Consider the following 56,795-nt stretch of genomic DNA (forward strand, 5'->3'; position numbering starts at 1 on the left):
GCTTGCGCGTAGTCTTCCCAGCACTGTGCTTTACGCAATCTGGCCAAGGGCGTCTTGGTCAGAACGGTGCTGGTGCGCAGACACAGTTTGCAACGGTAGCGGCGCAGCCCCCGACTCCATCCCCAAGGCGCCAGCTGGGTAACATCGGCCTGACAATGGGGGCAGCCACTGCATGCCGGTAACTGAGTATTGAGCGAGGTAATCGTGTGGGGTGCAGTGAGCTCCTGCTGAGCAACACGGCGCTGGCGCAGGGTTAACTGGGGAAAGAGAGACAGCAGGTGTTGAAAGGCTGGGGTATCCATGATGGTTGACCTCAAGGTGATGGCCTACTTCAAGATTAGCCTTTCAACACGTAATTGGGACAGAGCCAATAAAAAAGGCGGCCAGGCCGCCAAAGAGAGAGCTATTTAAGGACTTTCCGCAAGAACTCCCGGGTACGGGGATCCTTGGGATCGACCAATATCTGATCCGGCGGGCCCTGCTCGACGATCCGCCCCCCTTCCATGAAGATCACCCGATCGGCAACATCACGAGCAAATTCAATCTCATGGGTCACCACCACCATGGTCTGGTGCTGGCGGGCCAACTCTTTCATCAGTCCCAAAACCTCGTCGACCCACTCGGGATCGAGGGCCGAGGTGGGCTCGTCAAACAGGATCACCTTGGAGTGGGCCGCCATGGCGCGGCCAATGCCGACCCGCTGCTGCTGGCCGCCGGAAAGGGAGGCCGGATAGGCATCCTGCTTGTCGGCAAGACCAATGTCCTTGAGGATGCCGAGCGCTGTGGCGCGGGCCTCCGCTTTTGGCTGCTTCCAGACGGTGATCAGCCCTTCGGCGATGTTGTCGAGCGCTGTTTTGTTGGCAAAAAGGGCGTAGTTCTGGAACACGAAGGAGGCCCGCTTGCGCAGCTCGATCGCCTGCTGTTCACTAGCCTTGGCCAGATTGAGCTCGAGATCGTCGATGGCCAGGGTGCCCGCATCCGGGGTCTCCAGCAGGTTCAGGCAGCGCAACAGAGTCGACTTGCCGGTGCCGGAGGGGCCGATGATGACGACAATTTCCCCCTTTTTGACCTCCAGATCGATACCGTTGAGCACCTGATTGCCGTGATATGCCTTGGAGAGGCCGGTTAGCTTGATCATGAGAGCCCTCCTTTAATAGGCACGGTTGAGACGAATTTCCAGCAGATGCTGCAAGCGGGTAAAGAAGATCACCACTACCCAGTAGATCAGCGCCACCGCCATAAAGCTCTCGAAGAACTTGAAGGAGGAGGAGGCTTCCATTTGCGCCTTGCCCATGATCTCGGCCACTCCCAGCGTGAAGGCCAGCGAGGTGCTCTTGATCATGTCGATGAAGTAGTTCATCAGCGACGGGGTGGCGATACGGGCCGCCTGCGGCAGGATGATCCGCTGCATCGCCTGATAACGGCTCATGCCGATACTGAGCGCCGCTTCCATCTGGCTTTTGTGAATGCCGAGGATGGCTGCGCGGATCGACTCGGCCATGTAGGCGGCGAAGTGCAGGGTCAGACCGACGATGGCGGCGGTAAAGGCATCCATCCCCACGAAGATCGGGAACAGTTGCGGCAGTCCGTAGTAGAGCAGGAACAGCTGAACGAGTAGCGGTGTACCCCGAAAGAACGAGATATAGAGCATCGCCAGCCAGTGAATCGCAGGGACGCGAAACACCCGTACTATCGCCAGGGCCAGCGAGAGTACGAGTGCCAGCACGAATCCCCACAGGGCCATTTCCATCGTGGTGCCCAGGTATTTGAGCAGGATGGGAAACAGCCCCAGCGTGTATTCGAGGTCAAATTCCATCATTTATTTGTCGGTGATGTCGGAAGCGAACCATTTCTCGGAGATCTGACGCAGGGAGCCATCCTTGCGCATGGCGGTCAGGGCCTCGTCGACCTTCTTCAGCAGCGCCTGTTTCTCCGGGGTCTTCAGGAAGGGCAGAGCGTTCTCGATTGTCTCGAACGGTGCGCCAGCCTGTTGCAGCGGCAGCTTGGACTCTTTGATCAGCTGGGCGGTGGAGACGCGATCCATCACGAAGGCATCGATGCGACCCAGGGCGACATCCTGCTCGAAGGCGGAGTCATAGGTGCGGATATCGATCTTCTTGTTCGGGTCGTTCTTGCGCAGCAGCTCTTCGAAGTTGGAACCCAGGTTCACGGCCACCTTCTTGCCTTCCAGATCCTTGATACCGTGGATGGTGCTGTTGCCCTTGCGTACCACGATCTGGGCGCCGTCATAGACGTAAGGCTGGGAGAAGTCGTACTTCGCCTTGCGCTCGTCGGTGATGGTGATCTGGTTGGAGATGGTATCGATGCGGCCGGTTTCCAGCATGCCGAACAGGCCGGAGAAGCTGGCGGTCACGAATTCGACCTTGTAGCCGGTGCGCTCGCCGATCTGGTTCCACATATCCACTTCAAAGCCCTGCAGCTTGTCCTGCTTGACGAAAGTGAACGGGAAGTACTTGCCGGACATACCGACCTTGATGGTCTCCTGGGCGATGGCCTGACCGGACAGGGTGGCGAGCAGGATGGCTGCGCCGGAAATCAGTTTGATGGATGTTTTCATGGTGTTTCTCTCTCTCAATGTCTTGTATTTGTAGTTGTAATAGCTGGTTTGGCCCTGATGTTATTGGAATAAAATTTAAAAAATAAATGACATTTGGTTATATGAAATAACAGGAGAGAAGCACGGGATCGACCAATCCGGACGGTGGATCAAGCTGTGGGTAACTTTGGGGATGAAATCCGATCCAAAGGCGCTGGATCCTTGAAAGTCAAGGATCTTATTTGCTGGATCCACCGGGCGATGGCTGGAGATCCGGCGGCTAAAAACGTAGAATAGCCGGTCTTTAGTTAATCAATCGACAGGAGTTTAGAGTGACTGCTTCGCTATGGCAGCAGTGCCTTAACCGGCTGCAAGATGAGTTGCCCTCGGCAGAATTCAGCATGTGGATCCGGCCGCTTCAAGCGGAGTTGAGTGACAATACTCTGACCCTGTATGCACCGAATCGCTTTGTTCTGGACTGGGTACGAGACAAGTATCTCATCCGGGTTAACGGCATCATCAACGAACTCTGCGGGGTCGACGGCCCCGCCCTGCGTTTTGATATAGGCAATCGTCCCCATCCTGTTGCTGTCGCCAGAGCGCCGGTACAGGGTGCCACGCCTGTGAATAACTTGCAGAAGAGCTGGGAAAGCAAGGCTGAAGCCAAGCCCGAGCCGAACCACAAGAGCAACACCAACGTGAACTATACCTTCGAGAATTTCGTCGAGGGTAAGTCCAACCAGTTGGCGCGTGCGGCTGCCCGTCAGGTAGCGGACAATCCGGGTGGTGCTTACAACCCTCTGTTCCTCTATGGCGGCACCGGCCTGGGTAAAACCCACCTGCTGCACGCCGTTGGCAATGCCATCAAGGAGAGTAAAAAAGATGCCAAAGTCATCTATATGCACTCCGAGCGGTTTGTTCAGGACATGGTGAAAGCGCTGCAAAACAACGCCATTGAAGAGTTCAAGCGTTACTACCGCAGCGTCGATGCCCTGCTCATCGATGACATCCAGTTCTTCGCCAACAAGGAGCGCTCCCAGGAGGAGTTCTTCCATACCTTCAATGCCTTGCTGGAAGGTAATCAGCAGATCATCCTGACCTCGGATCGCTATCCGAAGGAGATCAACGGTGTCGAGGATCGCCTCAAGTCCCGCTTCGGCTGGGGCCTGACCGTGGCGATCGAACCGCCGGAGCTGGAGACCCGCGTCGCGATCCTGATGCGCAAGGCAGACGAGAACCAGATCCATCTGCCGGACGAAGTGGCCTTCTTCATTGCCAAACGTCTGCGATCCAACGTCCGTGAACTGGAAGGTGCCCTCAACCGGGTGATCGCCAACGCCAACTTCACCGGCCGTGCCATCAACATCGATTTCGTGCGCGAAGCGCTGCGCGACCTGTTGGCACTGCAAGAGAAGCTGGTCACCATCGACAACATCCAGAAGACGGTGGCGGAGTACTACAAGATCAAGCTGGCGGATCTGCTCTCCAAGCGTCGTTCCCGCTCTGTTGCCCGTCCGCGCCAGCTGGCGATGGCACTGGCCAAGGAGCTGACCAACCACAGTTTGCCGGAGATAGGTGATGCCTTTGGTGGCCGTGACCACACTACCGTTCTTCATGCCTGCCGCAAGATCGAGCAGCTGAAGGAGGAGAGTCACGACATCAAGGAGGACTATTCCAACCTGATCCGTACCCTTTCTTCCTGATAACGGAATCGAGTGGACAGATGCAGCGCGAATATTCCAACCTGATCCGAATCTTTTCCTCCTAATCACAACGGAGAGCACAGATGCAGCTCGAAATTAGCCGTGAGGCCCTGTTACGTCCTCTGCAACTGGTGTCCGGCGCCCTCGGCGGCCGACCGACCCTGCCGATCCTTGGCAACGTGCTGCTTGATGTCAGCAACGGTCTGCTGTCACTGACCGGTACCGATCTCGAAGTAGAGATGATCGGTCAGGTCTATCTGAACGGGGCCAGCGAAGATGGCCGCACCACAGTACCGGCGCGCAAGCTGCTGGATATCTGCCGTGGTCTGCCGGAAGGCGCCGAGATCCGTCTCAATACCGAAGGCGAGCGCCTGATCATCCGCTCCGGTCGCTCCCGCTTCAACCTCTCGACCCTGCCGGCGACCGAGTATCCGAACATCGAGGATTGGGAATCCGTGCTCGAGTTCGATATCAGCCAGCTGGAGCTGAAGAAGCTGATCGATGCGACCCAGTTCTCCATGGCCAGCCAGGACGTGCGTTACTACCTGAACGGCATGCTGTTCGAGAGTGAAGGTCACGGTCTGCGTACCGTGGCGACCGACGGTCACCGTCTGGCTACCTGCCGCCGCGAGGTAGTAGGGGAATCGCTGCCCGATCATCAGGTTATCCTGCCGCGCAAAGGGGTACTGGAGCTGGTGCGTCTGCTGGAGGCGGAAGACAAGCCGGTGCGGCTGCAGATCGGTCGCAGCAACCTGCGTGCTGCGCTGGACGGCTTCATTTTCACCTCCAAGCTGGTGGATGGCCGCTTCCCGGACTGGCGTCGCGTCATTCCGCGCAACAGCGACAAGGCGCTCATCGCCGGCCGTGAGGATCTGCGTCAGGCGTTTGCCCGCGCCGCCATCCTCTCCAACGAGAAATTCCGTGGGGTGCGTCTCAATCTGCAGGAAAACCTGCTGCGCATCACCGCCAACAACCCGGAACAGGAAGAAGCCGAAGAGCTGCTTGACGTACAATATGCCGCTGGCGAGATGGAGATCGGCTTTAACGTCTCTTATGTGCTCGACGTGCTGAATACGTTAAAATGTGACCAAATTCGGATTAGCCTGAGCGATTCCATCAGCAGTGCCATTATTGAGGATTTTGAACATCAGGATGCTCAGTACGTGGTGATGCCGATGCGGATCTAGTCGTGTCCCTGGTCAAACTCCAGCTCAGCGACTTTCGCAATATCCAGCAAGCCAGTCTCAAGCTGTCGCCCGGCCTCAACATTCTGGTCGGGTGCAATGGCAGCGGCAAGACCAGCGTGCTGGAAGCCATTCACTACCTTGGTCTGGGGCGCTCCTTTCGCACTCATTTGACCGGGCGGGTTATCCGCCAGGGGGAGAGGGCATTTACCCTGTTTGCCCAGTGCGAGCTGGAGGGGCGTCAGGTACCGATCGGTCTTGCCAAAGACAAGAGTGGCGAGACCCAGCTCAAGATTGCCGGGGCACAGGCCCAGCGGTTGGCCGATTTGGCGGAGCTGTTGCCGGTGCAGTTGATCCATCCCGATGGCTTCAACCTGCTGACGGGCGGGCCTCAGGCTCGCCGGGCCTGGCTCGATTGGGGCGTTTTCCATCAGGAGCCGACCTTCTTTGCCCTGTGGGGGCGAGTGCGGCGGCTGCTGAAACAGCGCAATGCGCTACTGCGCCAGAGCACCCAGTACCGCCAGCTGGCGTTTTGGGATCAGGAATTGGTGCGGCTGGGTGGTGAGCTGGCCGAGTTTCGCGCCAGTTATTGTCAGGCCATTACGCCCCTGATCAAGGAGATGACGGCGGATTTTCTGCCGGAATTCGATATCAGTCTCGGCTTTTACCGGGGCTGGGAGAAAGATACTCCCCTCGGCGATCTGCTGGAGGCGGGGTTTGAGCGGGATCGGGCGCTGGGCTATACCGGTGTCGGTCCACAAAAAGCCGATGTGCGTCTCAAGGCGAACGGGGTGCCCGCTCAGGATATTTTGTCCCGGGGTCAGCTGAAGTTGCTGGTCTGCGCCATGCGACTGGCCCAAGGGCTCTATTTGAATCAACATAGCAGCCGTGGCTGTATTTTTTTAATTGACGATTTTGCCTCTGAACTGGATGTCGACAAGCGCCGCTTGCTGGCCGCAAGGCTGAAGCAGTGTGCGTCCCAGGTGTTTATCACCGCCATCGACACCGGTCAGCTCGCAGACATGATGGATGCGAATGACTGTAAGTTGTTCCATGTGGAACAGGGTAAAATCTCCGAAACGTTAGAGAAGGCAGAGAGTAAGCTATGAGTGAAAATACTTACGACTCCTCGAATATCAAGGTGCTGAAGGGCCTGGATGCGGTCCGCAAGCGCCCGGGGATGTATATCGGCGATACGGATGATGGCTCGGGTCTGCACCACATGGTGTTCGAGGTCGTCGATAACTCCATTGACGAGGCGCTCGCTGGCTACTGCTCCGATATTCTGGTCAAGATCCATTCCGACGGTTCTGTCTCTGTGCGTGACAATGGCCGGGGTATCCCGGTAGACATGCACGAGGAGGAGGGCCGCTCCGCCGCAGAGGTCATCATGACCGTGCTGCACGCAGGCGGTAAGTTTGATGACAACTCCTACAAGGTATCCGGCGGTCTGCACGGCGTTGGCGTCTCGGTAGTTAACGCCCTCTCTGACAAGCTGCTGCTGACCATTCGTCGTAACGGCCACGTCTACGAGCAGACCTATCATCTGGGTGAGCCGCAAGCGCCGCTCAAGCAGATTGGCGACAGCACCGGCACCGGTACCGAAGTTCGCTTCTGGCCGAGCCCTGCCATTTTCAGCGATACCCTGTTCCACTACGAGATCCTGGCCAAGCGCCTGCGCGAGCTCTCCTTCCTCAACTCCGGTGTCTCCATCCGTCTGCAAGACGAGCGTGATGGCCGCGAGGCGCATTTCTGCTACGAGGGTGGCATCAAGGCATTCGTTGAGTACCTGAACCAGAACAAGACCCCGATCCACCCGAAGGTGTTCCATTTCACCACCGAGCAGGATGGTATTGGCGTTGAAGTGGCGATGCAGTGGAACGACGCCTATCAGGAAGGGGTCTACTGCTTCACCAACAACATCCCGCAGCGGGATGGTGGTACTCACCTCGTTGGCTTCCGTACCGCGCTGACCCGTACTCTGAACTCCTATATGGACAAAGAGGACTACAGCAAGAAGGCCAAGTCTGCCGCCAGTGGCGACGACGTACGTGAAGGTCTGATTGCCGTTATCTCCGTGAAGGTGCCGGATCCCAAGTTCTCCTCCCAGACCAAGGACAAGCTGGTCTCTTCCGAAGTGAAGACCGCCGTTGAACAGGCGATGGGTGAGAAGCTGGCCGACTTCCTGCTGGAAAACCCGGGCGATGCCAAGATCGTGGTCAACAAGATCATCGATGCGGCCCGTGCCCGTGAAGCGGCCCGCAAAGCCCGCGAACTGACCCGCCGCAAAGGCGCGCTGGATATCGCCGGTCTGCCCGGCAAGCTGGCTGACTGTCAGGAAAAAGACCCGGCTCTTTCCGAACTCTACATAGTGGAAGGGGACTCTGCTGGCGGTTCCGCCAAGCAGGGTCGCAACCGGAAGAACCAGGCCATCCTGCCGCTCAAGGGCAAGATCCTGAACGTAGAGAAGGCCCGTTTCGACAAGATGATCTCCTCGCAAGAGGTGGGTACCCTGATCACCGCACTGGGCTGCGGTATCGGTCGCGACGAGTACAACCCGGACAAGCTGCGTTATCACAACATCATCATCATGACCGATGCGGACGTCGATGGTGCGCACATCCGAACCCTGCTGCTGACCTTCTTCTATCGTCAGATGCCGGAAATCATCGAACGTGGCTACGTCTACATTGCCCAGCCGCCGCTCTACAAGGTTAAGAAGGGCAAGCAGGAGCAGTATCTGAAAGACGAAGATGCGCTGCTGCAGTACCAGACCGCCATGGCGCTGGATGGTGCTACCCTGCACGTTAACGAGTCTGCCCCGGCCATCGGTGGCGAGGCACTGGAGCGCCTGGTCAACCAGCACCGCTCGGTGACTCACCTGATCACCCGCATGTCTCGTCGTGCGCCGGAAGCCGTGCTGACCCAGCTGATCTATCAGCCGGAGTTGAACGAAGCGCTGCTGAACAGCGAGAGCGATCTGCTGGCCTGGTGTCAGGGGATGGAAGCCGTGCTCAACGAGAGCAACCACGGTATCCAGTACCAGATCCAGGTTCGTCGTGATGAAGAGCGTAGCCTGTACGTTCCGCACGCCGTGGTTCGTCAGCACGGTGTTGACCGCGAATATCCGCTCAGCTACGACTTCCTGCAGTCCGGTGAGTACCGTCAACTGGTCTCGCTGGGCAAGGAGATCGCCAACCTGATTGAGGAAGGTGGTTTCATCAAGCGTGGCGAGAAGGTCAAACCGGTTGCCAACTTCGTGGAAGCCGTCGAGTGGCTGATGGGCGAAGGCAAGCGCGGCATCTACATCCAGCGCTATAAAGGGCTGGGTGAGATGAACCCGGACCAGCTGTGGGAAACCACCATGGATCCGGAAGCCCGCCGCATGCTGCGCGTCACCATCGACGACGCCGTCGGTGCTGACCAGCTCTTCTCCACCCTGATGGGTGATGCCGTTGAGCCGCGTCGTGACTTTATCGAGACCAACGCCCTGCGCGTAGCCAACCTCGACGTCTAATCGACGCTGTCAGCTCGATATAAAAAAGCCGCTCCCTGTGAGCGGCTTTTTGCTTTTCTGGCGGAGGATGTTGCTCGTTCCACGTGGAACATTGAACCGGATTACCCCAGCAGCTCAGGTGCCGGCCAGTAGAGGCGCAGACGATGGCCATCCGGATCGAGGGCCATGCAGGTGTAGCCAAACTCCATCTTGGTCGGCGCCTGGATCAGGGTGAGCCCGCGTGCCAGCCATTCGGCAGACAGGCGATCGACGGCATCATCATCGGGGAGGGCGAAGGCCAGCTCCATCGCTCCGGCCGTTTGGGTCACGGCAGGTTCAACAGTGGCGCTGGACCAGAGTGCCAGTCTGGCGCCTGACTCGAACACGAACATGGCAAAGGTAGGTGACTCCTCCACCGGTTCACGCCCGAACAGCTCGCGGTAGAAGAGCGCGCTGCGGGCCGGGTTGGTAACGTAGAGGATGGTGAACTGGGGGACTAACATGGTGATGCTCCTTGCTGATGAGATGGCGCATTGGCGCCGACCCCGTCAGCATGGTGCTACCTGCTGTCAGTTTCTGTCAGCAATGAATTTCGGCTGCGGGATCTGCTGGGTGGTGCGCCACTCCTTCAGCAGGCTCTCTCTGCTTTTTGGATAGCGGCAATCTTGCGGTTGCATCCGGGTGATGCGATCGACCCGAAAGTGGCGAAAGCCCTGACGCAGTTCGCACCAGGCCACCAGTACCCGTACCTGTTCGAAGTAGCCGAGGGCAAAGGGCCAGACGGTGCGCTCAGAGGCCTCATCCTTGAGATCGCGATAGAGCAGGGTCACCTTGCGTTGCTGGCGGATGGCGCTGCGCAGCGGGGCTTCATCGGTGAGGCTGTCGCTGCGGGAGGTGCCGATCAGCAGGGCATTGCTCTGGAGCTGCTGGCGATAGTCGGCGGGCAGCACGGCTTCTATTTTGGCCAGCGCACTGCTGGCCGATGCACTCAAGGATCCGTCACCATGGGCGACTACCCAGCGTGACCCCAGCACCAGCGCATCCAGCTCCTCTTCACTGAACATCAATGGCGGCAGCATGAAGCCGGGACGCAGCACATAGCCGATCCCCGGTTCGCCCTCGATATGGGCACCTTGCGCCTGCAGGGTGGCGATATCCCGATAGAGGGTGCGCAGGCTGATGCCAAGCTGGCTGGCCAGTTCCGCGCCTGTGATGGCGTAGCGGTGGCCGCGTAGCAGCTGGAGCAGGGCCAATAGGCGTTCGGAACGGGACATGGAATGACTCCTCGGGATCTCTGGTTAGCCTGCCATAGCGAGGTGAGCAGGTACAGCGGGCATCATCAGGAGTTCTGGCCACGAAAAGATCGTCGCCACTCGCTGGGGGAGATGGCAAAGCGGGCACGGAAGTGATTGCGCAGGGAGGTGGCACTCTTGAAGCCAACCAGCTCGGCGATGCGATCGATGGAATGGCCGCTTACCTCCAGCAGCTCCTGACTGCGCCTGAGCCGTTCCGCCAGCAGCCATTCCCCCACCGAGAGGCCGGTTGCCTGATAAAAACGGCGGGTAAAGGTGCGCCGACTCATCAGGGTGTGGGCTGCCAGAGAGTCCAGGGTGTGAGGCTCGGCCAGATGGGCACGCAGGTGGTCGAGCAACTGGTTCATCCGGACATCGCGGGTGGAGGTGGGCACCGGCTGCTCGATAAACTGGGCCTGACCCCCTTCCCGGTGGGGCGGGATCACCAGCCGCCGCGCCACCTTGTTGGCGATGGCCGAGCCGTGGTACTGGCGCACCAGATAGAGGCAGCAGTCCAGCCCGGCAGCGGTGCCTGCCGAGGTGACCAGCCCATCGTCATCCACATAGAGGGCGTTGGTATCTAGCTGCACGCAGGGAAAGCGGCGGCAGAAATCCTGTTCGTACTCCCAGTGGGTCGATGCCTTGCGACCATTAAGCAGTCCGGCGTAGGCGAGCACATAGGTGCCGAGGCATAGACCGACCAGTCGGGCACCTCTGGCTCTGGCGGCAATCAGGGCATCGAGCAGCGGTGCGGGTGGTCGTGCGGCCGGGTCGTGCCAGAAGGGAATAATGATGATCTTCGCCTCGGCCAGCTCCTCCAGCCCATGGGGCGCCTGAATGGTGAAGCCTTGTGCCGAGTGTGCGTGGCGGTTGCCATCGCCGCAGCAGATCTTGAGCTCGAACAGTGGCTGGCCCGGCAGGATGTCGCCGAAGATGAGGCAGGGGACGGCGCAGTGAAAAGGGCTGAAGTGATCGAAGGTCACCACGGCAACGATCGGGGTGGTCATGGTGTAGGCTCCTCTCTGTGCGCAGACCACTCATCATAAACGTCAGGCTGTGAAAGCCGAAGGGCCATGTCTGGCATGGCCCTCCTGCGGATCACAGCGATATCGCCTCGCCATCTTCCGGCACCCGTACCCGATCCGTCATGCCCCGTACCGCCAGATAGTCGCGCAGCTCCTGGCGTGACAGCACGGCGTGGTTGACCGCCTCCATATGGCTGGCGATCAGCGTGGCTTGCGGTGCGGCCTGATAAACGGCGGCGACATCCTCCTTGCCCATGATGATGGAACCGAGCCCGGGCACCTGTGCATCGCCGCAGTTGAGGATAATGACCTCGGGTTTATGCTGTTGCAGGGCTTGCTTGACCCGGGGATGCCAGATGGTATCACCGGCCAGATAGAGGCACTGTTCATCGGGGTGGGAGAAGACCACGCCGCACACTTCTCCCATCCGCTCGCCCAGTACCGCCATCAACTGGTCGCTGCCGTGCTGGCCACCGGTCTGCTGCAGGCGAATGCCGGCAAACTCGGGCTGGTCGCTCAGCAGGCGCACATCCTCAAAGCCACTGGCACGAATGGCATCAGCATCTTTCTGATGTTGTACCAAGAGCGGCAGATGTTTGGGGATCAGGGCTCTGGCGGCATCATCCCAGTGGTCGGGATGGTCGTGGGTGACGATAACGGCGTCCACATCGACCAGCTCATCGATCGGTAGCGGCAGCTCGACCAGCGGATTGCGCAGCTGGCTGTTGGCGGTGCCCTCAAAGCCGGGGAAGGCCCCCTTGGCCGAGAGCATGGGGTCGATCAGAAAGCGGGTGCCCGCATAGTCGAGCAGCAAGGTGGCGTTGCGAACCTGGGTAATCTTCATGGGATGGCTCCATGTTGGCTGGTGGATATGCAACCCATTATGGGGGGCGGAGCGAGTTGCCATCAGTGGCCCACGGGTCGATTATCATCACTATTGGGCCAACAGGTTGATGTGCCAAAGGTCGGCGCGGCCATTTAAAAAATTTGAAAAAATCCCCTTGAAAGGAAAAAGTGAGCCCCTATATAGGTAACAAGGCCGGAACGCTCGACAGAGGTTTCGACCAGGCGCCCGTCCATAAGGAGGGCAAACAATCCGTTATCGCTCATAAGAGGGTAATACTATGCGTTCTATCGACTTTTCTCCGCTCTATCGTTCTGCCATCGGTTTCGATCGTCTGGCCAATCTCATCGAATCTGCGGCCAGCAATGGCAATGCCGGTTATCCCCCCTACAACATCGAGCAGCTGGGTGACAACGACTACCGCATCAGCATGGCGGTGGCGGGCTTTACTCAGGAAGAGCTGGAGCTGAGCTTCCAGGAAAATCTGCTGACGGTGAAAGGCAACAAGCAGGCCGACACCGGGCGCAATTATCTCTATCAGGGAATCGCCGAACGTGGTTTCGAGCGCCGCTTCCAGCTGGCCGACTATGTGCGGGTGAAAGGGGCCGACCTGAAAAACGGCTTGCTGCACATCGAACTGGTGCGTGAAGTGCCCGAGGCGATGAAGCCGCGCAAGATAGAGATCAACGGCTGATAGCTCGAATTCACTGAAATTTTAAAATTTCCCGGGTGCCGATGACGGGCCTGTGGAGAGTTGAACCTGTTGCTTATTAGAAGGATAGGATTATGCGTAACCTCGATTTCTCTCATCTCTATTCCAACGCCGTCGGCTTCGAGCGGATGGCCCGTGAGCTGGAAGGTCTGTTCGAGCAGAAGACAGCCGCTTACCCCCCGTACAACATTGAAAAGCGCGATCAGGATGGCTATCGCATCACGGTCGCCGTGGCTGGCTTCGAGCGCGAAGAGCTGGAGCTGGAGACCGAAAACGGCACCCTCAAGGTGAAGGGGCGCAAAGGGGCTGCGGCCGGTGAGCGTCAGTTCCTCCATCAGGGGATTGCCGAGCGTGACTTCGAGCTCGCCTTCAAGCTGAGCCAGCACGTGGAAGTGCAGGGCGCCAAGCTGGAGCATGGTCTGCTGACCATCGATCTGGCACGCGAACTGCCGGAGGCACTCAAGCCCCGCGCCATCCCTATCGGCAAACCCGAGCAGCTGGCGCTGCCCGGCTAAGTAAACCGGATCGCGATAAACAACAAAGGCCTGCATCTGCAGGCCTTTCTGTTTTGTATCGCTGGATTGGATTAACCAGCGTAGAGGGCGTTGATTTCGTCGGCCAGAATGGCGATGCCGCGGCGCACCAGCTCCTCGCTCTGGGAGTAGTTGAGGCGGATGCACTCCTGGCTGTGGCGCCACTCTGGGTCGTCGATGCCGGGGAAGAAGTAGTGACCCGGCACGATCAGCAGGTTCTTCGCCTTCAGTCGCTCATAGAGTTCCTGACAGTGGATCGGCAAGCCTTCAAACCAGAGCCAGAGGAAGAGGGCGCCTTCCGGCTTGTGGATATGGAAGCGCGGGTTGGGGATCGCTTCGCGCAGCAGCTGCACCGCCAGCTCCGCCTTCTGCTGATAGAAGGGCTTCACCACCTGTTCGCTGAGGGCGATGATCTCGCCGCTCTCGATCATCGGGATGGTGATGGCGGGTCCCAGACTGCCCGGCGCCAGATTGATGATGCCGCTCAGGTTGGTGATGGCCTGAATGATCTTCTCGTCGGCGATGACTATGCCGCAACGGGTGCCCGGCAAACCCAGCTTGGAGAGGCTCATGCAGAGAATGGTGTTGGCGTTCCAGAACGGCTTGGCTTCGCTGAAGATAATGCCCGGGAAGGGGACGCCGTAGGCGTTGTCGATCAGCAGCGGGATTCCCTTGTCGCGGGCGATCTGATCGAGGTGTTCGATCTCTTCGTTGGTCAGCACGTTGCCGGTGGGATTGGTCGGGCGGGAGACGCAGATCACCCCGATATCGTCACCCACCTGCAGGCTCTCGAAATCCACGTGGTACTTGAACTGACCATCGGCCAGCTTCTCTATGGTGGGCTTGTAGGCCACGAAGTAGTCGTCGGCCAGCGCCGAGTCGGCATAGCCGATGTACTCGGGGGCGAGCGGGAACAGCACCTTCTTCTTGCGGCCATCGGCAAATTCACCGGCTAGCAGGTTGAACAGGTAGAAGAAGGCATTCTGGCTGCCGTTGGTCAGGGCGATATTGCGGGCCGAGATATCCCAGCCCAGCTCCTTTCTGAGCAGTCCGGCTAGCGCCCTGGTGAACCTGTCTTTGCCTTGCGGGCCATCGTAGTTGGCCATCGCCTTCACCAGTTCGCCGTTGTCGAGCAGGGTTTTGGCCTCGGCCTGAAAGCGCTCCAGCATGGCGGGGATCGGGGCCGGATTGCCGCCACCCAGCATGATGGCGTCCGGATTGGTCAGCCCCTGATTGAGGTCATCCATGAGTTGGGTAATGCCGGCGTGGCGAGTGAACTTCTCGCCGAACAAGGAAAATTCCATTCAGTGACAGATCCAGATTTGAGTTACGGGGATGTAGCACCATAGCTCAGTTTAAAAGCGGGTGTCGATCAAAAAGATGGGACGTTCCACGTGGAACATGGTGCAAAAATCAAGCGTGGTTAAAAGCACCAACTGTTGGTTTAAAAATGACCGAGTGGGATGCATTTTGCGACTCAATTTGGTATCGATATATAGTTAATTTAAACAAAATCATAATGTTATGAATTGCGTGAGGATTGGCACAACTATTGGAATAGCTATCTGGTCATCTCAACCATACCGGAGCAAACCAGATGAAAAGCCTGATCGCTACCCTGATTGTGAGTGCCCTGAGCCTGAACGTGATGGCCAACGAAAACCCGCGGCCCGAGCTGGAGAGTGCCCAACTGGAGCAAGATGTGCAGAGCGAGTTGCAACAGGCATCTCATGCCGTGGTGCAGGATGCGTTGCACAATCTCAAGCCGCTGGCGCTGGATACCCTGGTGGTGGAGGCGAGTCAGGCTGTGGCGACTCACCCCGAGAGTTGAGGTAGCGCAGGGGGGTCTGTCCCGTATGTTGTTTGAAGAAGCTGATGAAGGCGCTGTCGCTGGAGAACTCCAGCGCAGCGGCAATCCGGCTGATGGGTTCGCTTTCGGCCAGCAGCTCCATGGCGCGCAACAGCCGCCACTGCTGACGCCACGCCTGATAGCTCATGCCGGTCTCCCGCATGAAGATGCGGCCAATGGTCTTGTCACTGGCACCCACCCGTTCGGCCAGCCGGTTGAGCCGATCGGGCAGGGCATTCCCCCGTTTCAACTGCTGTAGCCAGTCGCCCAGTCTGGGATCGGTCGGCAGCGGCAACTGCCACGACTCCCGTGGCGCCTGCCCCAACTCCTCCATAAACAGTGCCACCGTTCGTTGCTGCTGCTCTTGCGGTTTGTCCCACGGCCAGAGCGCCATCCGTTCGATCAGTTCGTGCAGCAGCGGATTGACCGCCAGCACTTCGACCGTGCCGGGCAACTCGGGGTGCGGCTGGAAGTAGAGGGATCGGTAGGCCACCACACCGCGCATCAGTACCCGGTGGGCGGTGCCCGCTGGCAGCCAGGCGGCGCGGGTGGGTGGCAGCAGGCAGACCCGTCCTTCCAGCTCCATGGTCATGCAGCCGGATTGGGCGAACAGCAGCTGATGGCGTTGATGTTGATGCAGACCCGAGTCGTGCCAACCGAGGGCGGAGGCGATGCCGATCACGCTGCCCGTCAGCTGGTCGGGGTCAAAAGGGTGATCGGGAAGAATAAAGGCCATATGTCCGATTTTTGATATTTATAGTCCTGATTATTGTAATCAGACAATCGGCATCTCTCTAGAATGGCGACCTCTTGTGAAGGAGGTTTGTCATGAACAACAAGTTGCCACCGCTCTGGCTGGTGGTGGGATTGATGATGTTTCCCCAAATTGTGGAGACTATCTACAGCCCGGTCCTGACCCATATCGCCAGCCAGTTTCGGGTGAGCGAAGGGCAGGCATCCCAGACCTTGTCGGTCTATTTTCTGGCGTTTGCGGTGGGCGTGGTCTGCTGGGGACGGCTCTGCGATCTGATTGGGCGGCGCCCCGCCATGCTGGCGGGTCTGCTCACCTATGGCGTCGGCACCTTGCTGGCGCTGCTGGCCAACCAGTTTGAAACCCTGCTGTTGGCCCGGGTCATCTCGGCCTTTGGCGCAGCCGTGGGATCCGTGGTGACCCAGACCATGCTGCGCGACAGCTATCAGGGCAGCGATCTGGCACGGGTCTTCTCGGTGATGGGCATAGCGCTTTCCTTGAGCCCGGTGCTGGGGTTTCTCAGTGGCGGTCAGCTGGCGAGCGGGTTCGGCTATCTCGGGGTGTTCAGCGGTCTGCTGGTACTGGCGGTAGGCTTGCTGCTGGTGACCTGCTGGCAACTGCCGGAAACCCGTCCGGCCACCACCCGGCAAGTCGAACTCTGGCCGCTGGCGCGCCGGATGATGAAGGATGGCGGACTCTGGCGCAGTGCCATGCTGGTCGCCCTGTTCAACACCATGCTGTTTGGCTACTACAGTCTGGCCCCATTCCTGTTTGCCGGATTGGGATTGAGCTCCGGCGAGTTTGGCTATTCGGGGATCTTGCTGGCGCTGGCGACTCTGCTCGGCAGCCTGCTCAACAAGCATCTGCTGGGGAGGGGGTGGTTGCCATCCTCTCTGATCAGACTGGCTTGCGCTCTGGCGCTGGTTGCCGGGCTGCTGGTATGGGCGAGTCAGGCCAGCCTCTGGTTCCTGTTGCCCATGATGGGTGTCGTCGTCGCTTTCGGGCTGGCTATTCCCAATGTGCTGAGTCAGGCGCTGCTGGCCTATCGCGAGGTGGCAGGCAGTGCTGGCGCCCTGTTCGGGCTTGGCTACTACCTGCTGCTCAGTTTGGGGTTGGCGGTGGCGGCCGGATTGCAGGATCTCGGCCTGTTGCTGAGTGGCTGCGGTCTATTGGCGCTGATTTGCAGTGGGCGTCGTTCCACGTGAAACATCAGTTGCCGATAAAGCGGTAGCCGATACCTGATTCGGTCTCGATAAGCGTCGGTTGCTGGGGGTTATCCCCCAGCTTTTTGCGCAGACTGGCGATGACGATGCGCAGGTAGTGGGTGTCCTCCTTGTGGCTCGGCCCCCAGATGTCATTGAGCAGCTGGGTCTGCATCACCAGCTTGCCGGGGTGGCACACCAGCGCCTGCAGCAGGGCGAACTCCTTGCGGGAGAGGGGGATCTCCTCGTCTTTCATGGTTACCTTGTGGCTGCTGATATCGAGCGTCAGGCCGCATTGGGGGAAGTGGCGCCGCTCGCCGCTGCTGACGCCAGCCCGCTGGCGCAAGAGCACACGGATGCGGGCCATCATCTCGCCGATGCCGAACGGCTTGCTCATGTAGTCGTTGGCACCGGCATCCAGCAGCCGCACCTTCTCCTGCTCTGAATCGCGGGCCGACAACACCAGCACCGGATTGGGGTGGTGCTCGCGAATTGCCTGCAACACCTGAATGCCATCGCCATCCGGCAGACCAAGATCGAGGATCACCAGATCGGGGTTGAGGTGGCGGTATTGCTCCAGCCCTTCATTGACCCCCACCGCCTCACTCACCTGATGCCCTTCGGCAATCAGGCTGATCCGCAGAAAGCGACGGATCGCCGCTTCATCATCTATGACCAGAATGTGCGCCATCGAACCTCCAGAGGCGAATGGTGGGAGGGGCTGAGTGACCCGATCTGGCGGTCAACTATCAGACCTCCGGTGAATTGAGAGCAAGCGGCAGGGAGATGCGCATGCAGGTGCCGTTGCCATTGGGGCCGGAGAAGGCCCAAATCTTGCCGCCGTGGGCCTCTATCATAGCGCGGGAAATGGCGAGGCCAAGTCCGGTGCCACGGCTGCCGCAATCGCCAACCGGCTGGGTGTAGAAGAGGTTGAAGATCTTCTCCCGATCCGACTCGGCGATACCGACCCCGATATCGATGATGTCGATGATGAGGTCGGGTTCGGCCACCATCACCTTGAACTCGATGGGGGTGCCTGCCGGCGAGTAGCGGGAGGCGTTGTCGAGGATGTTGACCAGCACCTGCTCGATCAGGGCGCCATGGACATAGAGCTGGGGCACATGCTGATCGAAATGGACCCGCAGCTTGTGCTGGCGCCAGGAGGATTCGAGCCGCTTGCGGGCGCTCTCCACCAGATCTGCCAGATCGACCCAGTCCCGTTTCAGCTGGAAGTCGGGGGAGCCGATGCGGGTCATATCCAGCAGATTCTGCACATAGCTGTGGAGGCGGCGCGCCTCCTCCTGCACCGAGTGGAGCAGTTCGTCACGGTCTTCGGCGGGGATCCGGTCACCATATTCCAGCAGGGTGCTGCCAGCCCCCATGATGGTCGCCAAGGGGGTCTTCAAATCGTGGGAGACCGAGGAAAGCAAGGCTGCGCGCATCCGGTCGGTCTCCGCCTGCAGCTGGCTGTCGGCCAGCCGCTCGTTGAGGTCGATCCGCGCCAGCGCGGCGCGAATATCGGTGAGCAGTGCCTGCAGCTGATGCTCGGCGGATGAGGAGAGCGGATTGGCCAGCGTTATGCCGATCACCAGATCGTCGCTGAGATGGTGATACTGGGCCTCGGCAGCATTGAGGGTTGCAGTGTGGGCCCCGGCGCTCTGCTTCTGGGCCAGACACCAGTCGATGGCCGCCTTGTCGGTCTGGCCGGGCCTGTGCTTCTCGTTGCCGAGCCGATCGTTGAACTCCTTGTCGATCACCACGGTCGGCTGGCCGAGCGCCAGTGAAATGGCCTGGGCACCTTGTCTCAGCACCTCCTCCGGGCTGCTGGCGGTGGCCAGCCCCTGACTGAGGGAGAGCAGGGCATTGCCCAGCTGCTGGGTCTCGCGCAGACCGATCAGCTGTTGCCGCTGGCGGGAGGCGAGCCGTCCCGCCGTCATGCCGACGATAAGCAGCACAAACAGGGTGAGCAGGTCGCTGTGGTTGGCGACGCTCAGGGAGAAGTAGGGGGCGGTGAAGAGCAGATTGTGGGCGATAAAGCCCAGCACAGCCGCCAGCGTGGCGGGCACCAGACTGGTGGTGAGGGCGGTCGCCAGCACCCCCAGCACGAAGATGAGCGGCAAAGCTGCGGGCGGCAGCCAGTAGGAGAGCCCCCAGGCGGCGGCCGAGGTGATCCCCATGATGGTCACCGCCAGCAGGCTGTGGTGAATATCCTTCGGGGTCGGGACGCGCATTCCCACTTCGGGCTTCTGCTTCTCGGTATCGACCAGCGTGATTTCGAGCCCCTGCGCCTGTTTGAGCAGGTGTTGCACCAACGAGCGGCGCCACGGCGCCTTGTGAGGTTTGCCGAGCAGCAGCTGGGAGACCTGTTGCTGTTCGGCGGTCTCCAGCAGGGTGTTGGCGACCGCCGGACTGGAGAGGGTCAGCACCTTGGCGCCGAGGTGGGAGGCGAGCGCCAGCGCCTGCTCCACATCGGCCGAGCGGCGGCCATTGCTGTCGACATGCACCACCAGCCACGGGAGCTGACGGCGCTGGGCAAAGCGGTGGCCGTAGCGCACCAGCGCCGAGCCGTGCAGGTCACCGAGGCAAACCATTAGCTTGCCCCGCAGCGGCAAGGTGCTCTTGCCTGCTGCCTGCCACTGCAGTTGCAGATCGCCCTCCACATGGCTGGCGGCGGTCTGCATCGCCAGCTCCCGCAATGCGGTGAGGTTGTTGAGGGAGAAGAAGGATTGCAGGGCAGCCTTGGCCTGATGGGGCACATAGACCTTGCCCTCCTTGAGGCGGCCGAGCAGCTCCTTGGGGGGCAGGTCGATCAGCACCAGACTGTCGGCTTCCAGCAGCACCTGATCGGGCAGGGTCTCTTTCACCCTGACCCCGGTCAGCTGCCACACCAGATCGTTGAGACTCTCCAGATGCTGCACGTTGAGGGTGGTGTAGACGTCGATCCCGGCGTTGAGCAGCTCCTCTACATCCTGCCAACGCTTCTCGTGGCGGCTGCCGGGGGCGTTGCTGTGTGCCAGTTCGTCCACCACGGCGATGGCCGGTTTGCGGGCGAGCAGGCCGTCGAGATCCATCTCCTCCAGTCGCTGCTGGCGGTGCATGTGGATCTTGCGCGGCATGATGGCGAGCTTGTCGAGCAGAGCCAGGGTCTCCTGCCGGCCGTGGGTCTCCACCACGCCGATCAGGATGTCTACCCCCTCTTTGGCCTGCTCCCGCACCGCCTGCAGCATGGCGTAGGTCTTGCCCACGCCGGGAGCGGCCCCGAGAAACACCTTCAGCTTGCCCTTGTGCTCCTGTTCCAGGCTCGCCAGCAGGGCGTCGGCCCTTACCTCATCACGCATCCCCATGCTCCTGCATCAGAATCGTCAGCAGGGCATCAGCGCTTGTTACATCAGCCATTGTTATCCCTATCGAGCCAACCGCCCGTTTCGAAAATCGAGGTCATCACCAAACCGGAATGGGCGCCATCAGGCGCCCTTTTTATGGTCCAGTTGCAGATTCAGCTGGAGAATGTTGACCACCTGCGGGCCAAGGATACCAGCTTGTGTGGCCGACTTGACCTGCTCCGTCAGTTGGGCGGGATCCAGTCCACGTTCTTTGGCGACGCGGTCGACCTGAGCCAGCACCGCATCCAGCGGCAGGTGGGGATCGAGGCCGGAGGCGGAGCGGGTCAGCATGGCGGGGGAGCGGGTTCCAGGCTGAGCCTTGGCTGCCTGTTCGGCAAACTCTGCCCGCAGCGGTGAGCTCATCCCCAGATTGCTGGCGCTGCCGCCTATAGTGTTGAAGTCGCTGGCGCTGCCGCCTATGGTGTTGAAGTCGCTGGCGGAGGGACGGGGATGGAAATAGTCAGCCCGCTCGAATTTCTGCCCCAGCAGGGCGCTGCCGATGAGCTGTTGTTTGCTGTCGGTCAGCTGGCTGCCGTTGGCCTGCCAGGGGAACAGCAGTTGGGCCAGCCCGGTCACCGCCAGCGGATAACCCACTCCCAGCAGCAGGGTCAGGGTCAACAGGGTTCTGATTGCTATCATGATTCTCTTGCTCCAAATGGATGGCAGGGGATGCGGGTCTGACCCGCATCCCGATTATGTCGTTACACCAGACCCAGGCCGGTAATGACCAGATCGATCAGCTTGATGCCGATAAAAGGCACCAGCAGGCCACCGACACCGTAGATCAGCAGGTTGCGGCGCAGCAGGCTGGCGGCCGAGCCTTTCAGGTCGACACCACGCAGTGCCAGCGGCACCAGCACCACAATGATCAGGGCGTTGAAGATGATGGCCGACAGGATGGCGCTCTGCGGGCTGCCCAGCTGCATCAGGTTCAGTGCCCCCAGTTGCGGGTAGGCGGCGATGAACAGGGCTGGCAGGATGGCGAAGTACTTGGCCACGTCGTTGGCGATGGAGAAGGTGGTCAGGGCGCCACGGGTCACCAGCAGCTGTTTGCCGACCAGCACCACGTCCAGCAGCTTGGTGGGGTTGGAGTCGAGATCCACCAGGTTGCCCGCCTCCTTGGCGGCCTGGGTGCCCTCGTTCATGGCCAGCCCCACGTCAGCCTGTGCCAGCGCGGGCGCGTCGTTGGCGCCGTCACCGCACATGGCGACCAGACGACCATCGGCCTGCTCCTGACGGATATAGGCGAGCTTCTTCTCCGGCGTCGCTTCGGCGATGAAGTCATCCACCCCGGCTTCGGCGGCGATGGCGGCGGCGGTTTTCGGGTTGTCGCCGGTGATCATCACGGTGCGGATACCCATGTGGCGCAGGATCTGGAAGCGAGCCTTGATACCGGGCTTGATGATGTCCTTGAGGTAGACCACCCCCAGCAGTTTCTCCTGCGTGCAGACCAGCAGCGGAGTACCCCCCTGACGGGCGATACTGTCGACCGACTTGAGCACCAGCTCAGGCACCGCCTTGCGGTCGAGGCTGAGGTAGTTCAACACGGCATCCACCGCCCCCTTGCGATATTGATGACCGTTGCGATCCAGTCCGCTCAGGCGAGTCTCGGCGCTGAAGGGGATCACCTTGTCGCTCTCCAGCTGGCTCGGCTTGGCCATGCTCTTGCTGGCCAGAGTCAGGATGGATTTGCCCTCCGGGGTGTTGTCACCCAGCGAGGCCAGCATGGCCGCTTGTGCCAGCAGGGCAGGGTCGACACCCGGTGCCGGGATCAACTCGTCGGCCATCCGGTTACCGAAGGTGATGGTGCCGGTCTTGTCCAGCAGCAGGGTACGTACGTCACCGGCCGCTTCGACGGCACGGCCAGATTTGGCGATGACGTTCAGCTTCACCAGTCGATCCATACCGGCAATGCCGATGGCGGAGAGCAGGCCGCCAATGGTGGTCGGGATCAGGGTGATAAAGAGAGCGATCAGGTAGAGACGCGGTACCTGGGTGCCGTTGTAGTCGAGGAACCAGGGCAGGGTGGCGACCACCAGCAGGAAGATCAGGGTCAGCCCGACCAGCAGGGCATCCAGCGCCATCTCGTTGGGGGTTTTCTGGCGCTTGGCCCCTTCCACCAGTGCAATCATCCGATCCAGCGTGCTTTCGCCCGGATTGTTGCTGACGCGTACCCAGATCTCGTCTGAAACGACGGTGGTATTGCCGGTTACACCGCTGCGATCGGTACCCGATTCGCGGATGACGGGGGCGGATTCGCCGGTGATGGCGGCCTCGTTGACCGAGGCGATACCGGCGATCACTTCACCGTCGGCCGGGATCATCTCGCCGCTGCGTACCAGCACCAGGTCCCCCTTCATCAGGCTGGTGGCGGGTACCCATTCGCCCTGACCATCTTTTGCGTTAGCCACCCGGCGGGCCTTGAGCTGGCTCATGCCCGCTTTCAGGCTGTCGGCGCGGGCCTTGCCGCGCCCCTCGGCCAGGGTTTCCGCGAAGTTGGCAAACCAGAGGGTCAGCCAGAGCCAGGCGGTCAGCTGCCAGGCCAGCGAGGGGGCGACGCCGGAGAAAGGCTGCCCCAGCAGGGACTCCACGGTCGCCATGACTGCGGCCAGCCAGAGGGTGAACAGGATGGGGCTGCCAAACAGCGCCTTGGGATTGAAGCGATAAAGGGCCTCAACCATTGCCTGGATGATCTGTGATTTCTGTTTTTTGCCCTTCACCAACATGGTGTCGGTGCTCATTGCAGTGGACTTGCTCATTGGAAAGCTCCCAGCATCAGATAGTTGGCCATTGGCATCCGGATGGTGATCGACAGGGTCAGGTTCATCAGAACGCCCCTCCGATCAGGCTCAGATGTTCGGCCACCGGACCCAGTGCCAGCACCGGCAGGAAGGAGAGGCCACCTATCAGCAGGACGGTGATGATCAGCAGGGTAACGAACAGCGGGCCGCTGATGGGGAAGTCCCCTTCGCTCGTCTCCTGACGGGGCGCACGGGCCAGCTGACCGGCTATGGCCAGTACCGGAATGATGTAGCCGAAGCGACCGAGCAGCATGGCCAGACCGATGGCGATGCACTGCCAGTTGTCACCGGCGGCAAAACCGGCAAAGGCGGAGCCGTTGTTGCCGGCAGCCGAGGCGTACGCGTAGATGAGGCGTGACAGACCGTGCGGGCCATCATGGCCGATGATGGTGTTGGCATCCGGCATCAGCAGGGTGACACCACCGATCACCAAAACCCCCACCGGCATGACCAGCATGCTGGCGACCACCCACTTCATTTCGGTGATGCCGAGGCGTTTGCCCAGATAGGTCGGGGTGCGTCCCACCATCAGGCCGCACAGGAACACGGTCAGCAGCACGAACAGCATCATGCCGTAGATACCGGAGCCGACCCCGCCGAAGATGACCTCACCCAGCAGCATGTTGATCATACCCACCATGCCGCCGAGTGGAGTAAAGCTGTCGTGCATGGCGTTGACGGCACCGTTGGAGGCGGCAGTGGTCGCCACTTCCCAGATGCTGGAGAGCACAGGGCCGAAGCGGCTCTCCTTCCCTTCCCAGTTGCCAGTCATGTTGCTGGCGTCAGTGGTGAGCTGGGCGAGGGCGTGATCCGGTTTCAGCTCCTGGGAGAGGGAGATGAAGAGCCCCAGCACCAGCATGAGGGTCATGGCGCCGAGAATGGCGCGGCTGTGGGCCATGTCTTTCACATAGCGGCCCAGAGTAAAGACCATGGCGGCAGCGATGGTGAGCAGGGCGACCATCTCCAGCCAGTTGGAGAGGGCTGTCGGGTTCTCGAACGGATGTGCCGAGTTGATGCCGAAGAAGCCGCCGCCGTTGGAGCCCAGCTGCTTGATGGCGATCTGCGAGGCCGCCGGGCCGAGGGGCAGCAGCTGCTCCTGACCTTCCACACCGTGGAACGGCAGATAGGCGGAGAGGCTTTGCGGCACCCCTTGCCATACCAGCACCAGCGCCATGATCAGCGCGATGGGCAGCAGCATATAGAGGCAGAAACGCACCAGATCCTGCCAGAAGTTGCCAAGGTTGATGGTCTGCTGGCGGGCGATGCCGCGGAACAGGGCAATGGCGACGGCGGCGCCCGTCCCTGCGGAGACGAAGTTCTGGGTGGTCAGCCCAACCATCTGGCTGAAGTAGGAGAGGCTGGCCTCGCCGGAATAGGCTTGCCAGTTGGTGTTGGTCATAAAGCTGACCGCGGTGTTGAATGCCAGTTGCCAGCTCAGACCCGGCAGTTGTTGCGGGTTGAGGGGCAGCAACCCCTGCGCCATCAGGATCAGGAACAGCAGACCGAAACCGGCGCCGTTGAAGGCCAGCAGGCTGAGGGCGTAGGACTTCCAGTCCTGCTCCCGTCCATCGGTGCCACAGCAAGCCAGCGTGGCGCGCTCGACCGGTGCCAACCAGTGGATTTTGCCTTCAAATACCCGGTAGATGTAGTTGCCCAGCAGCGGTGCCGGCAGCAGAACCAGCAGCACGAAGGCAACCGGATAGATTATTTCTTGCCACATGTTCTAGTTCCTCACTCGTGGTCACGGTGCGTCAGGGCTCGTATTGGATTGCTCACGAGGCTCGGCAGTTTGCTGGCCACCGGATAGATAATTTCTTGCTGCATATAGGTAGTCCCTCACTCGTGACTGCGCGTGAGTGCGCGCATCAGATAGGCCATCAAGGCGAGGACGAGCAGCAGATATAGCCAATTCATATCGACTCCATTGAGATAATTAGCTGCGAGAGCCGATGTAAGACCATATCGACTCTGTTGGTGTCATTGACGCTGAAAAGGGTATGTAAAACAGGCGTAAAGGCGCCATAAAGCGCCATGTGGCAGGCGTAAAATCGGCGTAAAGAACGACGGATTTGCGAGAGAAATAGCGAGGAGTGATCAAAAAACCCGGCCTGAGCCGGGTTTGAGGGGCGGGGTTACATGGCTGTAGACGCCGGCTGCTCGTGACAGGCCAACTTCATCAGCCCTTAGCGCATAGTGACGAACTCTTCAGCACTGGTCGGATGGATAGCCACGCAGTTGTCGAAATCAGCTTTGGTGGCGCCCATCTTCATGGCGACGCCGAAACCTTGCAGGATCTCGTCCATCGCAAAGCCGATACCGTGCAAACCGACCACCTTCTCTTCCGGGCCGACGCAGACCAGCTTCATCCGGGTGGGCTGGCGATGCTGGGTCAGCGCAGAGTACATGGCGGTGAACTGGCTGCGGTAGACCTTCACCTGGTCCTCGCCGTATTGGGCGATGGCTTCCGGTTCGGTCAGGCCGATGGTGCCGATGGGCGGGTGGCTGAACACCACGGTCGGCACCAGATCGTAGTTGAGGTGTTCGTTCGGCTTGTTGTTGAACAGCCGCTCGGAGAGGCGACGGCCCGCAGCGACGGCCACCGGGGTGAGCTGGATGCGACCCGTGTTGTCACCCACTGCATAGATGTTGGCGACGGAAGTGTTCTGGAACTTGTCGGTCGGGATAAAGCCCTTCTCGTCCAGCGTGATGCCTGCGGCGGCAAGATTGAGGTTGTCGGTAGCCGGTACCCGGCCGATGGCCCAGATCAGGCAGTCGACGGTGAGGTGGCGACCATCTTCCAGTTGCAGGGTCAGGCTGTTGTCAGCGTTCTTGAGCACGGCTTTGGGAATGGCGTGGGTGTGCAGCTGGGGCCCTTCCTGCGCCATGATTTCGACCAGTGTCTCGTGGATCATGGGGTCGAAGTTGCGCAGCGGCGCGTGCTTGCGCACCACCAGATGGGTCTCTGAGCCGAGCGCCTGCATCACCCCGGCGATCTCGACTGCGATGTAGCCAGCTCCAACCACGGCAACCCGCTTGGGTTGGCTTTGCAGATCGAAGAAACCGTCGGAGTCGATACCCAGCTCGGCACCCGGGATCGCCGGAATTTCCGGGCGGCCACCGGTAGCGATCAGGATATGATCGGCCGTGTAGTGCTCGCCATTAACCTCGATGGTGTTGCTGCTGACGAAGCGGGCGAAGCCCTTGATGACGGTGATCTGGTTCTTGCCCAGCACGTTCTGATAGGACTGGTGAATGCGGCCGATGTAGGCCTGGCGGGACTCGACCAGCTTGGCCCAGTTGAAGTGGTTGAGGGTGGTGTCAAAGCCGTAGTCGGCGCCATATTTCAGGGCATCGGCGATCTGGCCTGCATACCACATGGCCTTCTTCGGTACGCAGCCTACGTTGACGCAGGTTCCACCCAACTCTTTGGCTTCAATCAGGGCAACTTTCTTACCGTACATGGCAGCCCGGTTGGCAGAGGCGATGCCGCCGCTGCCGCCGCCGATGGCGATATAGTCAAAATGCTGTGCCATTGCGAGGTTCTCCGCTCATTAAGAATGCAATCACAGCATGATGGGGATAAAGCGGCTGGCTCACAAGAGCCAGCGCTCAGTTATGTTGTATCGGCAGGCGAATATGGAACTGGGCGCCCTGGCCCGGTTCGCTGGCACAGCTGATACGGCCTTTCAGCAGTTGCACCACCAGGTTGTAGATGATGTGGGTGCCCAGACCGCTGCCACCCTGACCCCGCTTGGAGGTGACGAAGGGATCGAAGATGCGCGGCAAGATTTCGGGCGGGATGCCGCGGCCGTTGTCCGAGTAGTCGATAAACAGCTCCTCTCCCTGCTGTTCCACCTTGATGGTGATCTTCTTCGGTTTGTCCCAGTTGTCGAACCCGTGGTTGATGGAGTTGAGGATCAGGTTCGAGTAGATCTGGGTAAAACTGCCCGGGAAGGAGAAGATAGACAGCTTGGGATCGCACTGGATATCCACTTCGCACTGGCTCTTCTTCAGTTTGTGGCCAAGCGAGACCACTACCTGATGGAGGTTGTCGGCGAGGCTGAAGTTGTAGCGTGCTTCCGATGACTGGTCGACAGCCACCTGTTTGAAGCTGGCGATCAGCTCGGAGGCGCGCCGCAGGTTGCTCTGCAGCAGCTGCATCGACTCGTCGAGGTTGACGGTAAACTCGTTGAGATAGGAGCGAGACAGCTGTTTTGACTCTATATGAGATTTGAAATCGGCGACCCGTTCCTGCAGGTAGGAAGAGGCGGTCACACTGATGCCGATGGGGGTATTGATCTCATGTGCCACCCCGGCCACCAGCGAGCCGAGGGAGGCCATCTTCTCCGACTCCACAAGGGTCTGCTGGGCTTGTTTCAGGTCGTCGTACGCCTTGCCCAGCTGGTTGTTGGCTTCGCTCAGGCTGCGGGTACGCTCCACCACCTTGCCTTCCAGCTGCTCGTTGAGCTGGATTATCTCCCGCTCGACCTTTTTCAGCTGGGTGATGTCGTAGCCGAAGCCGATCTGGTACTTGAGGTTGGGACCATCGTAGAAGGGTACGAAGGTCCACTGCAGTACCAGCTCATGAGCCTGCTGGTCATGCATGATGACCTCTTTGTCTGACAGTGAACCCTCCGCCGCCAGAATATCGTTCAGCTCTTCCCGTTGCGCCGGGCTGACAAAGAGATCCAGCCAGTTGTGTTGTAACAGCTCCTGCTGGTGGTAGCCGGTCAGCAAGATGGCTGCCGGGTTGATGCTGGCGATGGTCAAATCCGGTTCCATGCAGCAGATGACCATGTTGGCGGAGTTGATCAGGGTGGCGGAGAAGTCCCGCTCCTTTTGCAGCTGTTCCACCGCCTGATGGCGGGCAACCAGCTCGTCACGCAGTCGGGTACGCATCTGGTTGAGGGTGGAGACCAGGGTATCCAGCTCATCGGGTTTCTTGCGCGGCTGCGGGCGGCCTTCCAGCTCCAGCTCCATGTCGAGCCGATCGAGGTTGAACTTCTGGGCGTAGTTGGCGATGCGGTTGATGTGCCTGACCACCAGATAGTAAATGATGATCAGGATGCAAAATGAGACTACCAGGGTCTTGATGGTCTGGCTGACCATGATCAGCACCGATTTTTCGATGAGGCGCTGGTAGATCTGCTCGAGAGAGGCGGCAACGAACAGCTTGCCGACGATTTCACCCTGATAGGTGAGGTTGAATTCGCGGGAGATATCATAGCTTTCCCGTTCGACCCCCTGGGTCAGCAGCGGGACTTCGGAGTTGCCGAGCATCTCCTTGACCATCACGAACTGCATGTTTGGCAGGTTCATGATCCCTTCAATTTGCACTTTGACCTGCTCTTCATCCAGGTTCCACAAGCTGGCGGCGATGGGTTGCAGGAACGAGGCCTCGATCTGGCCGATGCTGTCTTCGATGACGGCGACATCCTTGCGGTAATCCCACGCGAGTTGCAACGCCGTAATGATCATCGCCAATACGGTACTGCAGACCAGAATGTAGGAGAGCAGGCGATATGAGAGTCCGTTGCGGCCTACGGCCCTGGCGGTCTTGGTGAAGAGTCCTGACATGGCGTCCTTGCGGTCTGGATGTGGTGTTTTTTAGTTTAACTGCTTCATGCACTTATGTCGTCTTTCCTGCGAAGCATAAAAAAGGCCCCGATACGGGGCCTTTGCATGTGATTGATGATTAATGTCCGCCGTTTGCTTTGGGCGGAATGGTTTCATCGAATACCGGCAAGGGTTTGTGCTCGGAAGCCAGATAGGTGTAGATCACCGGCAGCACGAACAGAGTGAACAGGGTACCGATGGCAAGACCTGCCACGATGACGATACCGATACTGAAACGCTGTGCCGCACCGGCGCCAGCGGCGTAGAGCAGCGGGATCAGACCGGCAATCATGGCCGCCGTGGTCATCAGGATCGGACGCAGACGCACCTTGGCGGCCTGCATCACGGCTTCCATCCGGTTCATGCCGCGCAGCAGCTGCTCTTCCTTAGCTACTTCACAGATCAGGATACCGTGCTTGGTAATCAGACCCACCAGGGTGATGAGGCCCACCTGGGAGTAGATGTTCATGGTCGCCATCCCCCATGCCAGGGCAATCAAGGCCCCGCTAATGGCGAGCGGTACAGAGACCATGATGACCAGCGGGTCACGCACCGACTCGAACTGGATTGCCAGCACCAGGAAGATGATGGCCAGAGCCAGCGCGAAGGTGGCATAGAGCGCATTGCCTTCGGTGACGAACTGACGTGCTTCACCCATGAAGTCGTAACGGTAGCCTTGCGGCAGCTTCTCGTCGGCGGTGGTCTGGAACCAGTTGATCGCATCACCCATGGCCACGCCCGGAGCCGGAACGGCGCCTATGGTGGCGGAGTTCAGCTGGTTGAAGTGGGGCAGGGCGCGGGGCTCGCCAACCACTTCAATGCTGATCAGGCTGCCGAGCGGGATCGACTTGCCGTCTGCGGCCCGCACGTAATAGCCCTTGATGGACTCCGGATTGAGTCGGTACTTGCGCTCGACCTGCGGGATCACCTCGTAGGAGCGGCCATCCAGGTCGATACGGTTGACGTAACCGTCCGCCATCATGGTGCCCATGGTGATTCCGATATCCTGCATGGTGATGCCGTAGGCACCCGCCTTGTCCTTGTCGATGCGGATCTTCATGGTGGCGGAGTCGTAGTTCAGATCGAGATCCGAATAGACGAACTGACCGTTACTCTGCGCCGCTGCCAGAATTTCACCGGCCACCAGGAACAGGCTTTCGAAGCTGTTCGGGGTGGTGATGACGAACTGGATCGGCAGACCACTCGATGCGCCCGGCAGTTCCGGGAACTGGAAGGTGGTGATGGCCATACCCGGGATGTCTTTCACCAGATTGGCGACCCGATCCAGCACCTCTTTCTGGCTCGCTTCACGCTGACTCCAGGGCACCATGGAGGCGATACCGAACGCCTGGTTGGCGTTGAACACCCCTGAGAAGACCTGGGAGAAGGCGATCTCGGGCTGGTCGTCCAGGATCTTGTTCACATCCGCCATGGTGTTTTCGATGTAGTCCAGGTTGGCGTTGGACGGTGCGGTACCCAGCACGGCCATTACCCCCTTGTCCTCTGACGGTGCCAGTTCGCTCGGGATGAACTTGAACAGCAGCGGCAGGCTGGCGAAGACGATGACGGCGAACACCACGATGACGGGGCGCTTTTTCATCACGGCGTGCAGCATGCTGTCGTAGCGATCGGTCATCCGTTCCAGCAGGTGGTGGACTGTGCTCTCGAACTTGCCCGGCTGCTCGTTGGCCTTGAGCATCTTGGAACACATCATCGGGGACAGAGTCAGGGCGATGATGCCCGAGACGAACACGGCGCCAGCCAGCGTCAGGGCAAACTCCTTAAACAGGGAGCCGGTGATACCACCCATCAGGGCGATAGGGGCGTATACCGCCGCCAGGGTGACCGTCATGGCGATAACCGGCACCGCAATTTCACGGGTACCGATAATGGCAGCCCGGAACGGTTCTTCCCCCTCCTTGATATGGCGGTCGACGTTCTCCAGCACCACGATGGCGTCATCCACCACCAGACCGATCGCCAGCACCATCGCCAGCAGGGTCATCAGGTTTATCGAGAAGCCGAACATATCCATCATCATCACCACGCCGATAAGACTGAGCGGAATGGTGATGATCGGGATGATGACCGCGCGGAACGAACCGAGGAACAGGGTGATGACCACCAGAACGATGGCAGCTGCCTCCAGGATGGTCTTGATAACCTCGTGGATGGACTCGTTGATCGCCACGGTGGAGTCATACATCACGTTGAGACGCATGGTGCTCGGCATGTTGCGCTCAAGGCTAGGCAGCAACGCCAGCACATCGTGGGCGATGTTGATGGGGTTGGCTGTCGGCGCGGCGTTGACCGCCATGACCACGGCTTCGCGGCCGTTGGCGCTGGCGCGATAGATGTCGTGGCTCTTCTCGAGGGTCACCTTGGCAATGTCGGAAAGGCGGATCACCTTGCCGTCACGGGTAGCAACGACCAGACGCTTCAGCTCGTCGACATCCTTGACCTGGGTCTCGGCGTTGCCGTTGAACAGGGTGAAGTAACCGGTCGCCTGACCTGTCGCGGACTGATAGTTGTTGCTGTTGAGCACCGTCATCACGTCGCTGGCAGTCAGGTTGAAGGCCGCCATCTTGGCCGGATCCAGCCATACCCGCAGGGCAAACTCGACACCACCGTAGAGATCAACCTTGGAGACCCCGCCGACAGTAAAGAGCTGCGGCTTGATAACCCGCTCCAGATAGTCGGTGATCTGGCTGGAGTTGAGCTCCGGGCTGGTAAAGCCGAGGTAGAGCACCGCCGTGGTTGAACCGGTGGAGGAGGTGACCGACGGGTCTTCCGCCTCTTTCGGCAACTGGGAGCGCACCGAGTTCACCTTCGCCAGGATGTCGGACAGCGCGGCGTTGGGGTCGGTGTTGAGCTTCATGTACGCAGTGATGGTGGAGCTGCCCAGCTGGCTGGAGGAGGTCATGAAGTCGATGTTGTCGGCTTGCGCGACCGCCTGTTCCAGCGGCTGGGTGATGAACCCCTGGATCAGATCAGAACTGGCGCCATAGTAGCCAGTGCTGACGGTGATCACCGTGTTGGTCACCTCGGGGTATTCCCGTACCTGCATCTTGAAGATGGCCTGAAAGCCCAGCAAGGCGATCAGGAAGCTGAGCGAGATCGCCAGCACAGGCCGTTTTATAAATATGTCAGTAAATCGCATCGCAGATCTCCGCGCTTACAGCATCGGGGTTTGTGCCGGAACGGCCAGGGCATCGTTCTCGACCACATGCACCTTGGTGTCGTTGCTCAGGCGAACCTGACCCGACAGTACGATCTGGTCACCGGCCTGGATGCCGGAGAGCACATGCACATCGTTGCCACGGCGCTCACCGGCCTTGACCACAACCTGCTTGGCTCGCAGCACTTTCACCTTGTTACCCTCTTTGTCGGTCTCTTCGCCCTCTTTGAGCACGTAGACGTTCTGACCGTAAAGGGTGAAGGAGATAGCGGTTTGCGGGATCACAATCTGATCTTTCACCGTCGGCAGAATGATGCTGGCGCGGGCGAACATACCGGAACGCAGCTGACCGTCATTGTTCGGAATGTCTGCCTGTACCTGGATCAGGCCGCTCTGGAAGTTGACCGCAGGTTCGATGGCGGTGATGTGACCGTCAAACTGGGTTTGCGGATAGGCATCCACATTGATCTTGATTGTCTGGCCCAGCTTGATTTTGGAGATATCGGTCTGGGGCACGGTGAAGCGCAGGCGCATCACGCTGGTATCCTCCAGGCGCACGATATCTGTGCCCGGCTGCAGATACTGACCGAGGAACACATTGCGCAGGCCGACCACGCCGCTAAAGGGCGCACGGACTTCACGACGGGCAATGGTCGCCTTCAGACTCTCGATATCCGCTTCCAGTGAGCGATAGGCCGCTTCGGCCTCATCCAGCTGCTCTTTGGAGATTGAGCTGGTCTTGTAGAGGTTCTGGAAACGATCGAACTTGGCTTTTGCCGCCGGCAGCTTGGCCTGGGAGGCGCGCAGATTGGCCCGCTCCACGGTGGAGTCCAGGCTCAGCAGCAGCTGGTCAGCCTTGACCGGTTTGCCCGACTCGAAGGTGATGGCATCAATGGTGCCGGCCAGTTCGGTGGAGAGGGTCACCCCCTGATTCGGCTCGATGAAGCCGATCGCTTCGATGGTCGGTACCCAATCCTGCGCCTTGGTCACCATGGCGGTGACGGGGAACTCGGGTTCCGGCCGGTTGGCCATGTATTGGGCAATCATCTTCTGTTTGAACAAATTGAAGCCGATGACGCTGCCAAACAAGGCGATCGCTATCAGCAACATAATGGCCATCCACTTTTTCATGAACAGGCTCCTGAGGTGGAAAGATTGGGGGATAAAATGGCATTCCAGCTGGCCCGGATCGCGGTTTCCAACTGCGATTCGGTCAGCGTGATGTTGTGCACCCTGCACTGCAGGGCCAGATGCATGACACTGTCCAGACTCAACACCTGGAGTGCCCGTATCGGTAAATCAATAAACAATCCTTGTTCAACGCCCTGTTCAAAAAATCGGTCCAGAGGCTCCCAGGCAGCCAGAATGACAGGATTGGTCTCCAATTCTGCCCCTAGCGGAGAGCTCTCGTACTGCAATTTGCACCGGATAGCGTTGGGTTCGTTAACAAAAATGGCATGAATATTGAGCCATAATTGGCGAAATTGTTGAAATGAAACTTTATCGATTGCTACATCGGCCATGACCATGGGCACACACTGCAAGATAGTGTGCTGATGCAGTTGCCGGATCAGATCATCCTTGTCGCCGAAGTAGCGATAGATGGTGCCGGTGGCAACATTGGCCTTCTTGGCGACTTCCGCAATCGACAGACCATGAAAACCCCGTTCACCCAGCACCTCATGGGCCGCGTTGAAGATGCTCTCTTTTTTATCCAGAATCATCAGTGTGACTTTCGATTGAATGAACGTTCATTCATTCTAGATGGGCATCAAATCAAGTCAAGGCAGCAAGGCGATTTGCGACTGCGATCTGCCCCTTTTCGGCTGGCAGCAGGGGAATAGTGGAAGAAAAGTGCGCAATGTGCTTGAAAAAACAACGAACAGTGCTTCGGTGACAGAAAAGTGTAGACAAACCAGCAACCATCATTAATAATGCGCCCCGTTCGACAGCGTAGCGCCCGTAGCTCAGCTGGATAGAGCGCTGCCCTCCGGAGGCAGAGGTCACAGGTTCGAATCCTGTCGGGCGCACCATCAAAAGTGCGTCGGTTAAACGGGCGTTGTTGTGGAACGAAAACAGCTGTGGTGGCTGTAGCTCAGTTGGTAGAGTCCCGGATTGTGATTCCGGTTGTCGTGGGTTCGAGCCCCATCAGCCACCCCATTTTACAGCTTGTCAGGTACGCGAAGGTGGCGGAATTGGTAGACGCGCTAGCTTCAGGTGTTAGTGCCCCCCGGGTGTGAGGGTTCGAGTCCCTCTCTTCGCACCATACTTGCTGTATGACGAGGATGACCATCAGGTCGTCTTTGTTTTTTTGAAGTAAACTATTTTGAAAGAAATAGCCTCGGTGATTAGCGCAGTCCGGTAGCGCATCTGGTTTGGGACCAGAGGGTCAAAGGTTCGAATCCTTTATCACCGACCACATTTAGAAAAACCTCGCTTCGGCGGGGTTTTTTGCTTTCCGGCCTCCGCCGTGCCAGTACTCTCTCCCTGTTACGTCTGTTTACACTCTATTTGGGCAGCGCGCCCCGCCTTTCGGTTATGCTTCAGCCTCGAGTCACTGACAACCGGATGTCATCGGCCCATTTCAGGCATTTTTCCATGAATAACAAAATTTCCTTTGCTTGCTCTCCCGCCCTGCTGGCTGCCTTGCTGCTGGGTGGCTGTACCATCAAGCCGCCATCCACCGATGTGATGATGGGCTCCATTGCATCACAACCGCAGGAGGAGCGTTCTCTCTCCCCCTTGCTGACCAGCGGTGATTTTTGCGTTGCGGTGTCCCAACAGAAGGTGTTGGCACAACCTTGCAGCGGAAAAGACGATCAACTGTTCGAGTGGGATCTGGGTGAGTTGCGCCTGCAGGATCTCTGTTTGCAAGCCAAAAACGACAGCGAGTTGATGTTGGCACCCTGTGACGGTCAGGCGCAGTGGGAGTGGCAGAAAGACAAGCTGTTCAACAGCAAGGTTTCCCGCTGCCTCGATGTGGCCGGACGACGCCATACCCCCGGCACGCCGCTGCGGCTGGCTGAATGCTACGGTGGAGCGAACCAGAGCTTCAGCTGGCAGCGGCCCAATCCCTGGCTGGAGACCCTGAAAAAACAAAGCCTCACATGGTGAGGCTTTGCTGACTCTAATGTCGGGATGAAGAGGATCAGGCTGCGCTGACGCTCTCCAGCTCGAACAGCTTCTCCAGATAGACGGCGACGCCATCTTCGTCAGAGGTGAGGGTCTGCTCATACTCTGGCAGCGCCATTTTCAGGCGGTCATGGGCGTTGCCCATTACGATGCCGCGTCCCACCATGGTCAGCATCTCGAAGTCGTTCATGCCATCGCCGAAGGCGATTGCCTCCGACATATCGAACCCGTTCTGCTCCAGCACGGCACGCACCGCATTGCCCTTGTGCACCCCGGCGTGCATTACTTCGAGGCAGTCCGGCAGGGAGAAGGTGACATTGAGCTGATCGCCATAGCGCTGGTTGAGGTGCGCCTCGATCTTCATCAGCTTCTTGTGGTCGCCGATGTAGAACACCTTGTTGATTTGCTCTTTCGGTTCCTGTTTCAGGTCATCGACCAGACGATAGGTGAACCCTGACTCGTCGTGGAACTGCAGCAGCCAGGGCAGCTCTTCTTCCACCACCCAATCATCACCCTGATAGACATTGAGGTGGATAGAGGGGTCGCGCTCCAGCGCAATCAGTTCGGCGGCGATCTCGGTCGGCAGCGGCTGGTTGAAAATCAGCTGATCCTGTTTGTCATGGACCACGGCGCCATTGGAAGTAATGAGGTAGATGTCCATCCCCAGCGCATCGCGGAAGCTGCGTACGTCAACGTGATGACGGCCGGTGGCGACCACGAATTTCACACCTTGCTCTACCAGGCGGTGCAGGGTATCCCGGGTACGGGGAGAGATCTGGTGCTGCTTGTTGAGCAGAGTGCCATCGAGATCGGATACAACTACCTTGAACATCATTACCTCGGCATCGATTGAAAACAGGGGCAGTTTACCTTAGCCCGCACTGTCACCCCATTTATTTAGGGTTACAAAAAATAGCCAGCTCAGAAGCGGGCGAAAAAGTCGACCATCGCGGTCAGGGCGGGCTGGCGCTTGTCATCGGATTCGATAAACAGCTCGTGCCAGGCACCCTCGATGCGCAGCGGTTTACCCCCTTCGCACTTGGCAATGGTGCAGAAGCGATCCTGCGCGGCATTGTCCACCACGCTGTCGTTGCCAGCCTGCAGCACCAGCAGCGGGGTTTTGATGGCGCCCGCATCGGCGATGGCGGCATCGGCACCTGTGATCCCCTGATAAATCCAGTGGGCGGTGGCGCCACCCAGCTTGATCTGCGGGTGCTGCTCGTAGATTTGGCGGAAGGCCTGATAGCGGGGCTGGCTGTGAGTCAGTTCGTTATCGGCAAAGCCGTGATCCTGATAGGCGCCCTGACCGGGGCCGTAGGGAGGCTCGCCAATCCAGCCGCCGACCGTGCCTATGGTGCTCGCCAATCCCTTGGCCAGCCACTTGGGCAGACCGCCGAGATTGATGCCCAGCATGGGGGAGGAGAGCACGGCTGCCTTGATATCATCGGGCCAGCGTTCCAGATAGCGGGCCGAGATGGCGCCGCCCATGGAGTGGGCCAGCAGGAACAGCTTGGCAGGTTGGTCCGCCATGATGATCTGGTCGTGAAACTGTTTCAGATCGACCACGTAATCGTCGAACTGGTCGACATATCCCTTCTGCTGGTCATTCAGCATCCGGTCGGACATCCCCTGACCACGATGGTCGATGAGATAGAGGCTGTAGCCCTGACGCCAGAGATCCCACGCCAGCTCCTGATACTTGAGGTAGCTCTCGACCCGGCCATTGACGATGAGGATGGCGCGATCAACCTTGGCTTGCCGTAGCGCAGCATAGCGGATGGTCACCCCGTCCTTGCCCTTGAACTCCCCTTCAACCGCATGCTGGCGCCAGAAGTCGGGCAGGGTTTCCTGGTAGAGGCTGGGTACATCGGCTTCGCTGGTGAGCTGATAGGTATTGGTCACGGCAAGGGCTCCGGCAGAAAACAGGGTCAGGGCCAACAGGGAAAGAGAGAGGGATTTCATCAGGCACACTCCTGTTGCCAATGGTGATAAAGGGCGGCGATATCCCCCGAGCAGAGTAGCGCCATGCAGGCTTGCAAGCGAGGCAGGGGCCAGTCCCACCACTGCATCTCTTGCAGCATGAGGATCTGCTCATCGCTGAAACGGCAGCGGATCGGTTGGGCCGGGTTGCCGCCGACTATGGTGTAAGGGGCCACATCCTTGGTCACCATGGCGCGGGTGGCGATGACGGCGCCGTCACCTATGGTGATGCCGGGCATGATCATCGCTTCCGAGCCGATCCAGACATCATTGCCAATCCGGGTGTCCCCCTTGCGCAGAAAGCCGCTGCGGGCCCCTTCGCCAAAGGTGTCGGGGTTGAACGGGAAGGTGGAGACCCAATCCAGCCGGTGGCCCTGATTGCCTGCCAGCATGAAGGTGGCGCCCGAGCCGATGGAGCAGAACTTGCCGATGATCAGCCGATCCACCTCGCCCCAGAGGCCGCTCTCCCAGGTGTCGCGGGTCGAGCCATCGCCGAGCAGGTAACGGACGCAGTGATCCTCGAACGGCTTGCCGTGGTAGTAGCCGGAGTAGTAGCTGTAGTCGCCGGCCTCTATGTTCGGGTTGGTCAGGTGATCCCGGATGATTTGCGATTCCAGCCAGCTGCCAAAAGGGTTCTCCATCACTCCTCCTGTAGGTCGTCCTGCTCGCTCTGCTGCGCCCACCCTTTGCGGGTCAGCTGCATCCGCTGCCACCACTCTTCGTCCGCCAGAATTTCACCGGCCGGGCCGAGCTGGGGGTAGGGCATCTCTTTCTCTTTGCAGAGCTGGGCATAGATAGGATAACCCCCCTCGAACAGGATGCTGTTCTGCTCCTCCAGCGTGAGCGGGCAGCCGCGTTGATAGCAACCGGCCAGCTCGCGCTGGCGCTGCGCCTCGTAGAGGATGGCGGCAGCAGCCACCGAGACGTTGAGGGACTGCACCATGCCCACCATGGGAATGACAATATGGTGGTCGGCCAGCGCCAGCGCCTCTTCACCGATGCCGTGCTTCTCCTGACCCACCAGAATGGCGGTCGGTTTGGTGTAGTCGATGGCGCGAAAATCGACCGAGCTGTCGGAGAGGTGAGTCGCCAGGATCTGCATGCCGGAGGCTTTAAGCTCGGCAACGGCGCTGCCGATGTCCGGGTGCAGTTTTACATCCACCCAGTTCTGGCTGCCGCGGGCGGTGCCTTTGCGCTTGTGGATCCAGGTTTTGGGCCAGACGGCGTGTACCCGGTGGATGCCGATGGCATCGGCGGTACGCACGATAGCGGCCAGATTGTGAGGTTTATGGACCTCTTCCATGCAGACGGTCAAATCGAGCTGACGCTGGGCCAGCATGTCGGTGATGCGCTTGAAGCGTTCGGGGGTCATGGCTTGTCTCTATAAAAGCAGCAGGCGGCTTGCGCCGCCTGTGTTCAGTTCTTCTGTCGGCTCACCTTGAGCACGTTGGGCATCACGCGGATCTTGCGCATGATGTTGGCCAGGTGGATGCGGCTCTTGGTGGTGATGAGCAGGCTGACCTGATAGACCCGGCCATCCTTCTCTTCGGTGCTGATGGCGTGAATATTGGCGCCGGTGGCGGCAATCACGTTGGCCAGCTCGGCCAGCGCACCCTGATGGTTGACGATCTCGATGCTGATGCCGGTGCGGAACTCCTGTTCCTGCTCCTTGTCCACTTCCCACTGCACCGGCAGGTACTTGTCCGGCTCCTTGCTGTAGCCCTTGATGTTGCGGCAGGCTTCCTGGTGGATCACCAGACCCTTGCCCGGACTGATGTGGGCGATAATGGCATCTCCCGGGATCGGGCGGCAGCAGTTGGCGAAGGTGACCAGCATGCCGTCGGCACCCTTGATCGGCATCTTCTTGCTGCTGGTTTTGGGCTGCTCTTCCGGCGGCAGTTCATCCCCCAGCATGCGGCGCGCCACCATGACGCTCATGGCGTTGCCGAGGCCCACATCGGCCAGCAGCCCCTGCAGGTTCTCATGCTTGGTATCGGCCAGCACCTGCTTGATGCGCGGCTCGGGGATGTCTTCGATATTCTTGGCGCCCAGCGCATGGTTGAGCAGGCGGCGACCCAGAACCACCGACTCTTCGGTGCGCAGGTTCTTGAGGAACTGGCGGATCTTGGAGCGAGCCTTGGTGGTCACCACGAAGTTGAGCCAGGCTGCGTTGGGGCGAGCGCCCGGCGCCGTGATGATCTCCACCGTCTGACCCGAGTGCAGCGGGCTGCTGAGCGGGTAGGGGTGGCGGTCGACCCGTGAACCGACGCAGGCATGGCCGATGTCGGTGTGCACCGTGTAGGCGAAGTCCACCGGTGTGGCGCCAGCGGGCAGCTCCATGATGCGCCCTTCCGGCGTGAACACGTAGATCTCGTCGGGGAAGAGGTCGGTTTTGACCCCTTCGATAAATTCAAACGAGCTGCCGGCGCTCTGTTGCAATTCCAGCAGGCTCTGCATCCAGCGCTGGGCGCGGATCTGGGCAGTGGTGCCCGAACTGTCGCCATCCTGCTTGTAGGCCCAGTGGGCGGCAACCCCTTTGTCGGCCATCTGATCCATGAACTCGGTGCGAATTTGCACCTCCACCGGTACCCCGTGCGGCCCCACCAGAGAGGTGTGCAGCGACTGGTAGCCGTTGGTCTTGGGGATGGCGATGTAATCCTTGAAGCGGCCGGGGCGTGGTTTGTAGAGGCTGTGCATCTGCCCCAGCACCCGGTAACAGGTATCTATGTCCTTCACCTTGACACGAAAGGCGTAGATATCCATTACCTCATGAAATTGCAGCTCTTTTTTCTCCATCTTGTTGTAGATGGAGAACAGATTCTTCTCGCGGCCACTGACCTGATGCTCGATCCCCGCCTCTTTCAGGCGACCGCTGATTTCGCTCTGGATGGAGTCGATGATCTCGCGGCGATTGCCACGGGCGCGGCGCACCGATTCGCGCAACACGCGGGAGCGCATGGGATAGAGCGCCTCGAAACCCAGCTCTTCCAGCTCGTTCTTCATGGTGTGAATACCGAGGCGGTTGGCGATGGGGGCGAAGATTTCGAGGGTTTCCCGGGCGATGCGGCGGCGTTTGTCAGGGCGCAGGGAGCCCAGGGTACGCATATTGTGGGTGCGGTCGGCCAGCTTGATCAGAATGACCCGGATATCCTGGGTCATCGCCATCACCATCTTGCGGAAGTTCTCGGCCTGGGCCTCTTTGCGATCGCGAAACTTCAGCTTGTCGAGCTTGGAGACCCCGGCCACCAGTTCTGCAACCGCATTGCCAAACTGTTCGGCCAGATCGGCCTTGGTGACAGAGGTATCTTCGATGACGTCGTGCAGTACGGCGGCCATCAGGGTTTCATGATCGAGGCGCATGTCACCCAGGATCCGGGCAACGGCAACAGGGTGGGTGATGTAGGGTTCGCCACTGGAACGCATCTGGCCCTGGTGGGCATCACGGGCCACCACATAGGCTTGCTTGAGCTTCTCAACCTGCTCTGGCGGCAGGTAGGAACTGGCTATTTCTTTAAGGTTTTCAAATAAATACAAGACAGTCCCCGCAGCGGTGAAACGGCAATTCGTGGAATTGAGGGTATAGCCCTGAGTTTGCGAGGTTTTCGAGCGGTTGTAAATGGGGATGAACAGTCGGCACCCGGGCGGGTGCCAACCGGAGGAATAACTTAACCGCGGCCTTCGGCGATGGCAGCAACGGCAGCCAGCTCGGCGGCTTCCTGCTCTTGCTGTTCGTAGCGGTCCTGGGTGTCCATCACTTGATTGTTCACCAGACCCAGCTCGATCTCACGCAGGGCGATCACAGTCGGCTTGTCGTTCTCTTCGTCGACCAGGGGATCTTTGCCTTGTACCGCGATTTGACGAGCGCGGCGCGCGGCGACCAGCACCAGGTCAAAACGGTTACCTACCTGTTTTACAGCATCTTCTACAGTAACGCGTGCCATGCAGGACTCCAGTGTTTGGGCTTTCTGTATTTAGAAAAGCAGTGTTTAAAAATGACGCAAAAGTTTACTTGTTTTTGGCTTACTCTGCCAGTAGCTGTTGCAGCAAGTTTTTTTGAGCCTGTTGCTGGTGACGCATCTCCAGCCGTTGGCACTCAATAATGGACCTGAGCTGGAACAGCGCCTGCTCGAAGTCTTCATTGATAATGACATAGTCATACTCGTCGTAGTGCACCATTTCGGCAATGGCTTTCGCCATCCGGCCGGCAATCACTTCGGCGCTGTCCTGACCGCGCCCAATCAGGCGGCGCTCCAGCTCTTCGCGGCTGGGGGGCAGGATGAAAATGGATTTGGTCGGCATCTGCTCGCGGATCTGGCGGGCACCTTGCCAGTCGATGTCGAGGAATACGTCGATCCCCTTGGCCAGACAGGCTTCGATGGCGGCGCGTGAGGTGCCGTAGTAGTTGCCGAACACTTCGGCCCACTCCAGAAAATCACCGCGTTCGATCAGCGCCTTGAACTCTTCCACCTGGACGAAGTGGTAGTGTACGCCGTGCTCTTCGCCCGGGCGGGTGGCGCGAGTGGTGTGGGAAACCGACAGCTGCATCTTGCCCGCAGCGTTATGTTGGGTCAGCAAGGCATTGAGCAGACTGGATTTACCCGCGCCGCTCGGAGAGGAGATGATATAGAGAGTGCCTTGTTGCGCCATATTATTACCTTTAATCGAAACCGCTGTTTTGGTTGTAGCAGAGACCGCCGTCTTGTGCCCGAAAGGGAGACAGCCAAACGCAAAACGCGGAAAATTCTTGAGTCAGGAGGATGTAAAGGCGGCGAATTTTACCAGAATGCGGCGAATAAAAAAACGGCCGGAATCATATTCCAGCCGATCAAAGTATTCGTAGCTTGCTGCGGGAGCGTAACCCACATCAGCCTGCATTGTGCCTTTGGCTGGGGGCAGAGGCTATCAGGTTATCCCTGCCTGATGGCTCGGAATTCCCGAGGTGCCCTGTCACTACGGCAGCTGACGATCTGCACAGAGGCGGTTGAAGGCGGCGATTACCTGTTCGCTGGTGATTTTTCGCATGGCCTCCGGGTCTTTGAGACGGGTGCGCCAGCTCAATTCGGCCAGCGGCTTGCCGGTCTCCTGCTCGACCAGCTCCTGATAGACGCTGACCACGTAGTCGTGGCACAGATATGGGCCGGTGCGGGCCGGATTGTGGTGGGCATAGAGGCCGATCACCGGCGTGCCGACGATGGTGGCCATATGGGTGGGGCCGGTATCGGGGGCCAGTACCAGACTCGCCTCGCCAATCAGCGCCAGCAGCTGCTTGAGGTTGGTCTGCCCCACCAGATCGACCGGTTTACTCTGGCTGAGTTGCCGGATCTCGGCAGCCAGATCCCGCTCCAGTTTGGCAGGCCCGCCACAGAGATAAACCTGAAAGCCCTTGTTGGCGGCGTGATCCGCCAGCGCGGCATAGCCTGCGGCCGTCCAGTTCTTGAAGGCCTTGCTGGCGGCAGCGCAGATCAGCAGGGTCGGTTTGCCGCCAATCTTCTCCCTTGCCCACGCCTGATGCTCGGCGCTGATGGGCAGTTGCCAGTCCGGGGTCAGATCCTTGATGCCGAGCTCTTTGGCGAAAGCGAGGAAACCGTCCAGCACATGGGGGGAGGCAGGCGAAAGCACCTTGTGGTTGGTAAACAGCCATTGGCCGTCGTTGGCCCGTTCCCGATCAAACCCGAGTTTGACCTTGGCGCTGATGCCGAGGGTGGCAATGCTTGCCCGCATCGCCGCCTGCAGGTGGAGCAGGGCATCGAATTTGCGTCCCTTGAGGGTCTGCCAGAGATCGCGATAGCCGCGCCACCCCTTGCTCTTGTCGAAGGGGATCACCTCGACGCCGGGCAGATCGGCAAACAGGGTTGCCTCGATTTTGCCGGTGATCCAGGTGATGCGGGTCTGTGGCCACTCCCGCTGGATGACGCGCACCAGCGCCAGTGCGTGGCAGCAATCCCCGATGGCGGAGAGCCGCAGGATGCAGATGGAGGAGGGGGGCGTTTGAAATAGCGGCATGTTGTGGCGCACGGCTGGCAAAAAGGGTGGATGGCATTATGCAAACTCCCCTCTGGATTGTAAAATTGCGCACAATCGTCAGCCAGGATAGGCCGGGCCCAGCGCCATGACCTGTCTCTGCACGTCGTTGATTAAAGGCCACTATTGCGGGCATGCCAGAGCTGCAGCCTCATCGCCAATTGAAAAATTGCGATCCATGACCCACCGAGCGGGATCTCCACGATGCGAGTACAGACCGAACACAACCAGATCTGCTGGTATGCCGAAGGGGCCTTTCGCGACCCTTCTCCCCAGTTATTCGATCCTGCCTGGTGGCAGAACAACCGTCAGGTGGTGGGAACCTCCATCGGGCGGGGAGTGACCTGGTTCGTCAAGGATGAGTCCCGCCATCTGGTGCTGCGCCACTACTATCGTGGCGGCATGGTGGGCAAGGTGGTGCGGGATCGTTTCTGGTTCGAAGGGGTCGAGTCGAGCCGCGCCATGGCCGAATACACCCTGCTGGCCAAGCTGTGCGAGCTGGGGCTGCCGGTGCCGCGTCCGTTTGGTGCCCGCATGGTCAAACTGGGACCCTTCTATCGTGCCGATATCCTGATCGAGCGAATTCGCGGTGCCAAGGATATGGTGGCGTTGCTCAAGCAGGGGCCGGTAGCGACCGAGGTGTGGCACAAGATAGGTCAGACAGTGCGTCAGCTGCACGATGCCGGGGTCTATCACGCCGATCTCAACAGCCACAACCTGCTGCTCGATAAAGAGGGCAAGGTGTGGGTGATCGATTTTGACAAGGGGGCGATCCGCTCCCCCGGCGAATGGCAGAAGGCCAATCTGGAACGCTTGCTCCGTTCATTCAATAAAGAGTCTCAACTGCATACCAGTTTCCACTTCGTACCGGAGAACTGGCAGACCTTGATGAACGGGTATCAGGGAAAAGCGCTCTGACCCTGTTGCTCGGCGTGAACGCCAATGTTACTTATTGATCAGGTATTCAGATCCTGTTTCGAGGCACCCCATGGAAATGCTCAAGACACCTTTGGTCGATGTGACTGCCCGGCTTGATCCGGGTCTGCTGTCTGATGCCATGGCGCTGCTGGAGGCGGGGATCTGGAGCTGGTCAGCCCAACATGGACTGCAGCGTGATCCCTCCTGCCTGCGCCTGTTGGGATTGGGAGAGTGCTGGCCGGATGATCTCGGCTGGCTGGATCGGGTTCATCCCGACGATGTTGCCCGGCTGGAAGATGCCCTGCTCGCCTGCCAGAGCGGCCGCAGCAGCGGTCTGCGCCTCGAATACCGCATTCTGCATCATCACGGTCACTACATCCGGCTGGAAGAGCGGATGCGTCGTGATGAGCGGGGTTATCTGCTGGGGGTCGTCCGTCACCTCGATCCCGCTGCCGTGCTGGTGGAGGAGCGACATGGCACCGATCCGCTGACCGGTCTGGAGAGCCGTGGCCGTTTCGAGCAACTGCTTGAAGAGCGGCTGGCGACCGAGAGTGGCACTTTCAGTCTGCTGCAGTTTTCGGTCGATCACATGGCCAAAATCCAGCAGTTGTTTGGCGAAGCGGCTTGCGACGCCATGCTGGCCAAGCTGGCGCGTATCGTGCGCCACGAGCTGCGGCGGGAAGATCCCTTCGCCCGCTGGGATGAGGACGGTTTTATCCTGATGCTCTCCCAGACCGAGCGGATGAGTGCGCTGGAGATCGCCGAGCGGCTGCGCCTCGAGATTGCCGATGCCAGCCTGTTGTCACAGCGGCCGGTCACCGTCAGCATCGGGCTGGTGCAGAGTCAGGCTGGCGAGCAGCTCGATCATCTGCTGGCCCGGCTGGCCAGCTGTCACAGTCAGGCCAGACGGGAGCACAACACCGTCGTCGGCTGAGTGCGGTCAGGGTAGGCTGCGCTTGTCACGCTGGCAGACCCAGAGCGAGGCCAGCATCAGCAGGCCGCCGATGGTCAGTCGGGTCAGGTCGGTATCCTTGCCCCAGAGCAGCAGATTGACCAGCAAGCCGGCCGGAATGAGCGCATTGTTCATGATGGCCAGCACTCCGCTGGTGACCAGCGTCGCCCCCTTGTTCCAGAGGAAGTAGCCGAGGCCGGAGGCACCCACCCCCAGCCAGAGCAGAATACCCCACTGCAACCCTGACGTCGGATATTGCGGCTTGCCCAGTAGCCACCAGGCGGGCAGTGCGATCACCAGCGCCCCCAGATAGAAGCAGCCGAACACCGCCAGTTGCGGCGGTTGCTCCGCCTCCCGTGCCAGCAGTACCTTGTAGCCCACCTGACCGAGCGCGAAACAGAGGTTGGCCCCCTGTACCACCATAAATCCCAGCACATAGCTTTCGGTCAGGCCGTCGAAACGGATGACGGCAGCCCCGATCACCGCCAGCAGGGCGCCCCACAGATAGGTGGGCTTGAAGCGCCCTTCCAGCAGGTCGTGGAGCAGGGTGACGTAGATGGGGGTGAAGATGGTAAAGACCAGCACTTCCGGCACCGTCAGCAGCAGGAAGGAGTGGTAGTAGAAGAGATACATGATGCCGAGCTGGATGGCGCCGAGGGCCATCAGCTTGGCCGCCAGATCGGGGCGTAGCCAGCGGCGGCGCAGGAAGGGGAGAAACACCAGACTGGCGAGGGCGATGCGGGTCAGCACCGAGAAGTAGGCATCCACCTGGCCAGCGAGGTAGACCCCGATCAGGCTGAAGGAGAATGACCAGAGCAGGGTGACCCCTATCAAGTAGTTCATGTGTTTGATTTATCGTCAGTTGTCAATTTTAAGGGGGCTATGATGGCCGAGATGGAAGAGGCAATCCAGCGTTTATGGGCGCGATTGCCACAGGTCGGAGCATTTTCCTTTACCGCCAGCAATGGCGAGGGGTCGGCGACCGACTGGAATGGTCGGGGCGAGGGGCGTGTGCAGGTGACCGATCATCAGGGTGGCTGGCTGTTTAACGAGCAGGGCCGTTACATCACGCCTCATGGCAGGGAACTCGCCATGCACAACCGCTTCTGGTGGCAGCGCAGTGCGCGGGGGATCCGTCTCTCCCATCTGCGTTATGAAGCGCCGGTCGAGCTGTTCGAGCTGCTGCCGCAGGGGGATGGCCGCTGGCTGACCGCCGAGCCCCATCTGTGCGGGGCGGATCACTACAGCGCCGAGTTGACCGAGATCGACGGCGGTTTTCTGCTGAGCTGGCAGATCACCGGGCCGCGCAAGAACGAGCGACTCAGCTATCGCTATCTGATCTGACGCCGGCTGGCAGGCATAAAAAAACCGGCGCAGAGCGCCGGTAGCGGGGGACAAATCGGAGGTTTTTTAAAACAGTCCCAAAAACAGGAGAGATAGACTCTCGTCACACATTCAGAGATGGACTTCAGGCATTCAGGGCATAGCTCAACATGGCTTGCAGCTTGCTATCGAAGAACCAGGGCAGCAGTACCATCAGCAGGCCCAGGATCCCGGCCAGCCGCTGGCGATACTGCCAGCCGGCAATCAGTACCAGACCACCGCACAGTGTGGTCAGGATGCCTGACATAGGGAGACCTCGCGCTGCATGCGACGCTGTTGCGCCCACTGGTTCATGGCGACCGAGCCGAGGATCAGGGCCAGGGCCACGCCGGTGGTGGGGTGGATCTGCTCGCCGAGGAACAGGGCGCCCAGCATCACGCCGAACAGCGGCACCAGATAGTTGCTGAAGGAGGCGAACGTCGGGCCGGCCTTCTGGATCAGCGCCATGTAGAGGAAGTAGACCAGACCGGTACAGAGGGTACCCAGCACTGTGATCGCGCTCAGGGCCTGTGTGCTCGGCAGGGTCAGGCTGCTGAGGTCAACCATGAAGGGGGCGACCAGCAGCAACTGGATTGCCGAGGAGATCAGGATATTGCGGGCGACCACGACCGGATGGTCCTTGGCGAAGCGCTTGATCATCAGCAGGCCGATGGCGAAGCAGCTGGCACCCAGCAGGATGGCCATGGCACCGAGCAGACCGGCGTTCATGCCCTGGGAGAGTTTCGGCCAGAACAGGGTGAGTACACCGGCAAAGCCGATGATCACGGAAAGCAGACCGGTTTTGGTGATTCTTTCACCAGAAATAAACAGCGGTGCAGCCAGAATGGTCACAAACGGGATACAACCCATGACCACGGCGGCGATGGCGCTATCCACATACTGTTGGCCCCAGGCGACCATGATGAAGGGGATGGTGGCATCCAGCAGGGCGATCAGCATATAGGTGCGCCACGGAGTGTGCTCACTCTTGAGCCGCATGAACAGGCAGAGCAGACCCAGGGTCAGGCTGCCGCACAGGGCACGACCGGCAGCCACTAGAATGGGGGGCAACTCGGCAACGGCCTGGTGCATGAAAATGAATTGGGAACCCCACAGCAGGCCAATGGCCAGCAATAACAGATAGCTACGCATTTGAATCTCCGATGTATTAAGCCAGCGCATTCTAGGCAATCTGTTACTATGGTAAAAATGAATTGTTGGCATTTAACTATGGCTAATATCGATGGATAGCTCGCTCGCCCGTCTCGACCTCAACCTGCTCGCCGTATTCGACATGCTGATGCAGGAGCGCAATGTCACCCGTGCCGCCGAACGGCTGCATTTGTCCCAATCCACTGTCAGTCACGCCTTGGGGCGGCTGCGGGTGGCGCTGGATGACCCGCTGTTCGTGATGAGTCGGCGCGAGATGATGCCGACCGAGCGGGCCAAGGCGCTGGCCGGGCCGGTTCGTCAGGCGCTGGCGATGCTGGAGCAGGGATTGCGGCAGGCCAAGGGGTTTGATCCCGCCACTGCGCGGCGGATTTTCCGCATCGCTACCCCGGGCTCGGTGGAGCACGGGCTGGTGCCGGTGCTGGTGGAGAGGCTCCATCGGCAGGCCCCTCACTGTCGGCTTGAGGTGTGCGAGCTGGCCGACAGCAACTACGAGCGGGAGCTGGAGAAGGGGGAGCTGGATCTGGTGATCGGTTTCGCCGGGGCGAATCATCTCTCACCCCGCTTGTGGCGGGAGGAGTGGTTCAACAACCCGCTGGTCTGCCTGTCGCCCCTTGGCAGCGAATTGCCCGATGTGCTGACTCCGGTCGAGCTGGTGAGCCGTCCCCACATCCACACCTCCAGCTGGGGTCACAGTCAGGCGATGGTGGAGCTCTGGCTGGCCCGTTTCGGGGTGGAGCGGGAGCTGGGCGTGCGGTTGCCGAGCTTTATGGCGGTGCCGCCGCTGATGGCGACCGGCCGCTATCTGGTGGTGGTGCCCGAGATGATCGGGCGCCACTTCTGCCGCTACTACCCGCTGCGGATGCATCAACTCGACCCCGCCATCCCCATCGTCTACCTGATGGCGGGGCACCCGCTCACCGCCCATGACGAGGCGATCGGCTGGTTCAAGAGCCTGCTACACCAGCTGGTGTTCGACCTCTATGGCGACGATGCGCTCGGGACTCCCGCTCAGCGGATGTTGGCGAAGTAGTCGAGCCCCATGGCGCTTTTCACCTCCGCCAATACCTCATCGGTGATGATGCGGGCCTGCTCGGTGCCCTGATAGAGCAGTTCCAGCAGCATCTTCTTGTCGGCAATGGCCGCGGCACGGCGCTCCCGCATCGGGGCGAGCAGGGTCTGCAGGCAGTCATTGAGCACCTGTTTGCAGCGCATGTCCCCCAGTCCGCCTCGTCGGTAGTGGGCCTTCATCTCGGCGACCAGCGCCTTGTCGGGGTGGAAGGCATCGAGATAGGCGAACACCGTATTTCCCTCCACCTGACCCGGATCGCTCACCTTGAGGTGGTTGGGATCGGTATACATGGCGAACACCGCCTGTTTGACCTCTTCCGCCGACATGCCGAGTTCTATGGTATTGCCGAGAGACTTGGACATCTTGGCCTTGCCGTCGATGCCGGGCAGGCGGCCGGTGTCACTCAGGATCGGTTGGCATTCGGTCAGCACCTCTTTGCCTACCAGAGAGTTGAAGCGGCGGACGATTTCGTTGGTCTGCTCCAGCATCGGCAGCTGATCTTCCCCGACCGGCACGTGGCTGGCGCGAAAGGCGGTGATGTCGGCGGCCTGACTGACCGGATAGACCAGAAAACCGGCCGGCAGCGTGCGTTCGAACCCTTTCTGCTGGATCTCCGCCTTGACGGTGGGGTTGCGCTCCAGCCGGGCGACGCTGACCAGATTGAGGTAGTAACAGGTGAGTTCGGCGAGGGCGGGCAGGGCGCTCTGCAGGCAGAAGGTGGTCTTGGCCGGGTCGAGACCGACCGCCAGATAGTCAGCCATCACCTCCAGCACGTTGTCGGTCACCTTGGCTGGATTGTGGCCGTTGTCGGTCAACGCCTGTAAGTCGGCGATCATCACGAATTGACGGTAGTGGTGCTGGGCTTCGACGCGCTGGCGCAGGGAGCCGACATAGTGGCCGATGTGCAGTTTGCCGGTGGGACGATCGCCAGTCAGGATTACGGGGTTGTGCATGTCACTCTCTCCAGTTGGGTGAGCCGGGAGGCGACAAAGGGATAAAAACAATGACCGCCTCTCGGCGGTCACGGTGTTTTCTTTGGGAAATTTACATATAGAAACGCGGTGCCGCCTGTTTAGGAGCAGCACCACCAGTAGTTGTGATTGAATGCGGTCATGTTCATAGCAAATCAAACTACGCCGGTTTCATTACTTCTGCAAGGGGACGACCAGCAGATCGCAGGGCACCGTATTCATCAGCTGACGGGCGCTGGAGGTGAGCAGGCTCCAGAAGCTCTGGCGATGGCCGCACACCAGCAGGTCGATCTCGTACTCCTTGACCGCCTGATTGACCCGCTCGCTCAGATCGCCGCAGATCACCAGCTTCTTCTCGATGGGATAGTCCACCGAGGCCAGAAATGCCTCCAGCTTCTCTTTCGCTTCGGCGATTACCTGATCCTGCACGTTGTCGATGTCGATATCGATCATCTCGGTGTAGAGATCCTTGAGGTCCACATCGACATGGATAACCGACAGCTTGGCGCCGTTGGAGCGGGCTCTGTCCACCGCCTTGTCGATCACCTTGCGGTTGTCTTCAGAGAGGTCGATCGCGGCCAGAATATGCTTGTAATAGGTTGTTCCACTCATGGGGGTTCTCCTTACCGATCCTTCAGCCCACTATACCAATCTCTGCTGAAACTAAAATGGTGTCTCAGGCACAGTTTTGGGATTTAAATGAGTTTAATGACGTGTGACACAGGGTCAGCCACTCAGTTATTAACCACTATTTGCCTATAAATTAAACAAGAGTTTGACGCCGGTCACACCCCTCGGCTTGCCGATCAGGGGGGAGAGGCATAGGATGGGCCCGTGCTTCGCAATGAACACAAAACAACAAAAAGCATCTGAATACCGCTTTGGGGAGCCACGTGCTCCCTTTTGTTTTTCTGCCTCATTTCCCGCGGCTTTTCTGACTGATAGCGATCCGGCATCAAGTTAATTTCCTTCGATTTGGTTATGCTGTAGCCAGTTTCTTTGGAGGCCTTCCCATGATCATTCATCCCCAGATTCAAGGTTGTGTTGCCCGCAACTGTCACCCCATCGGCTGTCGCGCCGCCGTGCAGCAGCAGATCGAACGGATCAAGGCCGCGGGCCCGTTCAACGGCCCCAAGCGGGTGCTGGTGCTGGGTGCCTCCTCCGGTTTCGGGCTGGCGTCGCGCATTGCACTCGCCTTCGGTGCCGGTGCCGACACCATTGGTATCTCCTTCGAGCGCGGCCCTTCCGACAAAGGATTGGGCAGCGCAGGCTGGTACAACAACATCTGGTTTCGCAAGGAGGCGGAGCAGGAGGGGCGTATCGCCATCAACCTGATTGGCGATGCCTTCTCCGACGGGATGCGCCAGCAGGCCATCGATACCATCCGCCAGCAGCTTGGGCAGGTGGATCTGGTGATCTATTCGCTGGCGAGCGGCATCCGGGTGCTGCCCGATGGCACGCAAGTGCGCTCCGTGCTCAAGACTACAGGCCAGCCGTTCAGCGGCTGGGGGCTGGATCTGGAGCGCGATATTCTGGTGCAGCAATCGCTGGCACCTGCCACGCCGGAGGAGATCCGCGATACCGTCGCCGTGATGGGGGGCGAGGATTGGCAGCTCTGGATGCAGGCGTTGCAGCAGGCCGGTTGTCTCGCACCCGGCGCGCAAACCGTGGCCTACTCCTATATCGGCCCCGAATCCACCTATCCCCTCTATCGCGATGGCACCATCGGTTATGCCAAGGAGCATCTGCACGCCACCGCCGAGACCATCAACCTGCAACTGGCCGAGATTGGTGGCTATGCCTGGGTGTCGGTCTGCAAGGCGCTGGTGACCAAGGCGAGCGCCTATATTCCTGTGCTGCCGGTTTATCTCGGCTTGTTGATGGGGGTGATGAAGGAGCGCGGTGTCCATGAGGGCTGCATCGAGCAGATGCAGCGGCTGTTTGCAGCCAAGATGTATGGGCCCAATGGGGTAGTGGCCGATGGCAGCCGGCTGATCCGGATGGATGACCACGAGCTCGACCCGGCCATTCAGGCCGCCGTTTCGGCGCTCTGGCCCAAGGTGACGCCGGACAATTTCCACGCACTGGGGGACTTTGCAGGGCTGCGGCAGGATTTCATGCAGCTCAACGGCTTCGAGCTGCCGGGCGTCGATTATGCTGCGCCGGTGGATGTCGCCTCCCTTGGCGAGCTGACCCCCTGAGCTGAAAGAAACGGGATCTCCCTCTCGTTGGCGGGTTGATTCGCGGCGGGAGTGTGGCGACAATCGATACCAAATCACTGAGGAGAAACAAGATGCTGGCCCAAGCCATGATCGAGAAGTTGAACGAGCAGATTAACCTGGAGTTCTACTCCTCCAATCTCTATCTGCAGATGAGCGCCTGGTGCGAAGACAAGGGCTTTGAAGGGGCGGCGACCTTCCTGCGCCAGCACGCGGTCGAGGAGCGCCAGCACATGGAGCGTCTGTTCACCTACGTGAGCGAGACCGGCGCCATGCCCAAGCTGGGTGCCATCGATGCCCCTCCCCACGAGTTCAAGTCGCTGGGCGACGTGTTCCGTACCACCCTGGAGCACGAGTATCACATCACCAAGTGCATCAATGGGCTGGCCCACGTAGCCTTCACTACCCAGGACTATTCCACCTTCAATTTCCTGCAGTGGTATGTGGCCGAGCAGCATGAAGAGGAGAAGCTGTTCAAGAGCATCGTCGACCGTCTGGGTCTGGTGGGTGAAGATGGCAAAGGCCTCTACTTCATCGACAAGGAGCTGGCCGAACTGGCCAAGGGCGCCCCGGCCAGCATCATGGACAGCAACGCCTGATAGTCGTGGACACTTAGTGTTCAGCCAGTACAATAACGGCCCTTTTAAGGGCCGTTGTTTATTCTGGTGCGCAGTCACCGTTGTGATGTCAGCCAGAGGCAATCTCGGCTCTGGCCAGGTGCCGTTTCTATTTTGATAAGTGAGTGAAGATGAAGCAGGTCGATGTGGTGGTGATCGGGGCCGGTGCGGCCGGATTGATGTGTGCGGCGCAGGCGGGCTATCGGGGACGCTCGGTGCTGGTGCTCGACAACGCCAAGAAGCCGGGCCGCAAGATCCTCATCAGTGGCGGTGGTCGCTGCAACTTCACCAACCATCAGGCTGGCGCTCACGCCTACCTGTCGGAGAATCCCCACTTCAGCAAGTCGGCACTGGCCCGCTACACCCAGCAGGATTTCATCGATCTGGTGGATCGCCACGGGGTTAACTATCACGAGCGCACCTTGGGGCAGCTGTTCTGTCTCGAGAGCGCCAAGGATATCGTCGATGTGCTGCTCACCGAGTGTGACTGGGCCGGGGTGACCCTGCAGTTCCAGACCGAGATCCTCACCGTCAGCAAGCAGGACGAAGGCTTTGTGCTGACCACCAGCAAGGGTGAGATCGGCTGCCACTCGCTGGTGGTGGCGACCGGCGGTCTCTCCATGCCCAAGCTGGGCGCGACCCCCTATGGCTTCAAGCTGGCGGAGCAGTTCGGTCTCAACGTGCTGCCGACCCGCGCTGGACTGGTGCCCTTTACCCTCCATCAGGCGGAGAAAGAGGCGTTCGCCGATCTGGCGGGCATCAGCCTACCGGTGGCGGTGACCGCCGAGGATGGCACTCGCTTCAAGGAGGCGATGCTGTTCACCCATCGCGGCCTCTCCGGTCCCGTTATCCTGCAGATCTCCTCCTACTGGCATGCCGGCGAGAAGATCCACATCAATTTGCTGCCGGAGCTGGATATTCCAGCCGCCCTGCGCGAATGGGCGCTGGCACACCCGGCGCAGGAGCTGAAAACCGTGCTGGGGCGCGAGCTGCCCAAGCGCTTCGTCGACAAGCTGGTTGAGCTGGGTCAGCTGGTCAGCAAGCCGATGCGCCAATACAACGAGCGGGAGCTGGAAGCGGTGGCCAACTTGCTGGGAGACTGGCAGATCCTGCCCAACGGCACCGAGGGGTATCGCACCGCCGAAGTGACCCTGGGGGGCGTCGATACCAACGAGCTCTCCTCCAAGACCATGGAAGCGCGCAAGGTGCCAGGCCTCTACTTCATCGGCGAGGTGGTGGACGTGACCGGCTGGCTCGGTGGCTACAACTTCCAGTGGGCCTGGTCCTCCGGCTGGGTGGCCGGTCAGTACTGTTGATGTCACAGGGGCTGGTTTATCCGGCCCCGATTTATTGGTCAGGGTTATGGTGATCGGTCGGGTTGCCGCAAGGGGGCGCAGATGCTTGAGAATCAGATGATGTTGTTGGCGGTGTTCGAGCGGGCGGCGCTGATGCTGATGACCCTCTTCTTCCTGACCCGCACCCGGCCGTTCCAGCGGCTGTTCCAGAAGCGGGATCACACCCCGGCCGAGCTGGTGCTGGTGGCCTCCATCTTCGGCCTGTTTGCGGTGTTCAGTACCTACACCGGCATTCCGGTGGAGGGGGCGCTGATCAACGTGCGGATCATCGCCATCATCTCCGGCGGCATTCTGTTTGGCCCCTGGGTCGGCATTCCGGCCGGGGTTATCTCCGGCCTGCATCGCTATCTCATCGATATGGATGGCCACACCTCCATCCCTTGCCTTATCGCCAGTATTATCGCCGGTCTGCTCGCCACCTGGCTGCACCTGCGCTGTCGCAAGTCGCGGCTCTGGCTCTACGGAATTTTGGCGGGAATGCTCTGTGAAGGGCTGACCATGCTGCTGATCTGGCTGCTGACCGAGCCCCACGAAGTCGGGGTGGAGATCGTTAACCACATCGCCTATCCGATGATCGCCGGGGCGCTCTGCATCGGCCTCATCATCAAGCTGGTGCAGGATCTGGATGACGAGAAGGAGCTGATTGCCGCCAAGCAGGCCAAGCTGGCGCTCGATATCGCCAACAAGACGCTGCCTTTCTTCCAGAACATCGATCGCCACTCCCTCAGTCAGGTGTGCGATGTGATCCGGCGCGACATCAGCGCCGATGCGGTAGCCATCACCGACACCCATGACGTGCTGGCCTATGTCGGGGTGGGCAAGGACTATTACGAGCTGGACGAGCACCACGCCATCAGCGGCATGACCCAGCAGGCGGTGCTGCTCGATCAGATCATCATCAACAACGATTTGCGCCAGTATCACCTCTCTGATTTCCACTCGGTCATCATTATTCCGCTACGGGAAAACGGCTCGGTGAGCGGCACCCTCAAGATCTACTACCGTCGTACCCATAGCATCACCAGCTCGCTGCGGGAGATGGCGGTGGGCCTCTCCCAGCTCATCTCCACCCAGATGGAGGTGTCGCGCATCGAGCAGCTCAAGGAGATGACCCGCAAGGCGGAGTTCACCGCATTGCAGAGCAAGATCAACCCGCACTTCCTGTTCAATGCCCTCAACGCCATCTCGTCGCTGATCCGCATCCGGCCCCAGCAGGCGCGCCAGCTCATTGCCAATCTGGCGGATTACCTGCGCTACAACCTCAACAAGGGGGATGAACTCATCGACATTCAGGAGGAGCTGCAGCAGGTGCGTGACTACGTGGCCATCGAGCAGGCCCGCTTCGGCGACAAGCTGGAGGTGGTGTTCGAGGTGGACGATGTGCATATTCAGGTGCCGAGCCTGCTGTTGCAGCCGCTGGTGGAAAACGCCATCCTGCACGGCATTCAGCCCCGCAGCGCGCCGGGTCGGGTCACCATCGAGGTGAAGCAGCTGGCGGGCGGCATCCGGGTATCGGTACGAGACACAGGTTACGGCATCAGTCAGGCGGTGATCGACGGGGTCGCCGCCGGTCGGGTGGAGAGTCGCAGCATCGGCCTGATGAACGTGCATCAGAGGGTCAAGCTGCTTTATGGCGACGGCCTGCATCTCAAGCGGCTGGAACCGGGTACCGAGGTGAGTTTCTATCTGCCGGATCAGGAGTCGATGCCATGCTGAGAGCCATCATGGTTGAGGATAAGTGTGTGCCGCGAGAGGTGTTGTCATGCTGAAAGCGATCATTGTGGAAGACGAGTATCTGGCCCGTGAAGAGCTGGCCTATCTGGTGGGGCAGCACAGCCAGATCGAGATAGTGGCGAGCTTCGAGGATGGGCTGGAGGCGTTCAAATACCTGCAGGATCACGAGGTGGATGTGGTGTTTCTGGATATCCAGATCCCCTCCATCGATGGCTTGCTGCTGGCCAAGAACCTGCACAAGTCGAGCCATCCGCCCCACATCGTCTTCGTCACCGCCTACAAGGAGTTTGCGGTGGAGGCGTTCGAGCTGGAGGCGTTCGATTACATCCTCAAACCCTACAACGAGCCCCGCATCATCAATCTGCTGCAAAAGCTCGAGCATGCGGGCAAGTCGCAGCCAGCCACCACGGGGGAGGCGAACGGTGAGGGGAATAGCCCGCACAATCGCACCGTCAATCTGGTGAAGGGGGAGCGTATCATCGTCACCCCCTGCGAGCAGATCTACTACGCGGAAGCCGATGAGAAGCTTACTTATGTCTACACCCGCGACGATCGCTACGTGATGACCATGACCATCAGCGAGTTTGTCAGCCGGCTGCCCGCCGAGGGGTTCTTTCGCTGTCACCGCTCCTACTGCGTCAACATCAACAAGATCCGCGAAATAGTCCCCTGGTTCAACAGCACCTATCTCATCCGGCTCCATGATCTGCCGTTCGAGGTGCCGGTCAGTCGCAGCAACATCAAGGCGTTCCGTCAGCTGATGCGGCTCTGATTGTCATTCATTCCCGCCGATCTGCATTTCATGCCTTAATCGATCGGCGCGAGCTGCGTCTTGCCTATAGTGGCCTCAATTTCCTTAAGGCCATCGACCGAGACGCATCATGACCATCGATCTGAACCGCACCCGGTACCTGACACTGATCGGTACCATCATCACCCAGTTTGCACTGGGTTCTGTCTATACCTGGAGCCTGTTCAACGCCCAGCTCTCCGACAAGCTGGACGAGCCGGTGAGTCAGGTCGCTTTCGCCTTCGGCCTGCTCAGCCTGTCGCTGGCGGTCGCCTCCTCCATGGCGGGCAAGCTGCAGGAGCGATTCGGTGTGCGCAACGTGACCCTGGGCGCCGGCGTGCTGCTCGGCATCGGCTTCTTCCTCACTGCCCATGCC

At 59.7% G+C, this 56,795-nt stretch carries 51 protein-coding genes, 4 tRNA genes and 1 pseudogene (1 of these 56 running past the window's edge); 23 read left to right on the plus strand and 33 right to left on the minus strand.

The genetic code is table 11. The features are described from left to right. The 4 genes and pseudogenes from AB5Y90_RS04435 to AB5Y90_RS04450 all read right to left on the minus strand — a co-directional run. Positions 1-302 (minus strand): annotated as a pseudogene (locus AB5Y90_RS04435) (IS1595 family transposase); the annotation flags it as partial. A gap of 101 nt (positions 303-403) precedes the next feature. Next, positions 404-1,138, minus strand: coding sequence for an amino acid ABC transporter ATP-binding protein (locus AB5Y90_RS04440; RefSeq protein WP_005339311.1), 735 nt, complete (start codon positions 1,136-1,138; stop codon positions 404-406). A gap of 12 nt (positions 1,139-1,150) precedes the next feature. Then, on the minus strand, positions 1,151-1,819 hold the full coding sequence (locus tag AB5Y90_RS04445; RefSeq protein ID WP_013724235.1) for an amino acid ABC transporter permease: 669 nt from the start codon (positions 1,817-1,819) through the stop codon (positions 1,151-1,153). Beyond that, positions 1,820-2,578, minus strand: a complete 759-nt coding sequence (locus AB5Y90_RS04450; protein WP_005339308.1) for an amino acid ABC transporter substrate-binding protein — start codon at positions 2,576-2,578, stop codon at positions 1,820-1,822. Between the two features lie 311 nt (positions 2,579-2,889). On the opposite strand from AB5Y90_RS04450, the gene dnaA reads away from it, so the two are divergent. The 4 genes from dnaA to gyrB all read left to right on the plus strand — a co-directional run bounded on the left by dnaA (position 2,890) and on the right by gyrB (position 8,961). Further along, positions 2,890-4,260 carry a chromosomal replication initiator protein DnaA gene (gene dnaA, locus AB5Y90_RS04455; protein ID WP_123174080.1) on the plus strand — a complete coding sequence of 457 codons (1,371 nt, stop codon included), beginning with the start codon at positions 2,890-2,892 and terminating at the stop codon, positions 4,258-4,260. Between the two features lie 83 nt (positions 4,261-4,343). Then, entirely contained in the window at positions 4,344-5,447 is a 1,104-nt protein-coding gene (gene dnaN / locus AB5Y90_RS04460; RefSeq protein ID WP_005339306.1) for a DNA polymerase III subunit beta, read from the plus strand. A gap of 2 nt (positions 5,448-5,449) precedes the next feature. Beyond that, positions 5,450-6,553: a DNA replication/repair protein RecF gene (recF, locus tag AB5Y90_RS04465; protein WP_005339305.1), complete on the plus strand. Its 1,104-nt coding sequence runs from the start codon at positions 5,450-5,452 to the stop codon at positions 6,551-6,553. Beyond that, positions 6,550-8,961 (plus strand): DNA topoisomerase (ATP-hydrolyzing) subunit B, encoded by a 2,412-nt coding sequence (gene gyrB / locus AB5Y90_RS04470; RefSeq protein ID WP_005357188.1) that lies wholly within the window; start codon positions 6,550-6,552, stop codon positions 8,959-8,961. The genes recF and gyrB overlap by 4 nt, the downstream gene beginning before the upstream one ends. Positions 8,962-9,062: 101 nt before the next feature. Here the strand turns inward: gyrB and AB5Y90_RS04475 are convergent, their stop codons facing one another. From AB5Y90_RS04475 to AB5Y90_RS04490, 4 genes are all read right to left on the minus strand, one after another. After that, positions 9,063-9,443, minus strand: coding sequence for a VOC family protein (locus AB5Y90_RS04475; RefSeq protein WP_103251835.1), 381 nt, complete (start codon positions 9,441-9,443; stop codon positions 9,063-9,065). 66 nt (positions 9,444-9,509) lie between these two features. After that, positions 9,510-10,214 (minus strand): YafY family protein, encoded by a 705-nt coding sequence (locus AB5Y90_RS04480; RefSeq protein ID WP_335839671.1) that lies wholly within the window; start codon positions 10,212-10,214, stop codon positions 9,510-9,512. Between the two features lie 65 nt (positions 10,215-10,279). Beyond that, positions 10,280-11,239, minus strand: coding sequence for a helix-turn-helix domain-containing protein (locus tag AB5Y90_RS04485; RefSeq protein WP_307895890.1), 960 nt, complete (start codon positions 11,237-11,239; stop codon positions 10,280-10,282). 91 nt (positions 11,240-11,330) lie between these two features. Then, positions 11,331-12,101 (minus strand): MBL fold metallo-hydrolase, encoded by a 771-nt coding sequence (locus tag AB5Y90_RS04490; protein WP_307895891.1) that lies wholly within the window; start codon positions 12,099-12,101, stop codon positions 11,331-11,333. A gap of 280 nt (positions 12,102-12,381) precedes the next feature. Here AB5Y90_RS04490 and AB5Y90_RS04495 point away from each other — a divergent pair, with 280 nt between their 5' ends. Together AB5Y90_RS04495 and AB5Y90_RS04500 are read left to right on the plus strand one after the other, a co-directional pair. After that, the gene (locus AB5Y90_RS04495; protein ID WP_005339298.1) at positions 12,382-12,795 is read left to right on the plus strand and encodes an Hsp20 family protein; all 414 of its coding nucleotides are present in this window, start codon (positions 12,382-12,384) and stop codon (positions 12,793-12,795) included. A gap of 92 nt (positions 12,796-12,887) precedes the next feature. Beyond that, positions 12,888-13,328 carry an Hsp20 family protein gene (locus AB5Y90_RS04500; RefSeq protein ID WP_005339297.1) on the plus strand — a complete coding sequence of 147 codons (441 nt, stop codon included), beginning with the start codon at positions 12,888-12,890 and terminating at the stop codon, positions 13,326-13,328. 71 nt (positions 13,329-13,399) lie between these two features. On the opposite strand, the gene AB5Y90_RS04505 is transcribed toward AB5Y90_RS04500, so the two are convergent. After that, complete coding sequence (locus tag AB5Y90_RS04505; RefSeq protein ID WP_307895893.1) at positions 13,400-14,650, minus strand: valine--pyruvate transaminase; 1,251 nt, start codon at positions 14,648-14,650, stop codon at positions 13,400-13,402. A gap of 293 nt (positions 14,651-14,943) precedes the next feature. On the opposite strand from AB5Y90_RS04505, the gene AB5Y90_RS04510 reads away from it, so the two are divergent. Then, the gene (locus AB5Y90_RS04510; RefSeq protein ID WP_005342304.1) at positions 14,944-15,177 is read left to right on the plus strand and encodes a hypothetical protein; all 234 of its coding nucleotides are present in this window, start codon (positions 14,944-14,946) and stop codon (positions 15,175-15,177) included. Here AB5Y90_RS04510 and AB5Y90_RS04515 read toward each other — a convergent pair. Continuing rightward, on the minus strand, positions 15,107-15,931 hold the full coding sequence (locus AB5Y90_RS04515; protein WP_307895894.1) for a helix-turn-helix domain-containing protein: 825 nt from the start codon (positions 15,929-15,931) through the stop codon (positions 15,107-15,109). The two genes, AB5Y90_RS04510 and AB5Y90_RS04515, sit on opposite strands and share 71 nt — an antisense overlap. A gap of 92 nt (positions 15,932-16,023) precedes the next feature. On the opposite strand from AB5Y90_RS04515, the gene AB5Y90_RS04520 reads away from it, so the two are divergent. Then, positions 16,024-17,151 carry a multidrug effflux MFS transporter gene (locus AB5Y90_RS04520; RefSeq protein ID WP_307895895.1) on the plus strand — a complete coding sequence of 376 codons (1,128 nt, stop codon included), beginning with the start codon at positions 16,024-16,026 and terminating at the stop codon, positions 17,149-17,151. Positions 17,152-17,155: 4 nt separating this feature from the next. Here AB5Y90_RS04520 and AB5Y90_RS04525 read toward each other — a convergent pair whose 3' ends face one another. The 10 genes from AB5Y90_RS04525 to AB5Y90_RS04570 all read right to left on the minus strand — a co-directional run bounded on the left by AB5Y90_RS04525 (position 17,156) and on the right by AB5Y90_RS04570 (position 33,850). After that, on the minus strand, positions 17,156-17,839 hold the full coding sequence (locus AB5Y90_RS04525) for a response regulator (RefSeq protein ID WP_033138525.1): 684 nt from the start codon (positions 17,837-17,839) through the stop codon (positions 17,156-17,158). 58 nt (positions 17,840-17,897) lie between these two features. Further along, positions 17,898-20,486, minus strand: coding sequence for a sensor histidine kinase KdpD (locus tag AB5Y90_RS04530; protein WP_307895896.1), 2,589 nt, complete (start codon positions 20,484-20,486; stop codon positions 17,898-17,900). A gap of 126 nt (positions 20,487-20,612) precedes the next feature. Then, on the minus strand, positions 20,613-21,170 hold the full coding sequence (locus tag AB5Y90_RS04535; protein ID WP_368166608.1) for a potassium-transporting ATPase subunit C: 558 nt from the start codon (positions 21,168-21,170) through the stop codon (positions 20,613-20,615). A gap of 62 nt (positions 21,171-21,232) precedes the next feature. After that, positions 21,233-23,290 (minus strand): potassium-transporting ATPase subunit KdpB, encoded by a 2,058-nt coding sequence (kdpB, locus tag AB5Y90_RS04540; RefSeq protein WP_368166609.1) that lies wholly within the window; start codon positions 23,288-23,290, stop codon positions 21,233-21,235. Between the two features lie 67 nt (positions 23,291-23,357). After that, complete coding sequence (kdpA, locus tag AB5Y90_RS04545; RefSeq protein WP_151286421.1) at positions 23,358-25,052, minus strand: potassium-transporting ATPase subunit KdpA; 1,695 nt, start codon at positions 25,050-25,052, stop codon at positions 23,358-23,360. Positions 25,053-25,515: 463 nt separating this feature from the next. After that, positions 25,516-26,865 (minus strand): glutathione-disulfide reductase, encoded by a 1,350-nt coding sequence (gorA, locus tag AB5Y90_RS04550; RefSeq protein ID WP_307895900.1) that lies wholly within the window; start codon positions 26,863-26,865, stop codon positions 25,516-25,518. A gap of 76 nt (positions 26,866-26,941) precedes the next feature. Continuing rightward, positions 26,942-28,909: an ATP-binding protein gene (locus AB5Y90_RS04555; protein ID WP_307895901.1), complete on the minus strand. Its 1,968-nt coding sequence runs from the start codon at positions 28,907-28,909 to the stop codon at positions 26,942-26,944. Between the two features lie 118 nt (positions 28,910-29,027). Further along, positions 29,028-32,108: a multidrug efflux RND transporter permease subunit gene (locus AB5Y90_RS04560; protein ID WP_005355755.1), complete on the minus strand. Its 3,081-nt coding sequence runs from the start codon at positions 32,106-32,108 to the stop codon at positions 29,028-29,030. A 15-nt stretch (positions 32,109-32,123) separates the two neighbouring features. Beyond that, entirely contained in the window at positions 32,124-33,257 is a 1,134-nt protein-coding gene (locus AB5Y90_RS04565; protein ID WP_005355753.1) for an efflux RND transporter periplasmic adaptor subunit, read from the minus strand. Further along, entirely contained in the window at positions 33,254-33,850 is a 597-nt protein-coding gene (locus tag AB5Y90_RS04570; RefSeq protein ID WP_005339267.1) for a TetR/AcrR family transcriptional regulator, read from the minus strand. Before AB5Y90_RS04570 ends, AB5Y90_RS04565 begins: the two co-directional genes overlap by 4 nt. A gap of 232 nt (positions 33,851-34,082) precedes the next feature. Between AB5Y90_RS04570 and AB5Y90_RS04575 the strand changes: the two genes are divergently transcribed. The 5 genes from AB5Y90_RS04575 (at position 34,083) to AB5Y90_RS04595 (ending at position 35,240) form a co-directional block, all read left to right on the plus strand. Beyond that, positions 34,083-34,159 (plus strand) — tRNA-Arg (locus AB5Y90_RS04575). Positions 34,160-34,210: 51 nt separating this feature from the next. Further along, positions 34,211-34,286 (plus strand) — tRNA-His (locus AB5Y90_RS04580). A gap of 20 nt (positions 34,287-34,306) precedes the next feature. After that, a tRNA-Leu gene (locus AB5Y90_RS04585) sits at positions 34,307-34,392 on the plus strand. A 76-nt stretch (positions 34,393-34,468) separates the two neighbouring features. Further along, positions 34,469-34,545: transfer RNA gene (locus tag AB5Y90_RS04590), tRNA-Pro, on the plus strand. 179 nt (positions 34,546-34,724) lie between these two features. Next, on the plus strand, positions 34,725-35,240 hold the full coding sequence (locus tag AB5Y90_RS04595) for a ricin-type beta-trefoil lectin domain protein (RefSeq protein ID WP_113740712.1): 516 nt from the start codon (positions 34,725-34,727) through the stop codon (positions 35,238-35,240). A gap of 34 nt (positions 35,241-35,274) precedes the next feature. Here AB5Y90_RS04595 and AB5Y90_RS04600 read toward each other — a convergent pair whose 3' ends face one another. The 8 genes from AB5Y90_RS04600 to AB5Y90_RS04635 form a co-directional block, all read right to left on the minus strand. Further along, on the minus strand, positions 35,275-36,090 hold the full coding sequence (locus AB5Y90_RS04600) for a Cof-type HAD-IIB family hydrolase (protein ID WP_368166618.1): 816 nt from the start codon (positions 36,088-36,090) through the stop codon (positions 35,275-35,277). 89 nt (positions 36,091-36,179) lie between these two features. Further along, complete coding sequence (locus tag AB5Y90_RS04605) at positions 36,180-37,220, minus strand: alpha/beta fold hydrolase (protein WP_368166610.1); 1,041 nt, start codon at positions 37,218-37,220, stop codon at positions 36,180-36,182. Next, positions 37,220-37,879, minus strand: a complete 660-nt coding sequence (locus AB5Y90_RS04610; protein WP_279464075.1) for a CatB-related O-acetyltransferase — start codon at positions 37,877-37,879, stop codon at positions 37,220-37,222. The genes AB5Y90_RS04605 and AB5Y90_RS04610 overlap by 1 nt, the downstream gene beginning before the upstream one ends. After that, positions 37,879-38,610 carry a tRNA (guanosine(18)-2'-O)-methyltransferase TrmH gene (trmH, locus tag AB5Y90_RS04615; RefSeq protein ID WP_216979784.1) on the minus strand — a complete coding sequence of 244 codons (732 nt, stop codon included), beginning with the start codon at positions 38,608-38,610 and terminating at the stop codon, positions 37,879-37,881. Before trmH ends, AB5Y90_RS04610 begins: the two co-directional genes overlap by 1 nt. 44 nt (positions 38,611-38,654) lie before the next feature. Next, complete coding sequence (gene spoT / locus AB5Y90_RS04620) at positions 38,655-40,772, minus strand: bifunctional GTP diphosphokinase/guanosine-3',5'-bis pyrophosphate 3'-pyrophosphohydrolase (RefSeq protein WP_005339255.1); 2,118 nt, start codon at positions 40,770-40,772, stop codon at positions 38,655-38,657. A 131-nt stretch (positions 40,773-40,903) separates the two neighbouring features. Beyond that, entirely contained in the window at positions 40,904-41,179 is a 276-nt protein-coding gene (gene rpoZ / locus AB5Y90_RS04625; protein ID WP_005307060.1) for a DNA-directed RNA polymerase subunit omega, read from the minus strand. A 79-nt stretch (positions 41,180-41,258) separates the two neighbouring features. Continuing rightward, entirely contained in the window at positions 41,259-41,885 is a 627-nt protein-coding gene (gmk, locus tag AB5Y90_RS04630; protein WP_005357125.1) for a guanylate kinase, read from the minus strand. Between the two features lie 303 nt (positions 41,886-42,188). After that, positions 42,189-43,241: a glycosyltransferase family 9 protein gene (locus tag AB5Y90_RS04635; protein WP_368166611.1), complete on the minus strand. Its 1,053-nt coding sequence runs from the start codon at positions 43,239-43,241 to the stop codon at positions 42,189-42,191. Positions 43,242-43,463: 222 nt separating this feature from the next. On the opposite strand from AB5Y90_RS04635, the gene AB5Y90_RS04640 reads away from it, so the two are divergent. After that, entirely contained in the window at positions 43,464-44,177 is a 714-nt protein-coding gene (locus AB5Y90_RS04640; RefSeq protein WP_307895905.1) for a 3-deoxy-D-manno-octulosonic acid kinase, read from the plus strand. Between the two features lie 70 nt (positions 44,178-44,247). Next, on the plus strand, positions 44,248-45,111 hold the full coding sequence (locus AB5Y90_RS04645) for a sensor domain-containing diguanylate cyclase (RefSeq protein WP_040069586.1): 864 nt from the start codon (positions 44,248-44,250) through the stop codon (positions 45,109-45,111). Between the two features lie 6 nt (positions 45,112-45,117). Here the strand turns inward: AB5Y90_RS04645 and AB5Y90_RS04650 are convergent, their stop codons facing one another. Beyond that, on the minus strand, positions 45,118-45,972 hold the full coding sequence (locus AB5Y90_RS04650; RefSeq protein WP_216947667.1) for a carboxylate/amino acid/amine transporter: 855 nt from the start codon (positions 45,970-45,972) through the stop codon (positions 45,118-45,120). 39 nt (positions 45,973-46,011) lie between these two features. Between AB5Y90_RS04650 and AB5Y90_RS04655 the strand changes: the two genes are divergently transcribed. Then, positions 46,012-46,473 (plus strand): DUF6314 family protein, encoded by a 462-nt coding sequence (locus AB5Y90_RS04655; protein WP_307895906.1) that lies wholly within the window; start codon positions 46,012-46,014, stop codon positions 46,471-46,473. A 124-nt stretch (positions 46,474-46,597) separates the two neighbouring features. On the opposite strand, the gene AB5Y90_RS04660 is transcribed toward AB5Y90_RS04655, so the two are convergent. Both AB5Y90_RS04660 and AB5Y90_RS04665 read right to left on the minus strand, forming a co-directional pair. Further along, a complete protein-coding gene (locus tag AB5Y90_RS04660) occupies positions 46,598-46,759 on the minus strand; it encodes a hypothetical protein (protein ID WP_005339236.1) in 162 nt (53 codons plus the stop codon). Continuing rightward, positions 46,744-47,643, minus strand: a complete 900-nt coding sequence (locus tag AB5Y90_RS04665) for a DMT family transporter (protein WP_005355734.1) — start codon at positions 47,641-47,643, stop codon at positions 46,744-46,746. The genes AB5Y90_RS04660 and AB5Y90_RS04665 overlap by 16 nt, the downstream gene beginning before the upstream one ends. Before the next feature lie 91 nt (positions 47,644-47,734). Between AB5Y90_RS04665 and AB5Y90_RS04670 the strand changes: the two genes are divergently transcribed. Then, positions 47,735-48,694, plus strand: coding sequence for a LysR family transcriptional regulator (locus tag AB5Y90_RS04670; RefSeq protein ID WP_005339232.1), 960 nt, complete (start codon positions 47,735-47,737; stop codon positions 48,692-48,694). Here AB5Y90_RS04670 and trpS read toward each other — a convergent pair. Together trpS and AB5Y90_RS04680 are read right to left on the minus strand one after the other, a co-directional pair. After that, a complete protein-coding gene (gene trpS, locus AB5Y90_RS04675; protein WP_103252027.1) occupies positions 48,673-49,686 on the minus strand; it encodes a tryptophan--tRNA ligase in 1,014 nt (337 codons plus the stop codon). The two genes, AB5Y90_RS04670 and trpS, sit on opposite strands and share 22 nt — an antisense overlap. Positions 49,687-49,878: 192 nt before the next feature. Beyond that, complete coding sequence (locus AB5Y90_RS04680; RefSeq protein ID WP_005339229.1) at positions 49,879-50,316, minus strand: universal stress protein; 438 nt, start codon at positions 50,314-50,316, stop codon at positions 49,879-49,881. Between the two features lie 401 nt (positions 50,317-50,717). Here AB5Y90_RS04680 and fabV point away from each other — a divergent pair, with 401 nt between their 5' ends. The 6 genes from fabV to AB5Y90_RS04710 form a co-directional block, all read left to right on the plus strand. Beyond that, entirely contained in the window at positions 50,718-51,905 is a 1,188-nt protein-coding gene (fabV, locus tag AB5Y90_RS04685) for an enoyl-ACP reductase FabV (RefSeq protein WP_368166612.1), read from the plus strand. Between the two features lie 92 nt (positions 51,906-51,997). Next, positions 51,998-52,522 carry a non-heme ferritin gene (gene ftnA, locus AB5Y90_RS04690; RefSeq protein ID WP_005339225.1) on the plus strand — a complete coding sequence of 175 codons (525 nt, stop codon included), beginning with the start codon at positions 51,998-52,000 and terminating at the stop codon, positions 52,520-52,522. 149 nt (positions 52,523-52,671) lie between these two features. Beyond that, on the plus strand, positions 52,672-53,856 hold the full coding sequence (locus tag AB5Y90_RS04695) for an NAD(P)/FAD-dependent oxidoreductase (RefSeq protein ID WP_368166613.1): 1,185 nt from the start codon (positions 52,672-52,674) through the stop codon (positions 53,854-53,856). Positions 53,857-53,937: 81 nt separating this feature from the next. Continuing rightward, a complete protein-coding gene (locus AB5Y90_RS04700; RefSeq protein WP_005339222.1) occupies positions 53,938-55,611 on the plus strand; it encodes a sensor histidine kinase in 1,674 nt (557 codons plus the stop codon). A gap of 46 nt (positions 55,612-55,657) precedes the next feature. After that, a complete protein-coding gene (locus AB5Y90_RS04705) occupies positions 55,658-56,401 on the plus strand; it encodes a LytTR family DNA-binding domain-containing protein (RefSeq protein ID WP_307895910.1) in 744 nt (247 codons plus the stop codon). A 109-nt stretch (positions 56,402-56,510) separates the two neighbouring features. Beyond that, positions 56,511-56,795, plus strand: the start of a protein-coding gene (locus AB5Y90_RS04710; protein WP_180343646.1) for an MFS transporter. Its footprint extends 912 nt past the window's final position; 285 of the gene's 1,197 nt are visible here — the first part of the coding sequence; the start codon lies at positions 56,511-56,513; its stop codon lies off the right edge, out of view.

This window comes from Aeromonas sp. R4-1, from assembly GCF_040908325.1.
GTDB classification, from domain to species: domain Bacteria; phylum Pseudomonadota; class Gammaproteobacteria; order Enterobacterales; family Aeromonadaceae; genus Aeromonas; species Aeromonas veronii.

Coding starts and splice junctions, on each gene's coding strand:
- AB5Y90_RS04440 (WP_005339311.1), bottom strand. CDS start 1,138: ATGATCAAGCTAACCGGCCTCTCCAAGGCATATCACGGCAATCAGGTG.
- AB5Y90_RS04445 (WP_013724235.1), bottom strand. CDS start 1,819: ATGATGGAATTTGACCTCGAATACACGCTGGGGCTGTTTCCCATCCTG.
- AB5Y90_RS04450 (WP_005339308.1), bottom strand. CDS start 2,578: ATGAAAACATCCATCAAACTGATTTCCGGCGCAGCCATCCTGCTCGCC.
- dnaN (WP_005339306.1), top strand. CDS start 4,344: ATGCAGCTCGAAATTAGCCGTGAGGCCCTGTTACGTCCTCTGCAACTG.
- gyrB (WP_005357188.1), top strand. CDS start 6,550: ATGAGTGAAAATACTTACGACTCCTCGAATATCAAGGTGCTGAAGGGC.
- AB5Y90_RS04475 (WP_103251835.1), bottom strand. CDS start 9,443: ATGTTAGTCCCCCAGTTCACCATCCTCTACGTTACCAACCCGGCCCGC.
- AB5Y90_RS04480 (WP_335839671.1), bottom strand. CDS start 10,214: ATGTCCCGTTCCGAACGCCTATTGGCCCTGCTCCAGCTGCTACGCGGC.
- AB5Y90_RS04485 (WP_307895890.1), bottom strand. CDS start 11,239: ATGACCACCCCGATCGTTGCCGTGGTGACCTTCGATCACTTCAGCCCT.
- AB5Y90_RS04490 (WP_307895891.1), bottom strand. CDS start 12,101: ATGAAGATTACCCAGGTTCGCAACGCCACCTTGCTGCTCGACTATGCG.
- AB5Y90_RS04495 (WP_005339298.1), top strand. CDS start 12,382: ATGCGTTCTATCGACTTTTCTCCGCTCTATCGTTCTGCCATCGGTTTC.
- AB5Y90_RS04500 (WP_005339297.1), top strand. CDS start 12,888: ATGCGTAACCTCGATTTCTCTCATCTCTATTCCAACGCCGTCGGCTTC.
- AB5Y90_RS04505 (WP_307895893.1), bottom strand. CDS start 14,650: ATGGAATTTTCCTTGTTCGGCGAGAAGTTCACTCGCCACGCCGGCATT.
- AB5Y90_RS04510 (WP_005342304.1), top strand. CDS start 14,944: ATGAAAAGCCTGATCGCTACCCTGATTGTGAGTGCCCTGAGCCTGAAC.
- AB5Y90_RS04515 (WP_307895894.1), bottom strand. CDS start 15,931: ATGGCCTTTATTCTTCCCGATCACCCTTTTGACCCCGACCAGCTGACG.
- AB5Y90_RS04520 (WP_307895895.1), top strand. CDS start 16,024: ATGAACAACAAGTTGCCACCGCTCTGGCTGGTGGTGGGATTGATGATG.
- AB5Y90_RS04525 (WP_033138525.1), bottom strand. CDS start 17,839: ATGGCGCACATTCTGGTCATAGATGATGAAGCGGCGATCCGTCGCTTT.
- AB5Y90_RS04530 (WP_307895896.1), bottom strand. CDS start 20,486: ATGCGTGATGAGGTAAGGGCCGACGCCCTGCTGGCGAGCCTGGAACAG.
- AB5Y90_RS04535 (WP_368166608.1), bottom strand. CDS start 21,170: ATGATAGCAATCAGAACCCTGTTGACCCTGACCCTGCTGCTGGGAGTG.
- kdpB (WP_368166609.1), bottom strand. CDS start 23,290: ATGAGCAAGTCCACTGCAATGAGCACCGACACCATGTTGGTGAAGGGC.
- kdpA (WP_151286421.1), bottom strand. CDS start 25,052: ATGTGGCAAGAAATAATCTATCCGGTTGCCTTCGTGCTGCTGGTTCTG.
- gorA (WP_307895900.1), bottom strand. CDS start 26,865: ATGGCACAGCATTTTGACTATATCGCCATCGGCGGCGGCAGCGGCGGC.
- AB5Y90_RS04555 (WP_307895901.1), bottom strand. CDS start 28,909: ATGTCAGGACTCTTCACCAAGACCGCCAGGGCCGTAGGCCGCAACGGA.
- AB5Y90_RS04560 (WP_005355755.1), bottom strand. CDS start 32,108: ATGCGATTTACTGACATATTTATAAAACGGCCTGTGCTGGCGATCTCG.
- AB5Y90_RS04565 (WP_005355753.1), bottom strand. CDS start 33,257: ATGAAAAAGTGGATGGCCATTATGTTGCTGATAGCGATCGCCTTGTTT.
- AB5Y90_RS04570 (WP_005339267.1), bottom strand. CDS start 33,850: ATGATTCTGGATAAAAAAGAGAGCATCTTCAACGCGGCCCATGAGGTG.
- AB5Y90_RS04595 (WP_113740712.1), top strand. CDS start 34,725: ATGAATAACAAAATTTCCTTTGCTTGCTCTCCCGCCCTGCTGGCTGCC.
- AB5Y90_RS04600 (WP_368166618.1), bottom strand. CDS start 36,090: ATGTTCAAGGTAGTTGTATCCGATCTCGATGGCACTCTGCTCAACAAG.
- AB5Y90_RS04605 (WP_368166610.1), bottom strand. CDS start 37,220: ATGAAATCCCTCTCTCTTTCCCTGTTGGCCCTGACCCTGTTTTCTGCC.
- AB5Y90_RS04610 (WP_279464075.1), bottom strand. CDS start 37,879: ATGGAGAACCCTTTTGGCAGCTGGCTGGAATCGCAAATCATCCGGGAT.
- trmH (WP_216979784.1), bottom strand. CDS start 38,610: ATGACCCCCGAACGCTTCAAGCGCATCACCGACATGCTGGCCCAGCGT.
- rpoZ (WP_005307060.1), bottom strand. CDS start 41,179: ATGGCACGCGTTACTGTAGAAGATGCTGTAAAACAGGTAGGTAACCGT.
- gmk (WP_005357125.1), bottom strand. CDS start 41,885: ATGGCGCAACAAGGCACTCTCTATATCATCTCCTCTCCGAGCGGCGCG.
- AB5Y90_RS04635 (WP_368166611.1), bottom strand. CDS start 43,241: ATGCCGCTATTTCAAACGCCCCCCTCCTCCATCTGCATCCTGCGGCTC.
- AB5Y90_RS04640 (WP_307895905.1), top strand. CDS start 43,464: ATGCGAGTACAGACCGAACACAACCAGATCTGCTGGTATGCCGAAGGG.
- AB5Y90_RS04645 (WP_040069586.1), top strand. CDS start 44,248: ATGGAAATGCTCAAGACACCTTTGGTCGATGTGACTGCCCGGCTTGAT.
- AB5Y90_RS04650 (WP_216947667.1), bottom strand. CDS start 45,972: ATGAACTACTTGATAGGGGTCACCCTGCTCTGGTCATTCTCCTTCAGC.
- AB5Y90_RS04655 (WP_307895906.1), top strand. CDS start 46,012: ATGATGGCCGAGATGGAAGAGGCAATCCAGCGTTTATGGGCGCGATTG.
- AB5Y90_RS04660 (WP_005339236.1), bottom strand. CDS start 46,759: ATGTCAGGCATCCTGACCACACTGTGCGGTGGTCTGGTACTGATTGCC.
- AB5Y90_RS04665 (WP_005355734.1), bottom strand. CDS start 47,643: ATGCGTAGCTATCTGTTATTGCTGGCCATTGGCCTGCTGTGGGGTTCC.
- AB5Y90_RS04670 (WP_005339232.1), top strand. CDS start 47,735: ATGGATAGCTCGCTCGCCCGTCTCGACCTCAACCTGCTCGCCGTATTC.
- trpS (WP_103252027.1), bottom strand. CDS start 49,686: ATGCACAACCCCGTAATCCTGACTGGCGATCGTCCCACCGGCAAACTG.
- AB5Y90_RS04680 (WP_005339229.1), bottom strand. CDS start 50,316: ATGAGTGGAACAACCTATTACAAGCATATTCTGGCCGCGATCGACCTC.
- fabV (WP_368166612.1), top strand. CDS start 50,718: ATGATCATTCATCCCCAGATTCAAGGTTGTGTTGCCCGCAACTGTCAC.
- ftnA (WP_005339225.1), top strand. CDS start 51,998: ATGCTGGCCCAAGCCATGATCGAGAAGTTGAACGAGCAGATTAACCTG.
- AB5Y90_RS04695 (WP_368166613.1), top strand. CDS start 52,672: ATGAAGCAGGTCGATGTGGTGGTGATCGGGGCCGGTGCGGCCGGATTG.
- AB5Y90_RS04700 (WP_005339222.1), top strand. CDS start 53,938: ATGCTTGAGAATCAGATGATGTTGTTGGCGGTGTTCGAGCGGGCGGCG.
- AB5Y90_RS04705 (WP_307895910.1), top strand. CDS start 55,658: ATGCTGAAAGCGATCATTGTGGAAGACGAGTATCTGGCCCGTGAAGAG.